The organism is Acinetobacter sp. LMB-5, from assembly GCF_001541635.1.
In the GTDB taxonomy this organism is placed as follows: Bacteria; Pseudomonadota; Gammaproteobacteria; order Pseudomonadales; family Moraxellaceae; genus Acinetobacter; species Acinetobacter pittii.
This window is the reverse complement of sequence record NZ_LRDR01000019.1, coordinates 1-41,947: the sequence shown is the minus strand read 5'-3', so window position 1 is coordinate 41,947 and position 41,947 is coordinate 1. Positions and strand designations below refer to the sequence as shown.

The following is a 41,947-nucleotide window of genomic DNA, read 5'->3' as shown; positions in this document are numbered from 1 at the left end:
AGCCATTAAAAAATTACTTAAACAAGCCAACCTGACTTTAGAGCAAATGGATGTAATTGAGCTAAATGAAGCTTTTGCTGCTCAGGCTTTGGCCGTGACCCGTGATTTAGGTTTGCCAGATGATTCTGACAAGGTGAATCCAAATGGTGGTGCCATTGCTTTGGGTCATCCACTTGGTGCATCAGGTGCACGCCTAGTGACAACAGCCCTAAACCAGCTTGAGCAAACAGGGGGGCGTTACGCTTTGTGTTCAATGTGTATTGGTGTGGGCCAAGGCATTGCTTTGATTATTGAGAGAGTTTAATCATGAGCCAGTTATATGCCAGCTTGTTTTATCAAAAAGACGTCACTGACATCTTTAGTGACTCATCTTTAATCAAATACATGATTGAGGTTGAAGTTGCCTTAGCGCAAGCACAGGCACAAGTTGGTGTGATTCCTCAAAATGCGGCTAATACCATTGCCCAAGTAGCTGAGCAGGCATTAGAAAAGTTTGACTTTTCAGCTTTGGCTGTCGCAACTGGCTTAGCTGGAAATATCGCAATTCCATTTGTAAAACAGCTTACAGCAATTGTTAAAGATGTTGATGAAGATGCTTCGCGTTATGTGCATTGGGGGGCAACCAGTCAGGATATTTTAGACACAGCTTGTATTTTGCAATGCCGTGATGCGTTGAACATTGTGGAAGATCAACTTCAACAATGCTATGCGACTGTATTACAGCAAGCTAAGCAATATCGCCATCAAGTCATGATTGGGCGTACTTGGTTACAGCAAGCTTTACCAATTACCTTGGGACATAAACTTGCTCGTTGGGCTTCTGCATTTAAACGTGATTTGGATCGTATTCAAGCAATGAAGTCACGTGTACTTACTGCTCAGTTAGGTGGTGCTGTGGGTTCATTAGCTTCTTTGCAAGATCAAGGTTCGCTGGTGGTCAGTGCATTTGCTCAGCAACTGAATCTAACTGCACCGACAAGCACATGGCATGGTGAGCGTGACCGTATTGTGGAAATTGCAAGCGTGCTTGGCATGATTGTCGGGAATACGGGCAAGATGGCACGTGATTGGTCACTGATGATGCAAACTGAAATTGCAGAGTTGTTTGAGCCAACTGCGAAGGGTCGTGGTGGTTCATCAACCATGCCTCATAAGCGTAATCCAGTTGCGGCAGCATCCGTATTAGCCGCGGCGAATCGTGTACCAGCACTTATGTCTAGCATTTATCAAAGCATGGTACAGGAACATGAGCGTAGCTTAGGCGCGTGGCATGCAGAATGGTTAGCAGTTCCAGAAATCTTTCAGCTTTGTGCTGGAGCATTAACTCGTACTGGTGAAGTTTTACAAGGTTTTGAAGTGAATGCTGAACATATGCAACAGAACCTTGAGTGTACCAACGGGTTAATTATGGCAGAGGCTGTGATGATGGCACTTGCTCCAAAAATTGGACGTTTAAATGCTCATCATGTTGTTGAAGCAGCTTGTAAAACAGCCGTGGCTCAAAACCAGCATTTGTTTGATGTTGTTAGCCAACTAGACGAAGTGAAAGGACAGTTTAGCCAAGCAGAAATACAAGATATTTTCAAACCAGAAAACTATTTAGGCAATATTCAGCAACAGATTGATGCAGTTTTGCAAGAAGCACAAGGAGAGCCAAAGTGAAACAGACTATTAGCAATCGCCAAGGAAAACAGCTAGCTGTTTATACCGACGGCTTAAAAGACGCTCCTGTGCTTATTTTCTCTAATTCATTAGGCACAGACCATGGTATGTGGCAATCACAGGTAAGTGAATTAAAAAGTCATTTTAATGTCATTACATACGACACACGTGGTCATGGCGAGAGTGATGTGATCGCTGAAACATCTTTACAAAATTTAGGCGAAGATGTTGCTGATATTTTAGATGCCTTAAATATTGAGAAAGCTCATTTTTGTGGCATTTCAATGGGCGGAATTACAGGGCTTTGGTTAGCTATCCATTACCCAGAGCGCTTTCTAAGCATTACTGTCGCAAATTCGGCGGCAAAAATTGGACAGGCTGAGGCGTGGTTGAGTCGCGCAGAATCAGTAGAACAAAATGGACTAGCTGAATTGGTTAAAACTACGCATACACGTTGGTTTAGCGAAAAATTCGACTATCAACATAATGTGGTTGCACAAACGACGATTCAAAGTCTGGCAAACACACCGACACAAGGTTATGCCAATGCTTGTCGTGCTTTAGCAGATGCTGATTTAAGAGATGAAATTACACAAATCCAAGTTCCAGTATTGCTCATTGCAGGAACGGCAGATCCAGTGACCACAGTAGCAGATGCTGAGTTTATGCAGAATGCTATTAAGAACAGTCAAATTGCTAAATTAGAAGCATCTCATCTTTCTAATATTGAGCAACCGCAAAGATTTACTCAGGAATTGACTAGGTTTATTCAGCAAATCTAATAGCTTAGTAGTTTAAAAGGAATTGGCCTTAAGGAGGCAAATATGGCGTCTCAGGATTACGCTGCACCAAATAAAAGTATCGATGCTCAAGCATTAATTAATGATGCTCCACTCAGTAAGTATCAATGGATGATCGCCATCATCTGTTTTTTAATTATTTTTACTGACGGTATCGATACAGCTGCAATGGGTTTTATTGCTCCAGCATTGGCACAAGACTGGGGAGTTGATCGCTCTCAGTTAGGGCCAGTGATGAGTGCTGCACTTGGTGGAATGATTATTGGAGCTTTGGTTTCTGGCCCAACAGCTGACCGTTTTGGTCGCAAAATCGTACTGGCTTTTTCGATGCTTGTATTTGGTGGGTTCACCTTGGCATCTGCTTATGCAACCAACTTAGATAGCCTTGTCGTTTTACGCTTTTTGACAGGTATTGGACTTGGTGCAGCGATGCCAAATGCCACCACATTATTCTCTGAATACTGTCCAACACGCATTCGTTCATTACTCGTGACCTGTATGTTCTGTGGTTACAACTTGGGTATGGCAACCGGTGGTTTTATTAGTAGCTGGCTTATCCCGACTTACGGTTGGCACAGTCTATTTTTACTTGGCGGCTGGTCACCTTTGATCTTAATGATTTTAGTGATTTTGGTTTTACCTGAGTCTTACCGCTTTTTAATTGTTAAAGGTAAGAATCCTGAAAAAGTACGCAAAATCTTAAATCATATCGCACCAACTCAAGTTCAAAATACGACTGCGTTTCACGTACCTGAAGAGAAAACCGAGACAGCTCAAAAGAAAAATGTCTTTGGAATTATGTTTTCTAAACCATATGCAAAAGGAACACTTTTGCTTTGGTTGACCTATTTCATGGGGCTCGTGGTTGTTTACTTGCTTACAAGCTGGTTACCAACGCTTATGCGTGAAACAGGTGCCTCAATGGAGCGTGCTGCATTTATCGGTGGATTGTTCCAGTTTGGTGGTGTGGTAAGTGCTTTGTTTATTGGTTGGGCGATGGACAAATTCAACCCGAACCGAGTGATTGCTATTTTCTACTTTGCTGCAGGTCTATTTGCGATTGCTGTTGGTCAAAGCTTAGGAAATTCAACATTACTTGCAGTATTGGTGCTTTGTGCGGGTATCGCAATTAACGGTGCGCAATCTTCAATGCCTGCGTTAAGCGCTCGTTTCTATCCAACGCAGTGCCGTGCAACTGGCGTGTCTTGGATGACAGGTATCGGCCGTTTTGGTGCGGTATTTGGTGCTTGGATTGGTGCCGTACTACTCGGTAATGATTGGTCGTTTACTGCCATTCTCAGTTTATTACTAATTCCAGCGACTGCTGCGGCTGTTGCTGTATTTGTTAAATCACTTGTTGCGCATACCGATGCAACTTAATAGAGGTCTATCACAATGAATGATGAACAACGCTATAAACAAGGCATTGAAGTGCGGACTGAAGTTTTGGGTGAAAAGCATGTTGGTCGGTCTTTGCAAAACTTAAATGACTTTAACCAAGATTTTCAAAACTTTATTAGCCGTTACGCATGGGGTGAGGTGTGGTCTCGTCCGGGCCTACCGCGTCATACACGTAGTTTAGTGACGATCGCAATTTTATTGGCGCTTGGCCGCGAAGATGAACTACGCATGCATTTACGTGCTTGTTTCAACAATGGTGTAACTAAAGAAGATTTAAAAGAGTTGATCTTACATAGCTCGCTCTATGCAGGTTTACCTGCTGCAAATGCTGCAATGCATATGGCCGAAGAAGTCTTTAAAGAGTTGGGAATAGAAGTCAACTCAGTTGCAGCAAAAGAACAGGATTAAGGAGATAAAGATGTCACAACATAGCTGGGGTGCTTACGCCCAACGTAATACAGAAGACCATCCACCTGCATATGCAGAAGGTTATAAGACAAGTGTTTTACGTTCGCCAAAAAATGCATTGATTTCTATTAATGAGACTTTAACTGAAGTTACTTCACCGCATTTTTCTTCAAATTTGTTTGGCCCAAAAGATAACGATTTGATTTTGAACTATGCCAAAGATGGTTTACCAATTGGTGAGCGTGTCATTGTTCATGGTTATGTCCGTGACCAGTTTGGTCGTCCTGTTAAAAATGCACTTTTAGAAGTATGGCAAGCCAATGCTTCTGGTCGTTATCGCCATCCAAACGATAAGTTTATTGGTGCAATGGACCCTAACTTCGGTGGTTGTGGTCGTACATTAACTGACGAAAATGGTTTTTATATTTTCCGTACCATTAAACCAGGTCCATATCCGTGGCGTAACCGTATTAATGAATGGCGCCCAGCTCATATTCACTTCTCTTTAATTGCTGATGGTTGGGCTCAGCGCCTAATTTCGCAGTTTTATTTTGAAGGCGATACGCTCATTGACACTTGCCCGATTTTAAAAACGATTCCTTCTGAAGATCAACGTCGTGCATTGATTGCACTAGAAGATAAAAACAACTTTATCGAAGCTGATAGCCGTTGTTACCGTTTTGACATCACTTTACGTGGTCGTCGAGCGACTTACTTCGAAAACGAATTGACTTAATCGGGAGCACGAGCATGAATAACTGGAATTTTCAGGAATTAAAAGAAACTCCATCTCAAACAGGTGGTCCTTACGTTCACATTGGTTTGTTGCCACAACAAGCAAATATCGAAGTATTTGAAAACAACTTTAATAACCAGTTAGTACAAGACCAAACCAAAGGCGAGCGTATTCGTCTTGAAGGTCAGGTATTTGACGGATTAGGTTTGCCGCTGCGCGATGTGCTGATCGAAATTTGGCAAGCCGATGCGAATGGTATTTACCCAAGTCAGGCAGATACGCGTGAGCAAAAAGCTGATCCTGCGTTTCAGGGGTGGGGCCGTACTGGTGCTGACTTTGAAACAGGTATCTGGAGCTTTAATACAATTAAGCCAGGTGCTACAGCCGGTCGTAAAGGTTCAACTCAAGCACCTCATATTGCATTAGTGATTTTCGCTCGCGGTATTAACTTAGGTCTTCATACACGTGTTTATTTTGAGGATGAAGCTGAGGCAAATGGCAATGACCCAATTTTAAATAGCATTGAGTGGGCACCGCGTCGCCAAACTCTTATTGCAAAACGTTTTGAAGAAAATGGTGAAATTGTTTACCGCTTTGATATTCGTATTCAAGGCGATAACGAAACAGTATTTTTTGATATTTAAGAAACACCTAAGGCTACACATGATTGTCCATGGATGCGTGTAGCCTTTTTAAAGGACGGTATGAAAGAGATGAAAATGAAAACATTATTAAGCTTAAGTTTGCTTGCACTCCCATTTTTTACAGCACAGGTGAATGCTGAACCTGTTGCTTTAGCTACTCAAACACAACCTGCGACTACGGCAGTTAAAACAATTGTTCCAATTACAGCAAAAACTAAAGAACAAGCTTTAGCACAAGCTCAAGTCATTGCAAATACAGCAGATGCTGATTTGGCAGAGTTCCGTATCGACTTACTCAGTTTTGCGAGTGATACAAAACAAGTGATTGCATTGGGGCATGAATTAAAAAAGATTCTAGGTAATAAGCCACTAATCGCCACAATTCGTACTAAAAACGAAGGTGGTCAGCTTGAAATTAGCGATGCTGATTATGGTAAGACTTATCAGGCTTATTTAAAAAATCCGTTCATGGATTGGTTAGATGTTGAAATGTTCCGTGATCAAAAAGTAGTTTCAGAAATTGTTCAAAAAGCACATCAAAAGAAAGTGTTGATTGTGATGTCTAATCACGACTTCCAAAAAACGCCAAGCCAAGATGAAATTGAAAAACGCTTGTTAAAACAAGATCAAATGGGGGCAGATGTTCTCAAAATTGCCGTAATGCCAAAATCTAAACAAGACGTTTTCACTTTAATGAACGCAACTTTAAAAGTAAGTCAGCAAACCACTAAACCATTGTTAACGATGTCGATGGGACAATTAGGTACGATTTCTCGTGTTGCGACTGCCAACATGGGCGGAAGTTATAGCTTTGGCATGATTGGTGAGGCTTCCGCACCAGGACAAATTGATGTGACTAAGCTCAAACAGATTTTAAAAACCGTTCAACCAACAAACCCATAAATCATAAGGATATGATGAAATGAATACATTACGTTTAACTACTCTTGCATTAGGTTTGATGGTTTCAGGAATTACTGCGGCACAAACTTATGTTGTTGACCGTTATCAAGATGATAGCAATAAAGGTTCTTTACGCTGGGCAATTGAACAAGCGAATGCGAATTCAAGTGAATCGAGCGAGATCTTGATTCAGGCGGTAGGCAAAGCACCTTACGCGATTAAATTAAATAGCGCACTTCCTGAAATTAAAGCACCTGTCAAAATTATTGGTACCCAGTGGGATAAAACTGGTGAATACATCGCAATTGATGGATCAAATTATATTAAAGGCGAAGGTGCAAAAGCTTGTCCTGGTGCTAACCCTGAACAATACGGAACAAATGTCCGTACCATGACTTTACCGGGATTGGTACTACGTGACGTCAACAATGTCACTTTAAAAGGTTTAGACATCCATCGTTTTTGTATTGGTGTATTGGTTAACCGTTCAAGCAATAACCTTATTCAACATAACCGTATTAGTAATAATTACGGTGGTGCTGGTGTCATGCTTACTGGTGATGATGGGCAAGGTAACCCAACTGCAACCACGACCAATAACAATAAAGTTTTAGACAACATTTTCCAAGACAATGGTGATGGTTTAGAACTGACACGTGGTGCTGCATTTAACTTAATTGCAAATAACCATTTTGTTTCAACTAAAGCAAATCCTGAACCATCACAAGGTATTGAAATCTTGTGGGGTAATGACAATGCCGTGGTCGGTAATAAATTCGAAAACTACTCGGATGGCTTACAGATCAACTGGGGTAAGCGTAACTATATTGCTTACAACGAAATGACCAATAACTCGATTGGCTTCAACATGACAGGCGATGGCAACATTCTTGATAGCAATAGAGTACATGGTAACCGTATTGGTGTTGCTATTCGTTCGGAAAAAGATGCAAATGCAAAAATTACATTGACTAAAAACCTGATTTGGGACAATGGTAAAGATATTAAACGCTGTGAAGCAGGTGGTTCATGTATACCAAATCAGCGTTTAGGTGCAATTGTATTTGGTGTACCTGCACTTGAACACGAAGGTTTTGTCGGTTCTCGTGGTGGTGGCGTAGTGGTTGATCCATCTAAGCAACAAAAAACATGTACTCAACCAAATCAACAAAACTGTAATGCTCAGCCGAATCAGGGCATTAAAGCACCTAAGTTAACCGTTAATAAAGGTTCAGTTGCTGTAGAAATTAATGGATTACCAAACCAACGCTATCAAGTTGAGTTTTTTGGTAATCAAAATGCGTCATCAAAAGAAGCTGAGCAATATTTAGGAGCAATAACTGTTGCTACAGATGCACAAGGGATCGCAAAAGCGAATTGGAAGCCGTCTGTAAAAGTTGCCTCAATTACAGCGAATATTACTGATCGTTTTGGCGCAACATCTGAGCTTGGTTTTACAAGTGTTAAATAACAATAAGGAAAGCGCCTCATATGAGGCGCAGCATAGAAATATAGAAATGATAAAAGGGACTTGAAATGCCAAATTTAATGAAATTGAGTGTTTTAACGCTCGCTGTATTAGGTAGCCAATTTGCGCTCGCGAATGAGCCTTGGTCACAAGACCGTCAATGGTTGCTAGGTGACTGGAATGGAAAACGCCAGCAATTAGAGCAGCAGGGCTATAAATTTACAGCTTCTATTATGAGCCAAAGTGCTACAAATTTAGATGGTGGTTACAACGACAGCAATACTTTTGAAAATGCTGCACAACTTTCTTTAGGTGCAAACCTAGATTTAGAAAAAATTGCTGGATGGAAAGATACAACAGCAAGCCTAGTCGTGACCAAACGTGATGGTAATGCGCTCACTTTGGAGCGTATTAAAGATCCACGTTCTAGCCAATTGGGCAATGCTCAAGAGATTTACGGACGCGGTAAAATCTGGCGTCTGTCTCAAGCATGGGTGAAGAAGGGTTTTGTTGATAATACTGTACAGGTCAAATTTGGTCGTATGGGGATGTCAGAGGACTTTAATAGTTCTCAATGTGAATTTCAGAACTTATTGCTTTGCGGTGGGCAGTTAGGAAAATCAATCGGTTCAATTTGGTATAACTCACCAGTCGGTGTTTGGGCGACAAACGTTAAATATCAGTTTGCGCCTGAATGGACTTTGGGATTGGGTGTGTATGAGGTCAATCCAGACAACATTAAAACCGAATCAAATAGTGATGGTTTTAATCTGGATATGAACAATGTGAAGGGCGCCACCATACCAGTTGAACTTGCATGGAAACCAAAACTTGCTGCCTTTAATGGCTTGCCGGGTGAATATAAAGTAGGTGCACTGTATTCAACCGCCGAAGCAAATGATATTAAAACTGCCGGTAAAGTGCATGACGGGAAACAAAGTTTCTGGATTAATGCACAACAACAACTGACGAATAAAGGCGAAGATCCGAAACGCGGTTTATATGTAAGTTTTAATGGCGTTGTAAATGATAAGGCAACGACTTTTGTTCAAAGTACGCAACAACTTGCTCTTTGGTATAAGGGGCCATTTGATAGCCGTCCAAATGATTCGATTGGTTTTGGTATAGCCAATTATGTAGTTAATGACCGTGCTAAAGATAAACAGATCGCAACAAATGAAAGTCGTGGATATTACAGCTATGATTCGATTGCATCTGACTATATTCCAATTCAAGACGACGAACTAAATGTCGAGTTGAACTATACCTATCAATGGTCTCCGGCCGTCATGTTACGTCCAAACATTCAATATATTCATCAACCTGCTGGTGTAAAAGAGGTTGATGATGCTTGGGTGGCTGGTCTTAGTGTGAAAGTCAATTTTTAACAATATTGATGGCTGGTTAGACATAGTTTAACTGGCCCAAATGCTTGAACTATTCGGGTTCAGTATATGTGGAGTAGGATCTATGTCTGAGTCAGATTCTAAGTTTCATATCTTATTCAAAATATGGTGTTTTATATTAGGTCTAGTTTTATTGGCTACTGGTGTTTTTTACATCGTAGGTGGTGGAAAACTAGTATCACTCGGCGGTTCTTGGTATTTCCTTATCTCAGGACTGTTTATAACCATTTCGGCAATTAGTATTTTCCGAAAAAAAGCGTTGGGTGTCTGGATTTTTGCGGCTGTTTTTGTTGGTACCATAATTTGGTCATTTGTTGATGCTGGATGGGAATTTTGGCCGTTATTTTCGCGCTTAATGTTTCCTGCCGGTCTTTTTGCTGCCTTGCTATTTACTTTGCCATCAATCCGACGTTACCAATTTCAAACGAGCTTGGCATCTTCATCTTATGCGGTAGGTGGATTAGTTGTTGTAGGTATGTTGATTGCGCTCTATCAAATGTTCCAACCGCATCCAACAGTAGCAAGTTCAGGTGAAAAACTACCTTTAGTACCAGTTGATCCTGCTAAAAAACAGGTAAATTGGGAAAATTATGGTAATGATGCAGGTGGTAGCCGCTTTGTTGCTCTCGATCAAATTAACCGAGATAACGTTCATAAACTAAAAGAAGCTTGGCGCTTTAGAACGGGCGACTTTACAACGGGTAGTGGTAATGGTGCCGAAGACCAAATGACTCCGCTACAAGTTGGAAATAAAGTCTTTTTATGTACACCACATAACAATATTTTTGCGATAGATGCCGACTCAGGCAAACAACTCTGGAAAGCTGAGGTGAACTCTACAGCCGATGCTTGGGAACGTTGCCGCGGTGTTGCATACTTTGATTCAACAAAACCGCTTGTACAACCAACTTTAGCTGGTGCAAATGCAGTAACTGCGGTTGCAACCAATACGGCATGTCCACGCCGTGTATATACCAATACACCTGATGGTCGTTTAATTGCGGTGAATGCAGATAACGGCCAGCGCTGTGCTGATTTTGGTGTAAATGGAACGGTTGATTTGCTAGAAGGTCTTGGCGCTGGAACAAAAGCTCCGCGTTTTGAAGTGACTTCTGCACCGACTATTGCTGGAACAACTATTGTGGTGGGTAGCCGTATTGCCGACAACGTGGCCGCAGATATGCCGGGTGGTGTTATTCGTGGTTATGACGTAATTACGGGTAAACTTCGCTGGGCATTTGACCCGCGTAATCCAAACCCTAACTATGTTCTTAAACCGGGTGAAACCTATAAACGTAGTTCAGCAAACTCATGGGCTGCAATGTCATATGACCCGCAAATGAATACGGTGTTCTTACCTATGGGTAGTTCATCTGTCGACATTTGGGGGGGTAACCGTAATCCATTAGATCACAAATACAATACTTCTGTGTTAGCACTTGATGCGACAACAGGTAAAGAGAAGTGGGTATATCAAACTGTTCATAACGATTTATGGGACTTTGACTTACCAATGCAACCGAGTCTAGTGGACTTCCCATTAAAAGATGGTACGACTAAACCAGCTGTTGTGATTGGAACCAAATCAGGCCAATTCTTTGTTCTTGACCGTGTAACGGGTAAACCACTGACTAAAGTGATTGAACAACCAGTTAAACCTGCCAATATTCCAGGTGAACAATACAGCTTAACTCAACCTCGTTCAGTTGAAATGCCCCAAATTGGTAATCAGACTTTAACTGAGTCAGATATGTGGGGTGCAACGCCGTTCGATCAATTGATGTGTCGTATTAACTTCAAGTCAATGCGTTACGAAGGCCTATTTACTGCACCGGGCACTGATGTTTCTTTAAGCTTCCCGGGTTCTTTGGGTGGTATGAACTGGGGTAGCATCGCTTTTGACCCGACTCATCGTTATATGTTCGTGAACGATATGCGCCTTGGTTTGTGGATTCAATTGATGGAGCAAACTCCTGAAGATATTAAGATTCAGGCGAATGGTGGAGAGAAAGTAAACACAGGTATGGGCGCTGTGCCAATGAAAGGTACACCTTACAAAGTGAATAAAAACCGCTTTATGTCGGCGTTAAAAATTCCATGTCAGAAACCACCATTTGGCACCATGACTGCAATTGACATGAAAACTCGTCAAGTTGCATGGCAAGTACCATTAGGTACAGTAGAAGATACTGGGCCTATGGGTATTAAGATGGGCTTAAAAGCACCGATCGGTATGCCAACAATTGGCGGGCCGATGGCAACTCAAGGTGGCTTGGTTTTCTTTGCTGCAACACAAGATTACTACTTACGTGCATTTGATTCATCTACAGGTAAGGAACTGTGGAAATCACGCATGCCAGTAGGTAGCCAAGGAACACCAATAAGCTATGTTTCACCTAAAACAGGTAAACAGTATGTGGTTGTTACCGCAGGTGGAGCACGTCAATCACCTGATCATGGTGATTATGTGATCGCTTATAGCTTAGAACAATAATTAAGAAAGGCAAAAGAGAGTATTTCTCTTTTGCCTTACTCTTTAATATATTTTTTATATAAAAGAGTAAAAGTAAATTCTATATTTTTAACTAGATAGCTTTACCAAATAGTAAAAAAGTGCTTGATGTTGTTGCTAAACTTGAAATAGTCTTATGGTCAATTCAGCCTGAACGCTAGATATAGCTTAACTATTGACCAGTTCCTTAGGATGTTTTACCTATAAATAAAACCTTAACTTTTATTAAGTTTTGTTTAACTTAACATTGTGAATTTTAATTAAAAATAAACATTATTAAGTTTTAAACATTAAAAATACGGTGTTTTTTGTTGGAAAAACGAGCTTAAATATATACTTATATTATATTTATATAATTTATTGGGTTGCGCTAGAATGGTCGACGCAGATTATTACTATCCAGTAATAATTTGTATTTCAGGAATTTAAGCTTTTATGGCTTAAGGCTCATCGAAAGATGGGCCTTTTTTTATGGGTGAAAGAAAATGTTTTTATCTTGCTCAATAGCCTAAGCAAAATTAAAAGTTAAATAATGAATAAAATCACAAAAAATAGTCTTTAATGACAAGAAGTGTATGATTTGATAAATTAAAGCCACTTGATAATAATAGGTGATGTAATGAGATTTTTGGTTCTTGCAACTTTATCTGGTTTAGCTTTGATGGGTTGTGCTTCTGTTCAGCAAGCACCGAATACACAAGAGACAATTCGCTATGCTTCTAGCCCATGTTTTGGCGCATGTCCGATTTATTCTGTAGAAGTAACACCTACAGGTTTAATTCGCTTTGAAGGTAAACAATACACTAAAGCTATAGGTGTTAAAGAAATTCAAGGTAGCGTTAAAGATTATAAAAAACTTGCAGATGATCTAAAAACTTATCGCCCTGAAACAGGTACACAATCAAAAACTGCGGGTTGCCAGCAAACAGCGACCGACATGTCTAGCTATTACATTACTTGGATTCAACCTAATGGCACAGAAACTAAATTAAGCCATTACACAGGTTGTATCTCTCCAGCAAATAATAGATTGAATAAGGTTATGGAAAAGTTACCTGAACAATTAGGCATTAAAGATCTAATCTAATGATAAAAGCCCCAAAATCTTGGGGCTTTTTCTTGTTAAGAAGAATTATAAACTCAAAAGTTTTATATTAAGTATTTCTAAAAGAATCAGCGTATAATACATATTATAAAAACATATATTGTTAAGAGTGGTTATATGTCAAATATTGTCTATGCCTTTTTTGGTGGTTTATTACTAGGCATCGCAACAGTTGGGTATTTATATATAAATGGCCGTATAGCCGGAATCAGTGGTTTGCTTGCTCAAGTCATCAATCCTACTAAAGACACCTTTAAGAGTTCGGCATTCTGGTTCATTGCAGGACTTGTGATTACACCTTTCATATATGGTTATTTTTATCAGCCTGAAATTGAAATTAAAGCTAATACATTTGCACTTATTCTAGCAGGTGTACTTGTAGGCTTTGGAACACGGTTAGGGTCGGGTTGTACAAGTGGTCATGGTATTTGTGGTATGAGCAGGTTATCAAAACGCTCGATGATAGCGACAGCAGTTTTTATGTTTGCTGGCATGTTAACGGTTTATATCATTCGTCATGTGATGGGGTAATCCTATGAAAAACATTTTTGCTTTTTTATTTGGTAGCTTATTTTCATTAGGTTTAATGATCTCTGGCATGTCTAATCCAGAAAAGGTATTAGGTTTTTTAGATATTTTTGGGCAGTGGGATATTAGCTTAATGTTTGTAATGTTAGGTGCTATTGCTGTGGCATTTATTCCATTTCAAAAGGCTATAAAAACTCCTAAAACGCTTTTTAATGAGAAAATTCAATTACCAACGAATACACAGATTGACCAAAGGTTAATTGTGGGTGCTTTTATTTTCGGTATAGGCTGGGGAATAGCAGGTATATGTCCAGCGCCCGCTTTAACTTTGATTGGATTAAGACATTTTGAAGCGCTTTATTTTATTGTCGCAATGTTATTAGGAATGTTTATTTACCGAATTTTAAATAAAGGAAATTAAGCCTATGCAACAACCTCTAGTAAAAGATTTTTTTGATGAAAACACCAATACTTTTAGCTATGTTGTTGCGGATTTAGCGACTCTTCAATGCGCTATTATTGATAGCGTGCTTGATTACGATGCCGCATCGGCCACTACAAAAAAAACCAATGCTGATCTGATTGTCGATTATGTCTTGGCGCAAAATCTCAAAGTGCAATGGATTTTAGAAACCCATGTACATGCAGACCATATGACTGCGGCTCAATATTTAAAATCTAAATTGGGCGGTACAATTGCGATTAGTCAAAAAATCTCGATAGTACAAGAAACATTTTCGGCTATCTATAATTTTGATTTTAAGAAATTTAATGAAAATCAGCCCTTTGATTATTTGTTTGAAGATTATGAACATTTCAAAATAGGGGATATAGAAGCCTATAACATTCCTACACCAGGACATACACCCGCTTGCTTAAGCTATGTGATTGCCGATGCTGTTTTTGTCGGTGATACTTTATTTATGCCCGATTACGGCTCGGCCAGATGCGACTTTCCTAAAGGAAGTGCTGCTGAGCTTTATGATTCGGTACAAAAAATTTATACACTTCCCGACAATATGCGCATGTTTTTATGCCATGACTATAAGCCCGAAGGTCGTGATGAATATATCTGTCAAACAGATATTAGAACCCAAAAACAAAGCAATATTCATTTAAATCGACGAGTTTCCAAGGACTCATTCATCAAAATGCGTCAAGAAAGAGATGCTACTTTGGCAATGCCAAAATTAATTTTGCCTTCAATTCAAATTAATATGAATGGTGGAAATTTTCCGGAACCTGAAGCGAATGGTATTCGCTATTTGAAAATCCCTTTCAATTACTTTTAGAAATAGCCTAAGCATTCATTTGGGAACGTTCAATCTATTCAAATAGTCTAAGCAAACAATAAAATTAACCCTATGAAATAGCCTAAGCAAGATTTAAAGAACTTGTCTTAAATCCCGCGAAGTCTCTTGCAATAAAGGCAGAATATGTTGAATTAAATATTCTTCAGTTGTTTTCATAGTTGGAGAAACAATATTTAAAGCTGCAACCACTTTAAAGTCTTGTCCATAAATTGGTACGGCGAGCGCATGAACTCCTAATTCGTGTTCTTCACGCGAATAACACCAATCTTGTTCTCGAATCTCTTGTAGTAACTCTAAAAATTTATCATTTTCGACATGCGTATATTTAGTTAAACGCTGAAGAGGATATTTTTGGAGCCAGTCCAATTGTTCTTCTTGGCTTAAATGTGCCAGTAAAATTTTACCCGCAGATGTCGCGTGAGCAGGCAGACGGTTACCTAAGTGTAAGCCGTATGGATTTACACGGTCAGTTTGTTGGTGGGCCGCACTACGAGCAATAGTAATGGCTTCATAACCATCAAGTACCATCACCGAATAAATGAGAGAAGTTTGGTTAGTTAACAGATTTAATAAAGGCTGAGATACTTTCGGAAGCTGGGCTGCACCTAAATAAGCTCCTGAAAATTTAAGAACTTTCGGAGTTAAATAGTAATAGTGACCATCTGACTCAAGATAACCTAAATATTCTAAAGTTAATAAATGACGTCTTGCTGCTGCTCGGGTAAGCCCAGTTTTTTCAGCAGCCATAGAAATGTTTAAACGATGTTGATTACTACTAAAGCTATCTAAAATCGCCATGCCTTTACCAATACCAGCAATGTAATCTTCATGACGAATCGTTTTTTTGTTGTCCTGATTCTGGATTATCCGTTCATCTTTACTCATTACTGATCCTTGTACGATAGAAGCTTAGTAGATCAATTTGCTTTACTGAAAAAGTTTAATAATTTCATGTCGCAGAAATTGATGTCTTAAATTATCCCTTAAATCTTCGTGCCAAAACATACCCATTTTAATATTGGTTATCTCAAAAGGCAGAGAATGTAAGCAAATTTCATGACTATAAGACAAATGCTGTAAAATCATTCGAGGCATGGTGAGTATTGCGTCGGCTTGAGCTCCCAAAACTTGTAACGCCGTTGAATAGTTTTGACAGCGCATAAATACATTTCTTGAAATTTTTTGGTGTTGGTTTAAATAAATATCTTCAAGTAAAGCGCCCGTACGGCGTGACGAAACACCAATGTGCCGCCCACTGATATAACTAGCTAAATCGACTTCTTTAAGTTGGCTGCAAATGACAAACTCATCTGTTACCAAATGATCAAAGGTAATTTTTGGAGATAAGTATTGTTCTAGGTCAATCACGAAATCGAGCTGTTGTGTCGCTAAGTCAGTCATAATATGTTTTCGATCGAGTTTCATACTCACAAACTGCAAATCTAAATTAAGATTTTGAAAATGTTGAGCTAGTCTTGGAAGAATAATCGGCTCAATTTCATCATGCACGGCGATTTTTAAGTTTTTTAAGCTTGTTGGATCGAACACATGCTTCTGCTGGCTAATATTTTGAATGGTTAAAAGTGCTTGCTTCACAGTTGGATAAATCTGTTCTGCAAAAGGAGTGGCAGACATTTTATTGCCTACACGTATAAATACATCATCTTCAAGTTGCTGGCGTAAACGCTGCAAAGCATGACTTGCTGCTGACTGCGTAATATTAAGGCTACTTGCGGCATTCGAAATACTTTTTTGTTCATAAATCGCGATAAAAAGCGGATATAAATTGATATCAATCCGGTGGAAAAAACTTAGATCTAGGCCATGTAAGTTATGAATATTATTCATGAGGTGTTATTTAATAAAATCATTTCATTCATATTAAGTTTCAAGTTATGTTGATGTAAAGACCAGATAATGATGTGAAGGAAAAAAGAATGTTTGAACTTTCAAAGAAAGCTCAAGATTTTGCTGAGCGAACAAGAAAATTTATTTTAGAAGAAATAGAACCTGTCGAAGCAAAATTTTGGGAAGAGGTTCATGAGCTAAATCCAGATGGAAACTGGAAAAAATGGCAATGGCCAGACCTTTTAGAAACTCTGAAAACTAAAGCTAAACAAGCTGGTCTTTGGAATATGTTTTTACCCGATGAAAAACTCGGTGCAGGGTTATCAGTTCAAGAATATGCGCATATTGCTGAATTGACTGGCCGCAGTTTATTGGCACCAACCGTTTTTAACTGTAATGCACCAGATACAGGAAATATGGAATTGTTATGGCGCTATGGTAATGAACAGCAAAAACAGCAATGGTTAGAGCCATTATTGGACGGAAAAATTCGCTCTGTTTTTTGTATGACTGAACCAGATGTTGCGTCAAGCGATGCAACCAATATGCAAGCGACTGCACTCATCGACGGTAATGAAATTGTTTTAAATGGCAAAAAATGGTGGTCGTCTGGTTTAGGTGACCCAAATGCTAAAGTCATTATTTTTATGGCGCATACCCCAGATAAAACCAAAGACCGCCATCATCAACACTCCATGGTTTTAGTACCGATTGATACCGCAGGTGTCGAAATTCAACGGATGTTACCTGTGTTTGGCGACTATGATGCACCGCATGGACACGGTGAGGTTCATTTTAATAATGTTCGAGTGCCTATTGAAAACTTTATTGGTGGAGCGGGGCAAGGCTTCGAAATTGCACAAGGTCGTTTAGGGCCAGGGCGTATTCATCATTGCATGCGCTGTATTGGAGCTGCTGAAAAAGCTTTAGAGCTTATGATTGATAGAGGTATGTCTAGAACGGCGTTTGGCAAAGAAATTCTAAAACTTGGCGGAAACCTCGAACGCGTGGCTGATGCTCGAGTCGCCATAGATCAAGCCAGACTTTTAACCTTGTATGCTGCTTATAAAATGGATACTTTAGGAAATATGGCTGCTTTAACAGAAATATCTGCAATTAAAGTGGTCGCTCCGAGTGTTTTAGAAAAAGTAGTCGACATGGCGATTCAGCTACATGGCGGTGCAGGCGTTTCAAGAGATACGCCATTAACGGGTTTCTTTGCCCAAGCACGCAGTTTACGTTTAGCTGATGGTCCAGATGAAGTACATAAAGGCATGATTGCCAAATTAGAGTTGGCCAAACGTGGTTATGGTCGTCATAAGAAAGTATAAGTTTAAAGGAAGTGAATATGTCGGTAATTGATGTAGGCGGTGAAGTACGTGAAGGTGAAGAACTTGATATTGGGGCAGTTGAAAACTGGTTAAAAAACCAAGGGGTTGAGTTGGTTGGCCCAGCAGTCGTTACTCAATATACGGGCGGGGCGTCGAATTGGACTTATCGTTTAAAATATGAAAATACCGATTTAATTTTGCGACGTCCCCCAAAAGGAACAAAAGCGAAGTCAGCCCACGATATGGCCCGTGAATATATGGTGCAGAAAAATTTGGCCCCTTATTATCCAGTGCTTCCTAAAATGGTGGCACTTTGTCAGGATGAATCGGTCATTGGCTGTGATTTTTATGTCATGGAACGCATTGAAGGTATTATTCCTCGTGCAAAATTACCGCCTGAGCTTGGCTTTAATGAAGAAGATGTTCATGAGCTTTGTGTAAATGTTATTGATAAGTTGATTGAGCTACATCAAGTTCCCTATGAGAACACGCCTTTAGCTGAACTAGGCAAAGGAACAGGATATTGTCGTAGACAAGTTGAAGGTTGGGATAAACGCTATGAAAAAGTCCGCACAATCAACGTTCCTTCATTTAAATATGTCCGAAAATGGCTAAACGATAATATCCCTCAAGACTCGACGACTTGTATTATTCACAATGATTGGCGTTTTGATAATGTGATTTTAGATCCAGAGCATCCAACAGATGTGATTGGGGTGTTGGATTGGGAAATGGCGACCTTGGGGGATCCATTAATGGATTTGGGCAGTGCTTTGGCCTATTGGGTTGAGCCAACGGATAATATGATTTTTAGATCAACACGACGTCAGCCGACTCACTTAAAGGGAATGTTCTCTCGAAAAGAAGTCGTTGGCTATTATTTGCAAAAAACAGGTCTGGACCCTCAAAATTGGGCTTTTTATGAAGTCTTCGGTGTATTCCGTTTAGCAGTGATCGCCCAGCAAATCTATTATCGTTATTACCATAAACAAACCCGAAACCCTGCTTTTAAAGATTTCTGGATAGTGATCCATGCACTACATATCAGAGCTTTAAAACTTATCGCCCAGCAAAAACTGCAAGAATCGGAATTTGCTCAGCAATCTCTACAGAAAATACAGGGTATTTTAAGAAGATGACCACAATTTATCTGGTAAGGCATGGACAGGCATCGTTTGGTAAAAGTAACTATGATGAGCTGTCTGAAAATGGTGAAGCTCAAGCGACTTTATTAGGCCAATATTTTAAGCAAATATTGAAAGAACAACCTTATGTGGTTGCAGGAACCATGCAGCGCCACGAGCAAACAGCAAAGCTCGCACTCAATGAATGCTTCCCAGATGCGGTAATTCATCATAATAATTTATGGAATGAGTTTAATCATCAGCAGGTTTTTGCCCGCTATGAACCGCGTTTTGAACAACCTGAACTTTTAAAAGCTGATGTTGCACAAGAACAAAACCCGCGTACTTATCTTGCCAAAATATTTGAAGGCGCAATTGGACGATGGACAGATGGCGATTTTCATCATGAGTATGATGAGTCTTGGCCACACTTTAAAGAAAGAGTCGAAACAGCATTGCAGCAACTTTGTGATGAGTTAGCAAAAACCAAACCTCGCTATGCAGTCGTTTTTACCTCTGGTGGTGTGATTTCTGTAGCAATTGGAAAATTGCTTGAACTGAGCCCTAATCGAACTTTTGCCTTGAATTGGGCAATCGCGAATACAAGTCTCACGACTTTGCGTTTGGTTGGAAATGAAGCTCAGGTTTTAAGTTTAAATGAACATCATTTTATAAAAGCTGAACGTCCAGATTTACTGACATGGATTTAAAATAAGGATAAAAGCATGGCAAAGACAATTTTAATTACAGGTGCAAGTTCTGGATTGGGCGCGGGTATGGCGCATGAATTTGCAGCCAAAGGCTATAACTTAGCGATTTGTGCACGCCGTTTAGACAGATTGGAAGATTTAAAAACGGAACTTGAAAATCAGTACGGTATTAAAGTCATTGCAAAAAGTCTGGATGTAACTCATTACGATCAGGTTTTTGAAGTATTTCGCGCCTTTAAACAAGAATTTGGCTATTTAGATCGAATTATTGTAAATGCGGGAGTCGGAAATGGTCGTCGTATTGGTAAAGGTAATTTTGAAATTAACAGAGCCACAGCTGAAACAAACTTTATTTCTGCTTTAGCGCAGTGTGAAGCAGCAACTGAAATTTTTAGAGAGCAAAATGCCGGTCATTTGGTGGTGATGTCATCCATGAGTGCGATGCGTGGATTACCAAAACATTTATCGACTTATGCAGCAAGTAAAGCTGCAGTTGCTCACTTGGCCGAGGGTATTCGTGCTGAATTACTGGATACCCCAATTAAAGTCTCCACCATTTTTCCGGGTTATATCCGTACCGAAATGAATGAAGGTGCTAAACATTTACCTTTTGAAGTTGACGCCAAAACAGGATGTAAAGCTTTAGTAAAAGCTATCGAAAAACAACCTGTAAAAGCTTATGTGCCACAGTGGCCGTGGTTACCAATGAGTATTGCTATGAAGGTTTTACCATTAAAGTTGGTCAATAAATTAGGATAAAAAATACCCCCTAAAGTTTAGGGGGTATTTTTTATTTAGAATTTTTTAGTGTAATTGACAAACAAGCGATCTTCACCAAAGTCATTGCCATGTTTTACATTGTAATCAATACGAATATATTGCAGGGCCACGCCTTTTAAGAAAGGCTGCTGAAATGCGTAGTTTAAAATCACATTTGACTCGGTTTCGTGGTTTTTTTCACCATTGGCTGCTTTAAAGTTATGTCCGTAAACATATTTTACCATCGCATTTAGGCCCGGCACATAATCTTTAAAATCGTAGCCATACATGACGTGGTAAGACTTTTCATCCTCTTTAAAAAAGCCTGTAGCGTTCCAGTTAATGAAATACGTCTCTGGTAAAAAACCATCTGGTAATGGGTAAGCCGATTCACCAATAATCTGTTGGTAACCTAAACCAAAGGTATGGTTTTTTACTTTAACCGTTTCAAGTAATCCAATGTTCTGCGCATCAATATCAAAGGTGTTGCCATCATCTTTTGCATTGAAGTATTTAAACTTAGAGGTCAGAGCAAAACTTGGCTGTTTCCACGTATGTTCAAGTCCTATATAGTGTTTGTTATACAGATCTTCTAAATTACCGAAGTAATATTCACCCTTTAAAGACGGCGTGAATTGATAGCGCAGGTCAATGTAGTTCAAACCATCAGATTCTTTAGTAATTCCATTTGATGTGAAAGAAAACTTTTTAAAGTCTTCTTCATTTCGTGGAGATACTTTTTCAACCCGACCAATTTCTGCGTAGAGTTGGTCTGAAAGTTGTGACTTTAAATTGGTTCCCCAATATGAAGTGAGTAACTGACGACTAGCATCTACAGCCGTTACAGGTAAATCTAGCCAGAGTTCACCGACACTCAAAAGAGTTTTGTCATAACCCAGTTTTAAAGTTGCACCATATTTTAAATAATCTGAAGCTTGAGATTGCGTTTCTTTATTAAAAGGCAAAACTGTATCCGCAACATGTTTGTCTGAACTTAAGCGCACGGCGTATTGAACGGAAGCATCAGCCCCAATCGTAATTGGTTTGTTTGCTATGACTAATGGAGTGTCATGCATTTTCGATTTATAAAATAAAGATGCTGCCTGAGACCAACTGCCAGTATCTTTAAGTGCATCATTATCAAAATCGCGGTTGATATAGGCATTTTTTAAAGTGAATTTCCATTCATCTTCAGTTTGTTGATTTGGATTTGCAGCCCATGAGTTGCTGCACATCAGTAATAAAGTGGCAACAGCTAAAGTGTGTGGTTGAAAGCGGTGAAATAATTCCATAATCCATTTCCCAAGTGTAAGCCAGTCCTCGGCACTACGTAATTTTGAATATTTCGGTACTCTCTAAGCGTTTAGTTAGAGAGTACATTTTTGCAATTGGTGAGACCTATTAATTTAATTTTTCAAGCTTCATGCTTTCACTAAAGAATTTGCAGCCTTTAAAAAGTAGAATTAAAGCCAGTACACAAGACAAACCACCCACAATAGATAAAGAAGAACCCACCATTAATGGGCTACCAAAAACTTTATCTGTAATAATGGCTACCAGTGTTGTGCCAATACCGAGTCCAATTAAGTTACTCACCAAAAGGAAGAGGGCAGAAAGGCGTGCTCTAAACTGGTTTGGGGCTAACATTTGCAAAGCAGTTGCTGAAATCACTAGAGGGAAAGATGCAAAGAACATTGCAGGAATCAGTAAGCTAACTGAAAGCCAAAGCTGATCTGTTTGGGTAAAAAATGCAATTGGAATAATCAGGCCAACAATACCAATTACACCCGTGAACATCGGCGCATCTTGACGGCCTTTTTTGATAAACCAGTCATTTAGCCAGCCTGCACAAAATACGCCTAATGTATTTGCGACTAACAGAATGGTACCAAGCATATAGCCTGTTTCAGTCGGCGCGAGTTGAAACTTACGAATATAAAATGCAGGTGTCCAGCTAGTTAGGCTATAGAGTGCCATTGCATAAAAGGTAAAACCTAAATAATGACAAGCAAATGTTTTCGAATGTTTTTTAATAAACTGAAGACATTGTGTGAATTTAACTTGGTCAACTTGTCCATTTTGGTTGAGTTGTTGGCCTTTACGTGCAGGGTCTTTAACGGTCAAAATAAACAGCAAACCAATAATGATGCCGGGTAAACCCACCACTAAAAAGGCAATTTGCCATGCTTTAAGCGCACCCAATAAAGGAACCTCAATGAGTGTCACACCTTTAAGCAGGTTAATGACATAACCGCCAACTAAGAAGGCAATACCTCCACCTAAAAAAGCGCCAATTGAATAGATCCCGACAGCACGCCCTAGTTTGTCTTTACTAAACATGTCGCTAAACATTGAATAAGCCGCTGGAGATAAAGCCGCTTCACCGACACCTACCGCCATACGGCTTAAGAACAGTTGAATAAAGTTTTTACTTAAACCGCAAGTTGCTGTTGCCAGACTCCAAACAATAATCCCGATTGAAATTAATTTTGGTCGTGAAAAACGGTCAGCAATATAGGCTAAGGGTAAACCCATAACCGCATAAAACAGTGAGAAGGCGAGGCCATGTAATAAGCTAAATTGAGTATCTGAAAGTTGGAGATCTGCTTTGATGGGTTCAATCATCAGCGCCAGAATTTGGCGGTCAATAAATGAAAATATATATGCCAACATACAAAGTATGACCACATACCATGCATATGCATTGCTTTTCTTCTGTGTCCTTTCAACAGCGATATTACTTTGGTTCATACACTTAATCCTTATGTATAAAACGCTTAAAGAAATTGATATCTAACTTTTATTATTCCTCTAAAATTTTCGATATTTCCCCCCTTTTAGATAAGAATAATAAATAGGCTAGAAATGAGTAATTTGGTCTCGTACAGACCGGAAGAGTGCGTCTAAGCCCAATTAGGAGTTAATGGGATTTTTAAGATCATGGAATTATTATTTTCTTTTTATATGTAAAATTCCATTACTTATTGAGTATGTTAGAATACCTAAAAAGTATGTTAAGTAATTATATATAGATAAATTTATGATATAAGGGTTTGATTTTATTAATTTTTATTGTTTTAACGAAAGAGCAGCTAAAGAAAAGGAAATTTTTAACTGCTCTAAGAGAGCTAATTTATCATGATGAGAAATATTTAGCTGGATGGCATCAGGTCAAATAGTTTCTTTAACTGGGTATTTAAATTATGTAGCTCGTCTTCTGAAAAAGCATTCAGAATGCCTGCCAAGGTAACCACACTAATTTGATTAATCTGTTCAACCAACTCAATACCTTTGGCCGTTAATTTCACCATCGAGATCCGTTCATCAGAAGTAGAAGAGTAGACCTCGACAATTCCATCTTCTACCAAGCGATATACAGCTTTTGTTGCCGTCGTTAACTTTAAAGTAGAAAGATTGGCAATGTCGGTAATACTGGCTTCCCCAAGGGCATTAGTGCTTAAAATAATTTTACGGCGTGTATTATCAATACCTAGCTTTTTTATTGATTTTTCAATCAGTTGTGAATACTTTCCATTCACTTGGGAAACCCAAAAAAAAGGGAAATTTTGAATACTCGACGGTTCTTTATTAGGAAGAAATTGTTCTAAATGATCAAGCATAGCTAAGCAATAACTTAGTGAAAAAAGGGTAATCCTATTATAAACAAAATTTTGCATATTTCCTTGAGAACAAATTATAAAAAATACTTGACAATTCCATTAAATTTTCCGATATTTTAATTAATGAATAAAAATACATGGAAAAGTGAATGAATATTGTTAGCCAAAGCGTGCACAAAGGAAGTGGCAAGCTCAAGGTCATGGTCAAGGACACAATTGATATTCAAGGTCTAAAAACCATTGCTGGCAGTCGAGCTTTATTAAATGTTGAAGCTGCTCAAGATGATGCCGAGGTTGTTAAAAACATTCTAAAAGCAGATTGTGAAATTATTGCGAAAACAAATTTGCACGAATTGGCTTTTGGTATTACAGGCATTAATCACGCTTTTGGTACACCCATCAATCCTAAATATCCTGAACTTATCCCAGGCGGATCTTCAAGTGGTTCGGCTGCGGCAGTTGCTGCTAAACAAGCTGACTTTACTCTAGGCACAGACACTGGTGGCTCTATTCGTATGCCTGCTGCGTGCTGCGGAGTTTTTGGTTTAAAACCGACTTTTGGTCGCGTGAGCAGAAAAGGTGTATATCCGCCGTCAAGTTCTTTAGATTGCGTTGGCCCTTTTGCAAATTCAGTCGAGATGATTGAAAAGGCCATGCAAATTATTGATCCAACTTTTAAACCTACTGAATTTACTAGTGCACCAAAAATTGCTGTTTTAGATGTAAAAGCAGATGAGGTTGTTTGGAACTGTATTTATCAAGCACTTCAAAAAGCCAATTTACAGACCGTTTTAGAAAAAGTTGAATACTTTGAAGCGGCTTATGACGCAGGCATGCAGATTATTAATTATGAAAATTGGCAAGCTTTTGGTGAATTAACTCAAACGGGTTTAATTGGTTCTGATGTAAATGGTCGTTTATTAAAAGCGGCACACACCACTTTAGAGCAAGTAAAACAAGCAGAAGTTGTGAGAGCGCAGCTGACCCAAGAACTCGATGCTTTATTAGAAAAATATGATGCATTGGTTCTACCGACACTTCCGCAAATTCCACCGAAAGTTTCTGAAGCTGAAAATACAGTCGCTTTTTTGAATCTTACAGCTTTAGTTCGACCATTTAATTTATCAGGTCATCCAGCCATTTCAGTGCCACTTGAAACCAGTGAAGGTTTACCAGTGGGTTTACAGATCGTATCGAAGCATCAAAAAGATGAGCAATTATGCGCTATAGCTAAATTTTGTGTTGATGCAATGCAATAAATTACAAGGAGTTAGATGATGAATAAGTTGTCTAAAATGGAGTTTGCTTCTCAAGACAAAGCAGTTGACTTAGATGCTTTGTGCCAAGAAATTCGTGAGCGTGCCTGTGCAGGTGAGTTTGATAATCAGGCCTACGTGAGCCAAGACATTATCGAAAAACTTAAACAGATTGGTGTTTATCGTGCCTTGGTGCCTAAACGTTTTGGCGGTGAAGAATGGTCTCCTCGGCAATTTTGTGAGTTGATCGAGACTTTATCTAAAGCTGATGGTTCAGTGGGTTGGGTGGCAAGTTTCGGTATGAGCCCTGCGTATTTAGGAAGTTTGCCAGAAGAAACGCTTAAAGAGTTATACCAAAACGGGCCAGATGTGGTGTTTGCCGGAGGTATTTTTCCACCCCAACCTGCCGAAATTACCGATGAAGGTGTGGTGGTGCGTGGAAGATGGAAATTTTCCAGCGGTTGTATGGGTGCTGACATTGTTGGCGTGGGGATTTCACCGCTTAAAAATAATGAAATGCAAGGCTTACCTCGCATGGCAGTGATGCCTGCGAAAAAAGCCAAAATTGAAATGACTTGGGACACAGTTGGCCTAAAAGGTACAGGAAGCCATGATTTAGTCGTTGAAGATGTATTGGTCGAAAAGAAATGGACCTTTGTTCGGGGTGAACCTTCAAAACTAAGCGAGCCTTTTTTTAAATATCCGTCCCTGTCTTTAGCGACTCAAGTATTAACCGTGGTGGGTATTGGGGTTGCAGCTGCCGCATTAGAAGAATTTGAAAAATTGGCGCCGGGTAAAGCATCCATTACAGGCGGTTCAGAAATTGCCAACCGCCCCGTGACTCAATATGAGTTTGCTCAGGCTGATGCAGAGTTTCAGGCTGCAAAGTCTTGGTTTTATCAAACCATGGACATTGTTTGGAATGAAATTATTGCTGGTCGTGAAGCAACTGCTGAACAAATTAGCGATATGCGTCTGGCATGTACCCATGCAGCTCGAGTTTGCGCCAAAGTCACCCGAAAAATGCAAATGCTTGCGGGCATGACAGCAATTTATACCAACAATCCATTTAGCCGTTTTGTGAATGACACCAACGTGGTGACTCAGCATGCCTTTATGGGTGATGCAACTTTACAAAATGCAGGCTCAATCAGTTTCGGGTTAAAACCAACCCCAGGTTATTTATAAGTTTAATTTTTAAAAGGATATTGAGATGGAAGCTAAAAAATCATTACGCGTTTTGTTCTGCATGGGTATTAACCAAAACTTTTTTGACGCAGAGCCAGCTGAAGCAAAAGCGGTTTGGGCAGCGTTTGGTGAAATGTGGAATGGCATTCATGACTTACCGGGCGTGCATGTTTTTGGAAATCTTGATGATGACCAAAGCATGGTTGGCCCAAGTGCAGGTTGGCCTTGGACAACCTACTTGCTTGCAGATGTTCCGGATATTGAAACCGTACACGCGGCTTGTAACTTGTTTAGAACGACTGTGGTGGGTGAAGGTCCATACAAACTTTGGAAATATTGCAAAGTTGAAGCTCGTGTTGGGCGTGAATTGATTATTCAACGTTAAGGCGATGGCAATGAATGACAAAGTGAATATTGCAAAAATCATAGAACGGCTAGAACAGTTAGAAGCGCACAATGCTATCCGTAACTGCCTGAACCGTTATATGGAAATCTGTGACGAGCTTAATGCAAATACAGACCTTGATGAGCTAATGAATCTTTTTGATCAGGACTGTATTTGGGAAGGTATTGGCGAGAAATATGCCAAATCTTTTGGCCGTTATGATTCTTGGCAGTCGATTTACGACATGTTTAAAAGCTATACCCAAAAAGAATCTCACTTTGTTATGAATGCACACTTTGTAAATTCAGAACAAATTTATGTAAATCAAAATGATGCAAATGCTTCATGGCTCATGTTGCAAACTTCAACCTTTAAAGATGGCCGTAGTCATCTGAATACAGCAAAGCTCAATGTGAAGTTTCAAAAGCAAGCAGATGGAACATGGAAAATTAAACATTTCCAAACACAGAATATTTTCAGTCGTCCCGTATCGCATTGGCACACTGAAGCTGAATTGCCGGTACCTTCCCAGGAATGACCCAGGACATATTTAAAAGGACTATTGATATGAACAGTATTATCCCAACGCATAACATTGGCATTGATTACGATGCTTTGGTTCAAAGTGACCGTGCTCATACTTCTCTTTATAAAGATGAACGTATTTTTGATGAAGAAATGGAAAAAATCTTTTATAGCACTTGGGTCTGGGTTGCGCATGCCAGCGAAATTCCAGAAGGCGGAAGCTATAAAACGATTAACATCGGTAAACAGCCTGTTGTGGCGGTACGTGACCGTAAAAAGAAAGTCCATGTACTTTTAAACCGTTGTCGTCACCGTGCAGCAACCGTATGTGAACATAAAAAAGGAAAAACCAATAGTTTTGTATGCCCGTACCACGGTTGGAGTTATGCACTTGACGGTAGTTTACGTGGTGTACCATCTCCGGAAAGCTACGGCGATTGTTTAGATAAATCAGAATTGCCACTGGTGAGTCTACGGGTAGAAGAATATAACGGGATGATCTTCGCTTCATTTAAAGAAGACATTCAACCGCTTGAAGAGTTCCTTGGGCCTGCAAAAAAATGGATTGACCTATTTATGAAACAGGGCGCGGGTTATCCAATTAAAGTGTTGGGTGAACACCGTTTCCGTTTCCCGGGTAACTGGAAAATCCAGCTTGAAAATACCACCGATGCATATCACTTCCCGTTGGTACATAAGTCATTCTTAAGTTCTGTAGATGAAAAAACAGAAGAACTCTTTAACTTCGAAAATCAGCCGGGCTTTGTTGAAGACTTAGGTAATGGTCACAGTGTTATGGTGATGATTCCTGAACTGGTTGATCTAGACGAAGAGCTTATGGAGCGACCAATTCAAGAGCGCTTTGAAGACTTGGCTCAAGCTTTGCGTGACGAAGGGCATGAAGAGTTAGAAGTACGCCGTATTGTTCGTGCAGTCGGTGGTTCTGGATTTAACTTAAATTTATTCCCGAATATTGCATGTTCAATGGCGTTCTTCCGTGTGTTACAGCCAATCTCAGTTGCTGAAACAGAAATTCATCACTCGGTGATTACGATGGATGGCGGTCCGCAAATTGCCAATCAATATCGCTTACGTTTGCATGAACATTTCCAAGGTCCATTTGGTTTTGGTACACCAGATGACTCGGAAGCTTGGGAACGCGTACAACACGGTGCCAATGCTGGTAATGATTTATGGATCATGTTGAACCGCGGTTTGCCGGGCGAAGTCAAAACTGAAGATGGCTTAAAAAGTGATGTCAGTGCTGAAACAGGTATGCGCGCAGCATACCAGCAGTGGAAAAAGATGATGACGGCTTAAGGAGAGAGCAATGAATATGAATCTGCAATTATTAAATGAAGTCACTGCTTTCATCTGGGCTGAAGCAGATATGTTAGACCACAGCGAATATCGTGAATGGCTCAATTTATGGAATGAAAAAGGGGTTTATATCATTCCGATTGACCCGAACCTCACAGACTACGAAAACAACTTAAATTATGCCTATGACGATAATCATATGCGTACTTTACGTGTACAGCGTCTTGAAAATGGTGAGGCAATTTCTACGGCACCGAAGGCGAATACGGTACGCAGTATTTCGCGAGTACGAGTCATTCAAGACCAAGATGATGAAATCGTTTTACGCTGTGCTCAGAACTTACGTGAATTCCGTAAAGAAAACCTCAAGCATTACACCGCAGATATTACTTACCATTTGACTCGTGATGCCGATACTGGTTTTAAGATTAACCGTAAAATCATTAACTTGGTTAACTCAACCGATACCTTAGCTGGTATTAGCTACATTCTTTAGGAGCGGTAACATGAAACAGGTTGTTTTAGTGACAGGTGCTGCTTCTGGACTCGGTAATGTGATTGCTGAATATTTTGCGAGCCAAGGCCATCAAGTGATTTTGTCGGCAAGTACGCTTGAAAAAGCCGAGAATGCTAAGGCACAAAGTCAATATGCACAAAATATGTTTCCCTTGAAATTAGATATTTCAGTTGAGGCAGATTTTCATGCAGCGGTGCAATGGATTGAAGAGAAATTTTCTAAACTTGATGTGCTAATTAACAATGCCACCGTCACCAAAGCAACGCCAGTATTAGAAATTACCGCAGCTGATTTTGATTGGGTGACCCAAGTTAACCAACGCGGCACCTTTCAGGCTTGCCAAATTATTGGCCAATATATGGCGAAAAAAGGCTATGGACGCATCATTAATATGGCGTCGTTAGCAGGACAAAACGGTGGTACTGCAACAGGTGCACACTATGCGGCAACCAAAGGCGCGATTGTGACGTTAACCAAAATTTTTGCCAAAGAGTTTGCGGCAAAAGGGGTGACGGTTAATGCAGTTGCACCGGGACCGATGGAATCACCAATCGTTCATAGTGTGGTGCCAGACGAAAAAATGGAACAGTTCATCCAGAATATTCCGGTTAAATCCTTAGGAAGTATGCACTTTATTGCTGAAACTTGTAGGTTGCTTGCGAGTCCAAATGCGGGGTTTGTGACTGGTGCAACATGGGATATTAACGGTGGTTTATTCATGCGCTAAGCCACGAGCTTACGCATGAAAAGGGAGTTAAATCATGACTACACTTTATGATGTTGTCGTTAAAAATCGCCATGTGGAAGGTGGAAATATTGCAGTCATGGAATTTGAATCTGCAACTTCTGCAACATTGCCAAAAGTTGAAGCGGGTGCGCATATTGATGTGCACTTACCAAATGGTATGGTGCGCCAATATTCACTTTGCCAAAATCCAAATGAGGAAGGTAAGTTTCGCCTTGGAATTTTACGTGACCCTGAATCACGTGGTGGCTCAGTCTCGGCTTTTGATGAAATTAAAGATGGCATGCAAATTCAGGTCAGTGAACCGAAAAATTTATTTCCACTTTTAAAAGCTAAACACAGCGTATTGATTGGCGGTGGAATTGGAATTACGCCGTTAATCACGATGGCCTATCAACTTGCACATGAAGGTGCATCGTTCGAGCTTCACTACTGCGGCGCTAGCCCAGAAAACTGTGCTTTTGTTGATGAAATTAAAAATGGTGAGTTAGCACAATACACAACTTTCCATTTTAAATCCGAAGGCGCAAGCCATAGAGCATTTTTTGAATCTGCCATCAAAGATATTGACCTTGAGAGCCATATTTACACCTGTGGTCCAGTCGGCTTCATGGACTGGGTGATTAATCTTGCCACGACTCACGATTTTCCTGAACAGCAAATCCACAAAGAATATTTCCAAGTTGAAACAGACACCTCGGGAGATTCATTTGAGGTGGTGGCTGAGCGTAGCGGAAAAATCATTATGGTTGAAGCTGGTGAAACCATTTTGCAGGCTTTGGCTAAAGAAGGCATCGACATTGAAATGTCTTGCGAGCAAGGCGTATGCGGAACCTGTATGTGCGATGTAATTGAAGGCGAACCTGATCATCGAGATGTTTATTTTACTGACGAAGAAAAAGCCAGTAATGAACAAATATTGGTGTGCTGTTCGCGTTCTAAAACACCGAGACTAGTTTTAGATATCTAATGCTCTCGCGATTTATATGGATGTAAGAGAAGGTTTAGGAGAAAGATGATGAATGTATTACAACAAATAGATGAGTTTACGGTCGATCCACTACAGTTCCGACGAGCATTAGGAAATTTTGCAACAGGCGTTACCATTATTACTGCACAAAATGCACAAGGTGAGAAAGTCGGTGTAACCGCAAATAGTTTTAACTCGGTGTCACTCGACCCACCACTTATTTTGTGGAGTATTGATAAAAAATCTTCAAGTTTTTCAGTATTTGAAGAGGCGACACATTTTGCAGTCAATATTTTATCAGGCACACAAATTGAGCTGTCTAATAAGTTTTCGAGACGCAATATTGATAAATTTGCAGACACCAATTTTCAACTTGGTGCAGGACGTGCACCAATCTTAGAAAATTGTTCTGCGGTGTTTGAGTGCGAACGCTATCAAGTGATTGAAGGTGGTGACCATTGGATTATTGTTGGCAAAGTGGTTCGTTTCCATGACCAAGGTCGAAGCCCACTGGTCTACCATCAAGGCGCATATTCTTGTGTCATGCCGCATCCGAGCCTTCAAGTTAAACAAACTGAACAAAACGGCGTAGACCAAACACATTATGGGCACTTATATAATAATGTTTGCTATTTGATGAGTCGTGCTTTTAAAGCTTATCAAACCGACTATATTCCTAAGCAAATGGCTTCTGGTTTCCGTACCAGTGAATCACGTCTTTTACTCGTTTTAGCCAGTGGTACTGCTTCAAGTAAGGAAGATTTACCGCGTGATATTGCTATGCCAATGCAGGAAGTTGAAAGATCGGCTGAAATTCTAAAATTTGAAGGATTATTAGTTGATCACGATAATTTATACGCACTAACGGAAAAGGGTAAACAAACGGCGCAGTATTTGTTTGATATTGCCGATAGCCACCAAAATGAAGTGTTTAAAAAGTATTCTGATGAGCAAAAGGATATTTTTATTACCATGCTGCGAGATTTTGCAGGAGTAGCATAAGTCCCATTAAGCTGATAAATTGAATTGATTTATCAGCTTCTTCACATCTAGCTGACTATCATCAAAACAATTCCAAGGATAAGGAATTTTTGGCACACAATTTGTTTATCAATAAAACAAGATTGCAAATAAGCCAAGACAGTGCACCACCACAAACGCAAAATTTTGAGCGGTTGCACATGTATAGAGAGGTAAGGGATGAACCAATATGTAAGCGATGCATTACTCACATGGACGCACCATATTAAAAGTGTGTGCGGCAATTTTGAAACCGATTTTGACGGAACCCGTAATTTATTCATTGGTGAAGTTCAGTGCTTTTTATTGGGCGATACCGAAATTGCTTTTATCAAAAACAATGCAAATAAAATTGTCCGGAAAGCCGATGAAATCGATCGAGTGAATAATCGTTTTTGTTTTTTGATTTTGCAGTATTCGGGAAAAATGCTGCTCGAATATAAAAATGAGACACTCAGCCTGAATGAAGGCGATATTGTGTTGGTCGACCCGGTCGAAACAATTTCGATGTATCCGCAAGGTTTGGTAAGTCAGATTTCAGTCCATCTGTCGCGTGAAAAATTACTGAAAGAAAATATTAGTACTGAATATTTTGGAAAACTGATTACTCAAAATATGAGTGGTTTTTTACTCAAGAATATTTTGAAAAATATGTCTGCTGAAAACATCAAACTTTGGTACGCAACCGAAGACGGTAATGCCTTTGAAGATGCACTGATTGCCTTAATCAAACCTACAATCAATTATAAAAATATTAATAGCTCCAATAATCTAATGGAAAAAGCCGAGCGTTATATTATAGAAAACTTAGCAAAACCAGATTTAACACCTAAATTAATTGCAGAGCATATTGGAGTATCGCTACGTCATCTCTACCGTTTGTTCCTTCAAGAAAATTTATCTATTAACAAATATATACAGCTTAAACGCCTAGAAAAAGTCAAAGCGGATTTGCTTGATAAAAAGAACAAACAGAGTTCGATTACCCAAATTGCCTTGAAGTGGGGTTTCTGGGACGGTGCTCATTTTTCAAAGATCTTTAAAAAAACATATGGTATCTCTCCTAAAGAATTTAGAGAGGGTATGTCAGTTTAATTTTTCATCTTTGAATGTCATTTTTAGACAAATTCGACGTCATTCTTGAACAAGCTAGCCCTATGTAACTATGTTGAAATTAAATTCATTAGAGCAGGTTAGATAAGCTTAATAACCATAAAACTATTAAGTTGGTCTAATGAATTTCACTCACAGGAAGTGCATTTTAACTATCTGATTCAGATAGTTCAGGGATAGATGAAAAGGATGAAACCAATGCGTAAACAACGATTATTGAATGACATACAAAAAATACTGGCACTTAACTTATCAATAGCTGCAAGCTTTTGGGGACTCAATACTCAAGCGTTTGCTCATGGTGGACATGCCGAAATGGTCTCACTTTATCAAAACATGAGTGAGCAAGGCGCTAAAGTTGTCAAAGATGATTTTACCAATACCTATACAATTACCAAAGGTTCTATGGTGGTTCGGGCCAAACCCAATTCAGATCAGGTTTTGGTGAATGGCAAACCTTTCAAACTCAGCGTGCCTTTATTAATTAAGGATGGTAAGCCTGTTATTGGAAAAGATTTTTTTAATGAAGTATTCCAGTCTGGGTTAGATCAAACTTTTAAAATTGAAAATACGTTTCATCCACTCAATAGCTTAAACTCTGACGAAATTAAAAAGACCTTTGATGTGATTAACCGCTCGAAATACGCTTATAAAAATATGCGTTTTGCCGAGTTAAAGCTTAAAGAGCCTGAAAAAGCCAAAGTTTGGGATTACTTCATTAATCACAAAGAATTTAAAGAAGTTCGTATGGCCTCATTTATTTTATTAAAAGGCAACCAAGCGATTGAAGGTGAAGTTAATCTTAACACTCAACAAGTCACAAAATGGAATGTACTTAAAGACACTCATGGAATGGTATTGCTCGATAATTTTGAAGCCGTACAACGTGTAATTGAAACGAGTAAAGAATATCAAGACGCGTTACGGAAACGCGGCATTACCGATGTGAAGAAAGTGATTGCTACACCGCTAACTGTTGGATATTTTGGCGGTAAAGATGGTCTGGACAAACAACTCAATATATTAAAAGTTGTTGCTTACCTTGATGTCGGTGATGGTAACTACTGGGCGCATCCTATTGAAAATTTAGTTGCTGTAGTGGATTTAGATAAAGAAAAAATTATCAAGATTGAAGAAGGCGCAATCATTCCTGTGCCAATGGCAAATCGACCTTATATGTCCAATAAACCCATAGCAAGTAAGCTAAAACCACTCAATATTACTGAACCTGAGGGCAAAAACTTTAGCATTACAGGTCAAACCATACATTGGGGGAATTGGTGTTTGCATGTGGCCTTAGATTCTCGTGTTGGCTTACAGCTTTCAACCGTGACGTATAAAGATAAAGGCGTGAAGCGTAAAGTCATGTATGAAGGCAACTTGGGGGGGATGGTGGTTCCATATGGCGACCCTGATATTGGTTGGTACTTCAAATCTTATTTGGATTCTGGCGAATATGGTATGGGAACACTTACCTCATCTATTCTTCCGGGAACAGATGCACCCGACAACGCTGTTTTACTTGATGCTGTGATTGCAGATTACAAAGGCCAGCCACAAGTGATTCCAAATGCTATTGCTGTATTTGAACGTTATGCTGGGCCTGAATATAAACATCACGAAATTTTTGGTAACCAAGATGCGAGTGAAGCCCGCCGTGAACTTGTTGTGCGCTGGATTAGTACAGTGGGGAACTATGATTACATGTTTGACTGGGTATTTGCCCAAAATGGTGTAATTGGGATTAATGCAGGTGCAACAGGTATTGAAGCTGTTAAAGGCGTTAAATCACGCACCATGCATGACAGTACCGCCAAAGAAGACACCAAATATGGAACTTTAATTGACCATAATATTGTGGGTACAACGCATCAGCACATCTATAACTTCCGCTTAGACATGGATGTGGATGGGGAAAATAATAGCTTTATGCATATGGACCCTGTGGTGAAAGCCAATGACAAAGGCGGTGTTCGTACTAGCACGATGCAAATTGACAGTAAAGTCATTACGAATGAGCAAAATGCGGCTGAAAAATTTGACCCATCCACTATTCGCTTACTCACGAATTTCAACAAGGAAAATAAATTAGGTAATCCAGTTTCTTACCAATTGATTCCGTTTGCAGGTGGAACACACCCTGTGGCAAAAGGAGCCAATTTTTCTAAAGATGAATGGTTATTTAAACGTTTGAACTTTATGGATAAGCAAATTTGGGTGACTCAGTACAATCCAGACGAACGCTACCCTGAAGGGAAATATTCAAATCGTTCGACTCATGACACAGGGTTAGGACAGTTCATTGGCAACAATGAGAATATTGAAAATAAAGATCTTGTGGTGTGGATGACAACAGGCACAACTCATGTGGCACGTGCTGAAGAATGGCCAATTATGCCAACAGAATGGGTGAATACGCTCATCAAACCTTGGAACTTCTTTGACAGCACCCCGACTTTAAACTTGGGTGAAGAAGAGCAAAACACTCAGCACGACCATCACTAAACGGGTGCATGATCTAGAGTGGGTAACGAATCGATTACCCACACTTGAGCACGGTTAGGCGGTTCGCAAAAAAGGAATTTCTCAATGAAAAATTTATTTTCTCAGGTTGTGAGAGGGACTCTCTTTGTCTCATTTTTTTCAACTGTGCATGCTGGTGAGCTTGAAATTAAGTCAATTTTTGAAGCAACTTTTGGGACTTTTAGTAGCGGTAAAAGCTATAACGGCGAAAACCTAGATGATGAAAGAGTCAATTGGCAAGAAGGTCATCTTAAATATGGTGCGAAGGGAAACTACACCTTTAAAAACAATCAGCTCTATGCAAGCTTGAGCGGTATTAGCTCGGCAACATTTGGTGATGGAGACGCAGGCCAAAATAGTAATGGCAAAGAACGTAAAACAGATGTGAATGAATGGATCATTGGTTTTAAAGACGGCACCAATAAAGATGAGTTAACGACCTACGATTTAAGTATTGGTCGACAAAATATCATGATTGGTGATGGGTTCTTCATTGCGGGTGATGCGTTAAATCTTGGTAAAGCGCCTGCGGATGGCACACTAGATCGTGGCGGAGCATATTATTTGGCAGCTCGTCGAAGCTTTGATTTTACAAGTTTGCTTCAATACAAACCGCAAGAGAATACAACCCTTAAGTTGGCTTATTTAAAATCGGACAATAAAGCACAATTTTCCCCACAACTCTTTGTGACTGATCTGATGTATCAGCTTAAAGATAAGGGCGTTGGGTTTACCTATTTAAACGTATTAGATCTTAAAGATGCTGAACAGGTTTCAGGACGACAAGACCTTAAAAATTATGCTTTACGTTTGAATTATCAGCCTTTACCAGAACTACAAGTTAAAACTGAGTTTGTGGTTCAAGATAAAAAAGATGGCCAAGAAAATGCTGGCTATTTAGCGCTGAACTATAACTTTTTATCTTCAAAATATACGCCCTCATTAGGCTACCGTTTTAGTCATTTTTCAGACCAATACGACCCTATGTTTTATGGAAATACAGTCGGCTTTGGTACATGGTTTCAGGGCGAAGTTGCCGGAAATTATGCTGGTCCATTCAATAAAAATGCCGATATTCATCAAGTTTCTTACATGATGAATTTGAAAGAAAATTTTATGTTGGGTGCTTTGGCCTATAAGTTCAAAACAGTAAATAAATCTTTAACTAATGTAGATGGACATGAATTAGATGTCTTTTCAGTCTGGTCGGTTAATAAAAAATTCAATGTTATTCCTTTAATTGGGCTCTATAAACCAAAACACGATATTCATAGTGGCGGTACACAAAACTACGATGACAAAACCAATGTCTATGCGCAGTTAATTCTGCAATACATCTATTAAATCAAAGCGAAGGAGACCGTGTTTACTGGCGGTGCATTCATAGAAATAAAATTAGGATGAAATCAGATGAATCAACAATATGACTATATCGTGATTGGTGCTGGCTCAGCAGGTTGTGTGGTCGCAGCACGACTATTAGAAGCCAAGGCAGGGCGTGTTCTTGTTCTAGAGGCTGGAAGCCGAGATAGTAGTATGTTTCATACTATACCTGCAACAGTAGTTAAAGTATTCCAGCAAAAATCATGGCAATACATGACCGTTCCACAGAAATATTGTAATCATCGTGAAATGATCCTTGCACAAGGAAAAGTGTTGGGAGGTGGAAGCTCGGTTAATGGCATGATCTATTGCCGAGGCCAACGACAGGATTATGATTTATGGTCCTCGGAATGGGGATGCAATCAGTGGTCTTATCAACATGTGCTGCCTTTTTTTAAGAAAGCAGAAAAAAATGAAAGTCTTGCTGATGAATATCACGGACAAGATGGCATTTTACCTGTCAGTGAAAACCGTTATCGCCATCCTTTAACACTTGCTTGTATTAAAGCAGGTCAACAAATGGGGATGAATTATGTCAATGATATTAATGGTTGGGATCAGGCGGGGGTAGGGTTTTATCAAACTACTACTCAAAATGGTTCTCGGGCGAGTACCTCAAAAACTTATTTAAAGTCAGTCGAAAACCACCCGTATCTTACGGTGATTACTGATGCTTTAGTCCATAAAATTGAAACTCAAGGTGATCAGGTTACTGGGGTGACTTATAGCGTTGGGGGAAAATCACCGATTACGGTACAGGCTCAAAAAGAAGTCATTCTGAGTGCTGGTGCAATTGGTAGTCCTAAGGTTTTATTACTTTCGGGAATTGGCCCAAAACAGCATTTAGATGAGCTCGGCATTGAATGTATTCGTGACTTACCTGTAGGTGATAATTTTCACGATCATTTGCATATGTCGGTTAATGCGACAGTAACAACCAATAACAGCCTGCTCGGTGAAGACCACGGTTTAGCCGCAGTACGACACTTTTTACAATGGTGTTTTACACGTTCAGGATTGCTAACCACTAATATTTTAGAAGGTGGTGGTTTTATTGATACAAACAACAATGGTCGACCTGATGTCCAATTTCATTTTTTACCTGTGCTGGATAATTTCGATAATACCCCCGGTGAAAAAGCAGCGGCTCAGGCACATGGCCTTACCATTAAAGTCGGACATGTACAGCCAAAAGCACGTGGGACTTTACGGTTAAGCAGTAAAGATCCAAAAGATTTGCCTGTCATTGACCCTAATTATTTAGGCCATCAAGAAGATATTGACGCAAATATCCGTGCGGTACAGGCCGGACTTCGCCTATTACAACAACCAGCATTGAAAGCGATTGTCAAAGAAGTCGTTGAGCCTGCAAATATCGATCCTGATGATATTGAAGCGATTGATAAATGGATGCGTCAGAACATTAAAACGGTTTATCACCCCGCAGGTAGCTGCAAAATGGGCAATGCTCCGCAAGATTCGGTCACAGATCAGACACTTAAAGTACATGGTTTTAAAAACTTACGTGTGGTGGATTGTTCTATTTGCCCACAAGTTCCAAGTGGTAATACCAATGCAATTGCCATCATGATTGGTGAACGTGGTGCAGACTTTATTTTGAATCAGGTCGCGTAGTTGCTGTCATAACAAAAGTTTAGAAATGAAAAGAGGAAAAGAAAATGAGTGAAGTTCAGATTTTAGAAAGCGTACAGCAATTTATGGCACGTCAACATGGACATTTTATTGATGGAAAATTAGTTGCTGCCGAGCTTTTAGATAAAGTGGATATTGTGAATCCATCGACTGAACAGGTTGTTGCTCAAATCAGTATAGGCAGTCAACAGGATGTGGAAAATGCGGTGAAAAGTGCTGAACATGCTTTTCAAAATGCTTGGGCTGAAACTACACCGTACGAACGTGGCGTTAAACTAAATAAGTTGGCAGATTTAATTGAACAACATGGTGAAGAACTTGCACAGCTCGAGACGTTGTCTACAGGAAAGCTTATCAATATTTCAAGACACCTTGAAGTCGCACAATCTGTTATTTTCTTGAGATATTTTGCTGGTTGGGCAACTAAAATTAATGGTCAAACTATGCAACCCTCTATTCCTTCTATGCAAGGTGAGAAATATACAGCCTTTACTTTAAGACAACCGATTGGTGTGGTTGCAGGGATTGTGCCTTGGAATTTTTCACTCATGATTGGTGTTTGGAAAATCGGTTCAGCTTTAACAACGGGTTGTACCATTGTGCTTAAACCTAGTGAATTTGCCAGCTTATCTTTATTACGTTTAGCCGAACTTGCGATTGAAGCAGGTATTCCAGCTGGTGTAATTAATGTGGTTACGGGTAAGGGCGATACAGGGCAATATTTAATTGAGTCGCCACTCGTTAAGAAAGTCTCGTTTACAGGTTCAGTACCAACAGGCATTGCGATTGGTAAGCTCGCGATGAGCAGTGATTTAACCCGTGTAAGTCTGGAACTGGGTGGTAAAAATGCAATAGCCGTTTTGGCCGATGCAAATATTGATGAGATTTTACCAACTTTATTACAAGCAACTTTTGTACATCAAGGTCAAGTTTGTGCATCCCCCGAGCGTTTTTTTGTACATCACACAAAACATGATGAACTAGTCGAGAAACTCTCGAAAGCACTCTCCCAGTTCAAAATTGGATCGGCTATGGATGAAGGAAGTATGTTTGGTCCACTCTCTAATCAGCCACATTTTAATAAAGTGAAACATTATTTAGATATGGCTAAAGCCAACAACCAGATTATTGCTGGTGGTAAGGCTCTAGATCAGACAGGGTATTTTGTACAACCGACTTTAATTTCCTTTAAAAATACGGATGATCCTTTATTTTCAGAGGAAACTTTTGGTCCAGTAGTCGGGGTAATGCCATTCGAAACTGACGAAGAACTCGTTCAACTGATGAATCAGTCGCGCTTTGGTTTAACCGCAAGTATTTGGACAAATGACCTATCTAAAGCTTTACGTTTAATTCCTAAAATTGAAGCAGGCACCTTGTGGGTCAATATGCATACGTTCTTAGATCCATCAGTTCCATTTGGTGGGGTAAAAGCTTCAGGAATTGGTAGAGAGTTTTCAGATGCATTTATCGAAGATTACACCGAATTAAAATCGGTTATGATTCGTTATTAAGTTTCTACGAGATATAAAAAATGGCCTCTATAGGCCATTTTTTGAATCATTAAATTAACCTAATAAAAAATCCTTTAGGATTTTATTAAAAGCTTCTGGCTGTTCTACATTAGAAATATGAGAGGCATTTATTTCTGCAAGTTTTGATTGCGGAATACGTTGCTGCATAAACTCGCCATCTGCAACTGTAGTTACTGGGTCTTGAGTTCCAGCAACCACTAATACAGGAATTTTGATGTCTTTTAACTGCTCACGGACATCCGCTTTAGCCAAAGCCTCACAACAATTGGCATAACCCATTGCGCTGCCAGCACTTAAGTCGTTACACAGGTTGTTGACAATTGAAGGGTGACTTTGGATAAAGGGATCTGTAAACCATCGCGAAGCAGCTGTAGCGGCGATTGGTTGTAAACCTTGCTCACGTACTAATTTTGCACGGTCAAGCCATGCCTGTTCTTGTCCAATTTTAGCGGCAGTATTTGCCACAATTACATGACTAAAACGGTCAGGGTAGTGAATCGCAAGCCATTGACCGGTTAAACCACCCATAGAAATACCACAAAAAGCAGCTTTGCTAACATTCAGATGATCCAGTAAACGGACAACATCTTCACCTAATTGCTCTACCGTATATGGGCCGTTAGGGGTAGATGATGAACCATGACCACGAGTATCATAGCAGATCACAAAAAATTGATTTTTTAATTCATTAAACTGTTTTTGCCACATGCCATAGTTAGTGCCCAAAGAATTGGAAAACACCAGCGCAGGGGAAGATGGCTCACCAAAAGTTTGATAGTTAATTTGTGCATCAGCAGATTGAAAAGATGGCATTTGTTTCTCCTTAAAGTGCTTGAACACGTTCAATAATCAATGCGATGCCTTGGCCCACGCCAATACACATTGAACACAAAGCGTAATGACCACCTGTTTGTTCAAGCTGGTTTAAGGCTGTAGTGACTAGGCGTGCACCTGATGCACCAAGTGGATGACCCAATGCAATGGCACCACCATTTGGATTTACCTTGTCAGAATCATCTGGCAAACCTAAATCACGAGTGACGGCCAAAGCTTGTGCAGCAAAAGCTTCATTTAGCTCAATTACATCCATCTGCTCTAAAGTTAGGTTAGCTTGTTTAAGTAATTTTTTAATGGCTGGTGCTGGAGCAAAGCCCATAATGCGTGGTTCTACACCGACTGCTGTCGAAGCAATGATCTTGGCACGTGGTTTGAGGTTATAAGCCTGAAGTGCTTCATCAGATGCAATCAGCAGAGCGGCTGCGCCATCGTTGATGCCTGAAGCATTACCCGCAGTAACTGTGCCATCTGCTTTAACCACAGGTTTAAGTTTGCTTAAACCTTCAAGGGTGGTCGATGCACGTGGATGCTCATCGGTATCAATCACAACAGCATCGCCCTTACGCTGAGGGATTTCAACTGCCACGATTTCTTTAGAAAAAAAGCCTTTGGCTTGCGCGCTTGCGGTGCGTTGTTGGCTCACCAAGGCAAACTGGTCCTGATCTGCACGATTCACTTTAAACTGTTCAGCCACGTTTT

Annotated in this window: 39 protein-coding genes and 1 pseudogene; 33 read left to right on the top strand and 7 right to left on the bottom strand. The window is 39.8% G+C overall.

The window, feature by feature from the left end:
- The 15 genes and pseudogenes from AW165_RS18050 to AW165_RS17980 form a co-directional block, all read left to right on the top strand.
- Positions 1–304: pseudogene (locus AW165_RS18050) on the top strand (acetyl-CoA C-acyltransferase); the annotation flags it as partial.
- Positions 305–306: 2 nt separating this feature from the next.
- A complete protein-coding gene (locus AW165_RS18045) occupies positions 307–1,662 on the top strand; it encodes a 3-carboxy-cis,cis-muconate cycloisomerase (protein ID WP_060466644.1) in 1,356 nt (451 codons plus the stop codon).
- On the top strand, positions 1,659–2,444 hold the full coding sequence (pcaD, locus tag AW165_RS18040; protein ID WP_060466643.1) for a 3-oxoadipate enol-lactonase: 786 nt from the start codon (positions 1,659–1,661) through the stop codon (positions 2,442–2,444). The genes AW165_RS18045 and pcaD (AW165_RS18040) overlap by 4 nt, the downstream gene beginning before the upstream one ends.
- Before the next feature lie 42 nt (positions 2,445–2,486).
- Positions 2,487–3,842, top strand: a complete 1,356-nt coding sequence (locus tag AW165_RS18035) for an MFS transporter (protein ID WP_060466642.1) — start codon at positions 2,487–2,489, stop codon at positions 3,840–3,842.
- Positions 3,843–3,857: 15 nt separating this feature from the next.
- Positions 3,858–4,271 (top strand): 4-carboxymuconolactone decarboxylase, encoded by a 414-nt coding sequence (gene pcaC, locus AW165_RS18030; protein WP_005306044.1) that lies wholly within the window; start codon positions 3,858–3,860, stop codon positions 4,269–4,271.
- 10 nt (positions 4,272–4,281) lie between these two features.
- Positions 4,282–5,007, top strand: coding sequence for a protocatechuate 3,4-dioxygenase subunit beta (pcaH, locus tag AW165_RS18025; protein WP_060466641.1), 726 nt, complete (start codon positions 4,282–4,284; stop codon positions 5,005–5,007).
- Between the two features lie 14 nt (positions 5,008–5,021).
- On the top strand, positions 5,022–5,651 hold the full coding sequence (gene pcaG / locus AW165_RS18020; RefSeq protein ID WP_060466640.1) for a protocatechuate 3,4-dioxygenase subunit alpha: 630 nt from the start codon (positions 5,022–5,024) through the stop codon (positions 5,649–5,651).
- Positions 5,652–5,726: 75 nt separating this feature from the next.
- Entirely contained in the window at positions 5,727–6,554 is an 828-nt protein-coding gene (gene aroD / locus AW165_RS18015; RefSeq protein WP_081410726.1) for a type I 3-dehydroquinate dehydratase, read from the top strand.
- A 19-nt stretch (positions 6,555–6,573) separates the two neighbouring features.
- Positions 6,574–8,025, top strand: coding sequence for a right-handed parallel beta-helix repeat-containing protein (locus tag AW165_RS18010; protein WP_060466639.1), 1,452 nt, complete (start codon positions 6,574–6,576; stop codon positions 8,023–8,025).
- A 65-nt stretch (positions 8,026–8,090) separates the two neighbouring features.
- Positions 8,091–9,410, top strand: a complete 1,320-nt coding sequence (locus AW165_RS18005) for a carbohydrate porin (RefSeq protein WP_060466638.1) — start codon at positions 8,091–8,093, stop codon at positions 9,408–9,410.
- A gap of 82 nt (positions 9,411–9,492) precedes the next feature.
- On the top strand, positions 9,493–11,922 hold the full coding sequence (locus AW165_RS18000) for a glucose/quinate/shikimate family membrane-bound PQQ-dependent dehydrogenase (protein WP_060466637.1): 2,430 nt from the start codon (positions 9,493–9,495) through the stop codon (positions 11,920–11,922).
- A 646-nt stretch (positions 11,923–12,568) separates the two neighbouring features.
- Complete coding sequence (locus AW165_RS17995; protein ID WP_014206923.1) at positions 12,569–13,027, top strand: DUF6438 domain-containing protein; 459 nt, start codon at positions 12,569–12,571, stop codon at positions 13,025–13,027.
- A 135-nt stretch (positions 13,028–13,162) separates the two neighbouring features.
- Positions 13,163–13,576, top strand: a complete 414-nt coding sequence (locus tag AW165_RS17990) for a YeeE/YedE family protein (protein ID WP_005069081.1) — start codon at positions 13,163–13,165, stop codon at positions 13,574–13,576.
- A gap of 4 nt (positions 13,577–13,580) precedes the next feature.
- Positions 13,581–13,994 carry a DUF6691 family protein gene (locus AW165_RS17985; protein ID WP_060466636.1) on the top strand — a complete coding sequence of 138 codons (414 nt, stop codon included), beginning with the start codon at positions 13,581–13,583 and terminating at the stop codon, positions 13,992–13,994.
- Between the two features lie 4 nt (positions 13,995–13,998).
- A complete protein-coding gene (locus AW165_RS17980; RefSeq protein ID WP_060466635.1) occupies positions 13,999–14,865 on the top strand; it encodes an MBL fold metallo-hydrolase in 867 nt (288 codons plus the stop codon).
- A 93-nt stretch (positions 14,866–14,958) separates the two neighbouring features.
- Here AW165_RS17980 and pcaU read toward each other — a convergent pair whose 3' ends face one another.
- Positions 14,959–15,771 carry an IclR family transcriptional regulator PcaU gene (pcaU, locus tag AW165_RS17975; protein ID WP_002120879.1) on the bottom strand — a complete coding sequence of 271 codons (813 nt, stop codon included), beginning with the start codon at positions 15,769–15,771 and terminating at the stop codon, positions 14,959–14,961.
- Positions 15,772–15,813: 42 nt separating this feature from the next.
- On the bottom strand, positions 15,814–16,734 hold the full coding sequence (locus AW165_RS17970; RefSeq protein ID WP_032006304.1) for a LysR family transcriptional regulator: 921 nt from the start codon (positions 16,732–16,734) through the stop codon (positions 15,814–15,816).
- Between the two features lie 89 nt (positions 16,735–16,823).
- Here AW165_RS17970 and AW165_RS17965 point away from each other — a divergent pair, with 89 nt between their 5' ends.
- The 4 genes from AW165_RS17965 to AW165_RS17950 are packed head-to-tail and all read left to right on the top strand — an operon-like array spanning position 16,824 to position 20,658.
- On the top strand, positions 16,824–18,065 hold the full coding sequence (locus tag AW165_RS17965; RefSeq protein ID WP_060466634.1) for an acyl-CoA dehydrogenase family protein: 1,242 nt from the start codon (positions 16,824–16,826) through the stop codon (positions 18,063–18,065).
- A 17-nt stretch (positions 18,066–18,082) separates the two neighbouring features.
- Positions 18,083–19,204, top strand: coding sequence for a phosphotransferase family protein (locus AW165_RS17960; RefSeq protein WP_060466633.1), 1,122 nt, complete (start codon positions 18,083–18,085; stop codon positions 19,202–19,204).
- On the top strand, positions 19,201–19,899 hold the full coding sequence (locus tag AW165_RS17955; RefSeq protein WP_060466632.1) for a histidine phosphatase family protein: 699 nt from the start codon (positions 19,201–19,203) through the stop codon (positions 19,897–19,899). Before AW165_RS17960 ends, AW165_RS17955 begins: the two co-directional genes overlap by 4 nt.
- Before the next feature lie 15 nt (positions 19,900–19,914).
- Positions 19,915–20,658 (top strand): SDR family oxidoreductase, encoded by a 744-nt coding sequence (locus AW165_RS17950; RefSeq protein WP_060466631.1) that lies wholly within the window; start codon positions 19,915–19,917, stop codon positions 20,656–20,658.
- Between the two features lie 35 nt (positions 20,659–20,693).
- Here the strand turns inward: AW165_RS17950 and AW165_RS17945 are convergent, their stop codons facing one another.
- The 3 genes from AW165_RS17945 to AW165_RS17935 all read right to left on the bottom strand — a co-directional run bounded on the left by AW165_RS17945 (position 20,694) and on the right by AW165_RS17935 (position 24,278).
- Complete coding sequence (locus tag AW165_RS17945) at positions 20,694–21,950, bottom strand: OprD family outer membrane porin (RefSeq protein ID WP_060466630.1); 1,257 nt, start codon at positions 21,948–21,950, stop codon at positions 20,694–20,696.
- Positions 21,951–22,059: 109 nt separating this feature from the next.
- Entirely contained in the window at positions 22,060–23,409 is a 1,350-nt protein-coding gene (locus AW165_RS17940; RefSeq protein ID WP_017399597.1) for a spinster family MFS transporter, read from the bottom strand.
- 401 nt (positions 23,410–23,810) lie between these two features.
- Positions 23,811–24,278, bottom strand: coding sequence for a MarR family winged helix-turn-helix transcriptional regulator (locus AW165_RS17935; RefSeq protein WP_002121038.1), 468 nt, complete (start codon positions 24,276–24,278; stop codon positions 23,811–23,813).
- Between the two features lie 149 nt (positions 24,279–24,427).
- On the opposite strand from AW165_RS17935, the gene AW165_RS17930 reads away from it, so the two are divergent.
- The 14 genes from AW165_RS17930 (at position 24,428) to AW165_RS17865 (ending at position 40,390) form a co-directional block, all read left to right on the top strand.
- Positions 24,428–25,537 (top strand): amidase, encoded by a 1,110-nt coding sequence (locus AW165_RS17930; RefSeq protein ID WP_060466629.1) that lies wholly within the window; start codon positions 24,428–24,430, stop codon positions 25,535–25,537.
- 36 nt (positions 25,538–25,573) lie between these two features.
- Positions 25,574–26,722 (top strand): acyl-CoA dehydrogenase family protein, encoded by a 1,149-nt coding sequence (locus AW165_RS17925; RefSeq protein ID WP_081038559.1) that lies wholly within the window; start codon positions 25,574–25,576, stop codon positions 26,720–26,722.
- 25 nt (positions 26,723–26,747) lie between these two features.
- On the top strand, positions 26,748–27,107 hold the full coding sequence (locus tag AW165_RS17920) for a hypothetical protein (protein ID WP_000387554.1): 360 nt from the start codon (positions 26,748–26,750) through the stop codon (positions 27,105–27,107).
- Between the two features lie 4 nt (positions 27,108–27,111).
- Positions 27,112–27,645, top strand: a complete 534-nt coding sequence (locus AW165_RS17915) for a nuclear transport factor 2 family protein (protein ID WP_081410724.1) — start codon at positions 27,112–27,114, stop codon at positions 27,643–27,645.
- A 29-nt stretch (positions 27,646–27,674) separates the two neighbouring features.
- Positions 27,675–28,952 (top strand): aromatic ring-hydroxylating oxygenase subunit alpha, encoded by a 1,278-nt coding sequence (locus AW165_RS17910; protein WP_005074154.1) that lies wholly within the window; start codon positions 27,675–27,677, stop codon positions 28,950–28,952.
- A gap of 10 nt (positions 28,953–28,962) precedes the next feature.
- The gene (locus AW165_RS17905; protein ID WP_001056940.1) at positions 28,963–29,448 is read left to right on the top strand and encodes an aromatic-ring-hydroxylating dioxygenase subunit beta; all 486 of its coding nucleotides are present in this window, start codon (positions 28,963–28,965) and stop codon (positions 29,446–29,448) included.
- Positions 29,449–29,458: 10 nt separating this feature from the next.
- Entirely contained in the window at positions 29,459–30,196 is a 738-nt protein-coding gene (locus AW165_RS17900; RefSeq protein WP_060466627.1) for an SDR family NAD(P)-dependent oxidoreductase, read from the top strand.
- Positions 30,197–30,230: 34 nt separating this feature from the next.
- Entirely contained in the window at positions 30,231–31,184 is a 954-nt protein-coding gene (locus tag AW165_RS17895) for a PDR/VanB family oxidoreductase (protein WP_060466626.1), read from the top strand.
- A gap of 45 nt (positions 31,185–31,229) precedes the next feature.
- Complete coding sequence (locus AW165_RS17890) at positions 31,230–32,186, top strand: p-hydroxyphenylacetate 3-hydroxylase reductase component (protein ID WP_081410723.1); 957 nt, start codon at positions 31,230–31,232, stop codon at positions 32,184–32,186.
- A gap of 198 nt (positions 32,187–32,384) precedes the next feature.
- On the top strand, positions 32,385–33,299 hold the full coding sequence (feaR, locus tag AW165_RS17885; protein WP_001077876.1) for a transcriptional regulator FeaR: 915 nt from the start codon (positions 32,385–32,387) through the stop codon (positions 33,297–33,299).
- Between the two features lie 207 nt (positions 33,300–33,506).
- On the top strand, positions 33,507–35,822 hold the full coding sequence (gene tynA / locus AW165_RS17880) for a primary-amine oxidase (protein WP_081410722.1): 2,316 nt from the start codon (positions 33,507–33,509) through the stop codon (positions 35,820–35,822).
- Between the two features lie 144 nt (positions 35,823–35,966).
- Positions 35,967–37,184, top strand: coding sequence for a hypothetical protein (locus AW165_RS17875; RefSeq protein ID WP_081410725.1), 1,218 nt, complete (start codon positions 35,967–35,969; stop codon positions 37,182–37,184).
- Positions 37,185–37,250: 66 nt separating this feature from the next.
- The gene (locus tag AW165_RS17870; RefSeq protein ID WP_060466622.1) at positions 37,251–38,858 is read left to right on the top strand and encodes a GMC family oxidoreductase; all 1,608 of its coding nucleotides are present in this window, start codon (positions 37,251–37,253) and stop codon (positions 38,856–38,858) included.
- A 44-nt stretch (positions 38,859–38,902) separates the two neighbouring features.
- A complete protein-coding gene (locus AW165_RS17865; protein ID WP_060466621.1) occupies positions 38,903–40,390 on the top strand; it encodes an NAD-dependent phenylacetaldehyde dehydrogenase in 1,488 nt (495 codons plus the stop codon).
- A gap of 54 nt (positions 40,391–40,444) precedes the next feature.
- Here the strand turns inward: AW165_RS17865 and pcaD (AW165_RS17860) are convergent, their stop codons facing one another.
- Both pcaD (AW165_RS17860) and AW165_RS17855 read right to left on the bottom strand, forming a co-directional pair.
- Entirely contained in the window at positions 40,445–41,224 is a 780-nt protein-coding gene (gene pcaD / locus AW165_RS17860) for a 3-oxoadipate enol-lactonase (protein WP_060466620.1), read from the bottom strand.
- A gap of 10 nt (positions 41,225–41,234) precedes the next feature.
- The coding region (locus AW165_RS17855; protein WP_081410721.1) for an acetyl-CoA C-acyltransferase at positions 41,235–41,947 on the bottom strand (713 nt) is incomplete at its 5' end.

Bases quoted from the DNA above. Each gene is read 5' to 3' on its own strand.
- AW165_RS18010 (WP_060466639.1), top strand. From the start codon at position 6,574: ATGAATACATTACGTTTAACTACTCTTGCATTAGGTTTGATGGTTTCA.
- pcaD (WP_060466620.1), bottom strand. From the start codon at position 41,224: ATGCCATCTTTTCAATCTGCTGATGCACAAATTAACTATCAAACTTTT.
- AW165_RS17970 (WP_032006304.1), bottom strand. From the start codon at position 16,734: ATGAATAATATTCATAACTTACATGGCCTAGATCTAAGTTTTTTCCAC.
- aroD (WP_081410726.1), top strand. From the start codon at position 5,727: ATGAAAACATTATTAAGCTTAAGTTTGCTTGCACTCCCATTTTTTACA.
- AW165_RS17890 (WP_081410723.1), top strand. From the start codon at position 31,230: ATGATGAATGTATTACAACAAATAGATGAGTTTACGGTCGATCCACTA.
- AW165_RS18045 (WP_060466644.1), top strand. From the start codon at position 307: ATGAGCCAGTTATATGCCAGCTTGTTTTATCAAAAAGACGTCACTGAC.
- AW165_RS17915 (WP_081410724.1), top strand. From the start codon at position 27,112: ATGGCAATGAATGACAAAGTGAATATTGCAAAAATCATAGAACGGCTA.
- AW165_RS17965 (WP_060466634.1), top strand. From the start codon at position 16,824: ATGTTTGAACTTTCAAAGAAAGCTCAAGATTTTGCTGAGCGAACAAGA.
- AW165_RS18000 (WP_060466637.1), top strand. From the start codon at position 9,493: ATGTCTGAGTCAGATTCTAAGTTTCATATCTTATTCAAAATATGGTGT.
- AW165_RS18035 (WP_060466642.1), top strand. From the start codon at position 2,487: ATGGCGTCTCAGGATTACGCTGCACCAAATAAAAGTATCGATGCTCAA.
- pcaG (WP_060466640.1), top strand. From the start codon at position 5,022: ATGAATAACTGGAATTTTCAGGAATTAAAAGAAACTCCATCTCAAACA.
- AW165_RS17985 (WP_060466636.1), top strand. From the start codon at position 13,581: ATGAAAAACATTTTTGCTTTTTTATTTGGTAGCTTATTTTCATTAGGT.
- AW165_RS17960 (WP_060466633.1), top strand. From the start codon at position 18,083: ATGTCGGTAATTGATGTAGGCGGTGAAGTACGTGAAGGTGAAGAACTT.
- AW165_RS17940 (WP_017399597.1), bottom strand. From the start codon at position 23,409: ATGAACCAAAGTAATATCGCTGTTGAAAGGACACAGAAGAAAAGCAAT.
- AW165_RS17945 (WP_060466630.1), bottom strand. From the start codon at position 21,950: ATGGAATTATTTCACCGCTTTCAACCACACACTTTAGCTGTTGCCACT.
- AW165_RS17920 (WP_000387554.1), top strand. From the start codon at position 26,748: ATGGAAGCTAAAAAATCATTACGCGTTTTGTTCTGCATGGGTATTAAC.
- feaR (WP_001077876.1), top strand. From the start codon at position 32,385: ATGAACCAATATGTAAGCGATGCATTACTCACATGGACGCACCATATT.
- AW165_RS17955 (WP_060466632.1), top strand. From the start codon at position 19,201: ATGACCACAATTTATCTGGTAAGGCATGGACAGGCATCGTTTGGTAAA.
- AW165_RS17935 (WP_002121038.1), bottom strand. From the start codon at position 24,278: ATGCTTGATCATTTAGAACAATTTCTTCCTAATAAAGAACCGTCGAGT.
- AW165_RS17905 (WP_001056940.1), top strand. From the start codon at position 28,963: ATGAATATGAATCTGCAATTATTAAATGAAGTCACTGCTTTCATCTGG.
- tynA (WP_081410722.1), top strand. From the start codon at position 33,507: ATGAAACCAATGCGTAAACAACGATTATTGAATGACATACAAAAAATA.
- AW165_RS17980 (WP_060466635.1), top strand. From the start codon at position 13,999: ATGCAACAACCTCTAGTAAAAGATTTTTTTGATGAAAACACCAATACT.
- AW165_RS17930 (WP_060466629.1), top strand. From the start codon at position 24,428: ATGAATATTGTTAGCCAAAGCGTGCACAAAGGAAGTGGCAAGCTCAAG.
- AW165_RS17925 (WP_081038559.1), top strand. From the start codon at position 25,574: ATGGAGTTTGCTTCTCAAGACAAAGCAGTTGACTTAGATGCTTTGTGC.
- AW165_RS17910 (WP_005074154.1), top strand. From the start codon at position 27,675: ATGAACAGTATTATCCCAACGCATAACATTGGCATTGATTACGATGCT.
- pcaC (WP_005306044.1), top strand. From the start codon at position 3,858: ATGAATGATGAACAACGCTATAAACAAGGCATTGAAGTGCGGACTGAA.
- AW165_RS17865 (WP_060466621.1), top strand. From the start codon at position 38,903: ATGAGTGAAGTTCAGATTTTAGAAAGCGTACAGCAATTTATGGCACGT.
- AW165_RS17990 (WP_005069081.1), top strand. From the start codon at position 13,163: ATGTCAAATATTGTCTATGCCTTTTTTGGTGGTTTATTACTAGGCATC.
- AW165_RS17900 (WP_060466627.1), top strand. From the start codon at position 29,459: ATGAAACAGGTTGTTTTAGTGACAGGTGCTGCTTCTGGACTCGGTAAT.
- AW165_RS17950 (WP_060466631.1), top strand. From the start codon at position 19,915: ATGGCAAAGACAATTTTAATTACAGGTGCAAGTTCTGGATTGGGCGCG.
- pcaH (WP_060466641.1), top strand. From the start codon at position 4,282: ATGTCACAACATAGCTGGGGTGCTTACGCCCAACGTAATACAGAAGAC.
- AW165_RS17895 (WP_060466626.1), top strand. From the start codon at position 30,231: ATGACTACACTTTATGATGTTGTCGTTAAAAATCGCCATGTGGAAGGT.
- AW165_RS18005 (WP_060466638.1), top strand. From the start codon at position 8,091: ATGCCAAATTTAATGAAATTGAGTGTTTTAACGCTCGCTGTATTAGGT.
- AW165_RS17870 (WP_060466622.1), top strand. From the start codon at position 37,251: ATGAATCAACAATATGACTATATCGTGATTGGTGCTGGCTCAGCAGGT.
- pcaU (WP_002120879.1), bottom strand. From the start codon at position 15,771: ATGAGTAAAGATGAACGGATAATCCAGAATCAGGACAACAAAAAAACG.